The following is a 53,130-nucleotide window of genomic DNA, read 5'->3' as shown; positions in this document are numbered from 1 at the left end:
GTGGGGGCACCCCGAAGCTTGGTTGTGCTGACGGTCTGAGGGTGCTTGTCAAGGCGGGAAAGATGCCTTGACAAGCACCCCCAGACCGCAGGGAGGCTTCGTATCGGGGTGCGGGGGGTGGTGTGGGTGCCTCGAAAGTTGGGTGGGTCGGTGGTGGTTGGGCGGTGGGAAGAAGGCGATCTTCGCGGCTGAGTGCCGTCGACTTTGCCACCTGCTAGCGCAGGGAATTTCAAGGTGTCCTTTGAGTCCGGAGCGGTCAGGGGGTGGGTGTGGGGAGGTTCAGGGATTGGGTGCCTAGGCCGGTGGGGCGGGGCTGGAAGCGGCGGGGTTCCACGACTGCGGGGACGGGCGGGGTGCCGGTGCAGCCTGGGTGTTCCAGGGCTTTCGCGAAGGCGGGTTTCTCCACCGCGCCGGGGCTGGGGCGGGTGGATGCGCCTCGGATTCCGACTCGGTCCAGTTCCTCGGCGGTGTAACGGTCGCATTCGCGGTGCCAGTTGGCGATGCCGGTCATGAAGTTTCTCAGCAGGTCGGCGTAGCCGGTGAGAGCCTCGCGGGCCTGCGGGTCCAAGCCGTAGTCGGAGAACAGGCTGGGCAGTCCGACGTCGGCCGCGTGGCGGAATTCGGTCAGTCTCGCTTTTGCCAGGTCGGTGACGATGTCGAGGGCTCGATCTTGGTCCACGTCCAGGAACGACCGTGCTACCAGCACCGCGTTGTGCAGTTCGCCTTCGTATTCTATTTCCTTGCGGTAGGAGAACAAATCGTTGATCAGCCAGGCGTAGTCGGCGGCGGAGTCTTCGAGTGCTTCGATGACTCGGTTCCGGTGGATGTCCGCGGGCACGGTGCGGCTGCTGGCCATCCGGCAGAGGCTCATCACCATCTCGGCGCCGAAGGCTTGGCGGCGCATCTCGACGTAATCGATCGGGTCCGGGATGCGGTTCTGGGACTGATTGGCCAGTTCCCACACCCATGCGTCGAGCATGTTCTCGACGGTGCCGCGAAACGTCCGGCGTTCGGCGGGGGACATCGTGGCGGTGGTGCGCTGCCACAGATCGGTTAAGCCGGTTTCCATCGCGGTCTGGGGTGAAGGCGCGGGTTCGCCATCGGTGGGCATGAAGAGTTTGAGGCGTTCGGTGGTCAGCCGGGCGGCGGGAAGGTCGGGTCCGAAGACCTCCGGGTAGAAGTCGTCGGCGTAGGTGCCCCAGGTGAGCCAGTCGGTGGTGAGGGACAGTTGTTCCGGGGACGCGTCGGGGCAGATTCCCGCGGCGGCCAGCGGTAAGTAGGCCGCGCGCACCCGGTTGGCGTCCCAGACGCCTTCGGACAGCATGCCCATGCGCTGTGGCCAATCGGTGATTTTCTTGCGTTCCGCGGCTAAGTGTGGATTGAGCCGCAAGGGGAACGGCAAGGGCAGGGAGGGCGAGGCAACGGGGCCGACCTGTTCGTAAGGCTGGTGCGAGAAAGCCCGTGCGCGTTGGGGCGCGGTAGTGGCGACGGAGCGGAAGATCCGGGCGGCGGAGGTGCCCAGTCCGGACGGGCCGCCGAGCAATTCCGGGCCACCGCGGGCGTCTAGCGCGCCCTTGTTCATGTAGCGGCTTGAGCGCAGGTGCCATTCGTGTCCGCCGGATTGCCAGTCCTGCAAGCCTTTGACGTAGGCGAAGGTCTCAGCTCGTCCGGCTGGGTGCACGCCGTGTTCATCGAAGAGAGCGGGGACTTCCGTGACGGCGGTGTGTTCGAATTGGTGCAGGCGTGAGGTCAGCAGGTCGTTTACCGCGTTGGCGGCTTCTTGGGTGGTGCAGCCTAGGAACTTTTCGAAGACCAGGACACTGTTGGAGAGTTCGCCTTCGTCCTCGACTTCGCGCTGGTAGGAGAAGAGGTCGTTGCGGAGGTGCACGGCGTCGGCGAAGCAGTCGCGCAGGACTTCCATCGGACGGGTCGCCGCGATTTCGTCGGGGACCTCGGCGTTGACGGAATGTTCGATCAGATTCGCGGACCACGGGGCACCGCCGACCTTGCGGCGCATGGCGACGTATTCGATCGGGTTCGCGATCCGGCTTTCGTTGATGTTGGCGAGTTCCCAGAGGGATTCGTCGAGGAGGTTGCGCGTGCTTTCGCGGAAGCGTCGCCGCCAGCCTGCGGATCGGTGTGGAACGGTGCGGTTCCACAGGTCGGTCAGGCCGCGTTCGACGGGGTTTTCCGGGGTTTCGGTGATTTCGCCTTCGGCGGGCATGAAACGAGCGATCCGGTCGAGGTAAGCGCGGGCATGTTCGATGTCGCCGGTGCGTTTGAACAGTTCCAGGAAATGGTCGTCGAAGTAGAAGACCCAGACGTACCAATCCGTAATGAGGTCGAGTTCCCGCGGCGCGGCGTCGGGATGGGTGTAGGAACACAGCAGCGCGTAGTCGTGGGAGTCGAGGTCGTGCTCGTCCCAGATGACGGTGCCGTGCTGGGGCACGTCGATCATGTCCATCGAGTACGCCCACGCCTTGCTGTGCTTCCGCGCGCCGTCGAGGTGCGGGTTCAGCCGGGCCGGATACGACAGATAGAACTCGGGCAGGACGAACGGCTGCACGCGTGCTCCCCTCGCGGTCCGAAGATGCGACCCCATGAGGCAAACAGACCGCACCGGCGCGGCGGAAGCCCTGCCACTCCGCCGGTCCGGGGGATAGCCCGGGCGGCCCAGCGCGGCCCGTCGCGGGGTCGCCGCTGCGTGCTGCCGCGTCGCTCGTCGGTGGACGGCGAGCCGACATCCGGGTGCGCGCGAGAGCGGTCATTGTCCGCCGGACAGATTCTTGCAACGTGTGCAAACTGGGGTATTCTCGGGTTTTCACATGATGGCAAAGCGGCCAGATCCCCGGGACGGCCACCTCTTCGAGAAGCGCAGCGGCCGCGCGAGAGCCGTTGTGCCCAGGAAGGGGAGCCGCCAGGAGGCTGTGGTGCCGTCCCGTCCTAGGAGTGACGCTCATGTCGCCTGGTCCCCTGGCTTCCCGTCTCCGATCCGGTCCACGACGGCGCGGCGCGCTGATCGCCGCCGTCCTGCTCGGCGCGGCCGTCGCCGCCGCGCTTCCGTCCGGCACCGCCGTCGCGGCAACCACTTCCGGCGGAGTGCTTTACCGGCCCAGCACCGCCGCCGGTTCCACTGAGGACGCGAGCTATCCCCGCGTCATCCGCCTCGCGCACAACGGCAGCGCGAACGGCACGCTGCTGGCCACCTTCTCCCATTCCGGCACCGGCGTCGGGAAGGCGAACTTCCCGATCTACCGCTCGACCGACAACGGCGTCACCTGGACGTCCTCGCCGATCGGCACCGTGACCGACACCCAGCACGGCTGGGATCTCGACGGCCCGACGCTGTACGAACTGCCGAGCGCGCAAGGATCGCTTCCGGCAGGCACGTTGCTCGCCGCGGGCACCGCATGGAACCACGGCGACTACACGCAGCAGGCGGTCGAGGTCTTCGTGTCGACGGACCGGGGTGCGAGCTGGTCCTACCGAAGTTCGTGCGCGGCCGAGTCCGGCATGGCCAACACGATCGGCCACGGCATCTGGGAACCGGAGTTCGAGACCACCAGCCACGGGCTCATCTGCTATTTCTCCGACGAACGCCCGTCTTCGAATGGGTACGCCCAGGTGCTCGCGCATGCCGTCTCCACCGACGGCGGCCTGACCTGGGGCAGCGAGGTCTACGACGTCGCGTTGCGGAACGGCGTCGACCGGCCGGGGATGGCCACCGTCGTCGCGCTGCCCAACGGCTCCTACGCGATGACCTATGAGGACTGCAAAGCCGGTGCCGACCCGGATCAGGCCTGCGATGTCTATATCAAAACGTCCGCTGACGCCGAATCGTGGAACCCCGGCAGCCTCGGCACCCGGATCGAAACCGCCGACCACCGCTTCCTGCTGCACACGCCGTACCTGACGTGGTCGCCCGCCGGCGGCGCGAACGGCACCCTCGTCGCGTCCGGACAGCGAGTCGTCGCGGGCACCGACGGATCGCTGGCGATCCAGCCGGAGGACGGGCACGTGCTGTTCGTGAACCGGAACCTCGGATCCGGCCCCTGGCAGGAGATCACCACGCCCGTGACCACCGCCCCCACCGGCGGCTACGACGCGGGCGAGACGGCCTGCGCCGGGTACAGCTCCCCGCTGCTCGGCGCGCCGTCCGGCAACACCTTCCTGATGCTCGCGGGCACGCACCTGTCCACCGGCAAATGCGAAACCGACTTCGGCACGGCGACGCTGCCGAATGCGCAGGGCCAAATCACCGGTCCCGGCACCACCGGCAAATGCGCGGACGTGAACACCAACACGTCAGTCAACGGCAACGCGGTGCAGCTCTACACCTGCGGCATCGCGACGGGCCAGCAGTGGTCGCTGGAAACCGATGGCACGATCCGCGCCTTCGACAAGTGTCTCAACATCGTCGGCGGCAGTACTGCCAACTTCGCCAAGGTGGAGTTGCGTGATTGCCTCGGCACGCCCGCGCAGCAGTGGCAGGCCCGGGCGGACGGCTCGATCTACAACCCGCAATCGGGCCGCTGCCTGGACGATCCGCAGGCCCAGACGGCGGACGGGACGCAGCTGCAGATCTATGACTGCAACGGGCTGTTCACCCAGGTTTGGCACGTGCCAGCTTGATCGGGGAGGGCGGTCGGTTCTACTGGCCGCCCTTTCTGGGCGGTTTCGTTTGTGCGGAATGGGATCTGGCGCGGGGCGCATGAACTGGCGGCTGACTCGTTCGTGAGTCGGCCGCTGGTCGGTCAGTCCTGTCTGCTGCGCCGGTTGAGTCCTTCTGCGACCGCCGCGACCGCGCAGGTTTCGCGTTGCTGTTCGGTTCGCGGCCGTGGGTCGGCTCGTCTCGGGTTCCCATCGCTGATCAGGAGCGGTTTGGCTTGTGCGGCAACGAAACCTGGCGCGTGAGGTTATGCGAACCGGCGGCCGACTGACGAATGAGTCGGCCGCCGGTCGCTCAGTCCCGAGCCCCGCGCCGGTTCAATTCCTCCACCACCGCCGCGTCCACGAAGGTCCGCGCTGTCGTCCCGCCCTCAACCTCCAGCCACAGGTGCAACCGCGCCGGACCACCCGGTGCCGGAACAGTCAGTGGGAACGCGTCGCTGAGCTGGAACGGCTTCGCCTGCGCCGCAACGGAATCCATTGCCGCCGGAAGGTCACGTGACCCAGCGGCTCCCCACCCCGCGTGCAGGGTCCCGGCGAGCGGCTCCGTCCCGGTGTGCGACACGTGCACGTCCAGCGTCAACGGTTCCGCGGGGACCGGCAGGTCCGCGCCCGCGTGCGCCGGGACCAGGTCGACTACCAGCGTTGTCGGCGCGAACGCGTCGGCCGGATCGAGGCCGCCCCAGTCCTTGGGGCGCCGGTGCGCGTCCAGCAGGCCCGCCATTTCGTGTTCCACGTCGGTCAGTTCGGTGTAAATATAGCCGGAGAACCGGTCGTGCCTGCGGATTTCCTGAGTCTGCCACCGCACGTGCCACGCCCGTTCCAGGCTGGTGAACCCCGCGCCGTATTCGCTGTTCAGCACTGGCACGCCGGAGCGCGGGAACTCAGCCGAGCCGTAGAACGATTTGTCGACAAGGAAATCCGGCCGGAGTTTGACCTCGAAGGACTCCCGTTCGCCGGACGCGAGCGCGGCGAGGTTCTCCGCCCAGCGGCGCGGGTCTTCGTCGTAGTAATGCCAGTCGACGAGATCCGTTTTCACGTGCGCCCAGCCGGAGTTCTCCACAATCGGCCGGGTGTCGTCGAGCGCGCGCATGAGATCGTAGGCGTGCTTGGCCGCGGCGGCGCGTTCGGGGCTGCCCGGGATGTCCCAGTCCAGGCCCCATTCTTCGTTGTACAGCCCCCAGATCACGATTGAGGGGTGGTTGCCGTCGCGGCGCACGAGGTCGGGCAGTTGCGCCTCGAAAGCGGCGGCCGCGGCCGGGCTGAACCGGCTGGGGGCGGGCGGTTCCGCCCACACCAGCATGCCGATCCGGTCCGCGTGGTGCAGCCAGCGCGGTTCCTCGGGCTTGAGATGCTTGCGCACCAGCGAAAAACCGAGTTCCCTGGCCAGTTCGAGATCGCGGATCAGCGCTTCGTCGTCCGGTGCGGTGAGCCCGCTCTCCGGCCAGTAACCCTGGTCGAGCACGCCGCGCACGTACAGCCGTTCCCCATTGAGATACAACGCTTCGCCGCGGGTTTCGATCCGGCGCAGCCCGCCGGTCACGGTCAGCCGGTCGGCGTCGTCGCCCTCGCCCACGGTCAGCGCGATGGAGTACAGGTGCGGCGATTCCGGGCTCCACAGCTGCGGGTCGGAAACATCCAGACGTCCGGCGAATTGCCCATCACGCACCGGGAGGACGGTCTCGCGGCCTTCGAGCTGAGCGACCACGACAGCAGAGTCTGGAGCGTCGCCAGCGAGTTCACCGGCGATGTCGAAGCCGGTCAGCGAATCGCCGCGCACGGAGACTTCGGCGGCATACGTGCGCCCGCGAGCCTCCAGCCAAACGCTCTGCCAGATCCCGGAGGTTGGCGTGAACGAAACGCCGTCGTAGTCGTCCCGCGGGATCGAACGCTGTTTGCCATGCGGGATTTCGCGTTTGTCGGCCGGTGCGTCGACTTCCACGGTCAGCTCGGCGGGGCGGCCGGGTTCGAGCACTTCGGTGACGTCGAACTCGAAGGAGCTGTATCCGCCGACGTGCGAGCCGATGGGCACGCCGTCGATCGAGACGACCGCCTCGTGATGCACGGCGCCGAAGCACAGCACCACCCGGCGTCCCGCCCATTCCGGCGGAACCGTGACCGTGCGCGCGTAGACCGCGTGTGGCAGCCACGTCCGCTGCACACCAGAAGCCTCGGTCTCCCAGGCGAACGGGACGATGATCGAATCGGGTGCCCCGTCGGCCGCGGTGAACCGCCAGCGGCCGTTGAGGCTCAGCCACCGCGCGGACCGGTCCCGGTCGGGGCGCGGGTATCCGGGCCGGGGGACCGCCGTCTCTTGAGCGAGCGGGTCGGCGGCGTTCTCGGCAATCGTCATATGTGTCAGCCCTTTACGCTTCCGGCGAGGATGCCGTTGATGAAATGCTTCTGCAGCACGATGAACAGGATCAAAAGCGGAATGAGCGCGATCGACGCGGCGGCGAGCAGTTCGCCGGTGATGGTCGCGTAATCGGAGCCCACCCGGTTGCCCGAGATGTTCTGGGCGAGCGTCGAGAGAACGACCTGGAGGGTGGCCATCCGGCTGGAGCTGGCCGCGACGACCGGCCAGACGAAATCGTTGTAGATGTTCATGATCGTCAGCACGCCCAGTCCGGCGAGCCCCGGCCGGATCGCCGGGACGACCACCCGCCAGAAGATGCCGAACTCGCCGCAGCCGTCCACCCTGGCCGCGTCGAGAAGTTCGTCCGGCACCGCCGCGATCACCTGGCGCATCCAGAAAATCGCGAACGCGTCGACCGAACCGGGCAGGATCAGCGCCTGATAGGTGTTGACCCAGCCGAGTTCCTTCATCTCCAGCAGCAGCGGGATGACGAGCACGATCGTCGGCAGCATCAAAGTGAGCAGCACCGCGCCGAAGATCAGGTTCCGGCCCGCGAAGCGGTACTTCGCGAAGGCGTAGGCCGCCAGCGGCGCGCAGAACATCGTGATCGCGCCCTTCGCCACGAGCACGATTCCGGTGTTAAGAAAGCCGCTGCCGATCGGAACGTCCTGGAACATCCCACGGAAATTGTCGAGGGTGAACGTCGCCGGATCGAAGCCGAGCGGGTTCCGGATGATCTCGCCCGCCGGTTTGAACGAGGACAGGATCGCCCACACCACCGGCGCGAGCAGCGCGACGGTGAGCACGAGCAGGAACGCGTGCGAGCCGAGCAACGGGCGGGCGGCCCTCCGCCGCTCCCGGACGTCGAGGGTGGTCATGTCAGTCCTCCGCTCGCAGCAGCCGCACGAAAAGCAGCGACACCGCCATCACGACGATCACCAGGAGGAACGAGTTCGCCGCCCCGGTGCCGAGATCCGCGCGGGTGATGTGGTTGTAGAGGTAGAGCCCGGCCGTGGTGGTCGAGGTATACGGCCCGCCCTTCGTCACCACATACGGCTCGGCGAACATCTGGAACACCGCCAAGGTCTGCAGAACCAGGCTGAACATCAGCGACCGGCGCAGCAGCGGCACGGTGATCGTCCACAACTGCCGTATCCGGCCCGCACCGTCGAGAGAGGCCGCTTCGTACAGTCCGCGGTCGATCTGCTGGAGTCCGGAAAGGACGATCAGCACGACGAACCCGGTGGTCTTCCAGAGAAACAGCAACGCGAGCGTCGGCTTCGCCCACCCGCTCGTGACGAGCCAGCCGACCGGCGGCAGCCCGACCGCGCCGAGCATCGCGTTCACCGCGCCGTTGTCCTGGTCGAACAACACGATCCAGATCTGCGCGACCGCGACCAGCGGGGTCACGAACGGCACGACGAACGCCACGCGATAGAACCCGCGCAGCCGCTTGATCGCGTTGAGCAGCACCGCCACGAGCACGGCGAGCACCATCTGCACCGGCACGATCAGCAGCCACAGCACCCCGGAGTTGCCCAGCGACGACCAGAAGCCGCTGCTGGTCAGGAGGTAGCGGTAGTTGTCGAGGCCGATCCAGTGCGCGGCACCGGAACCGTGCCAGTCCGTGAAGCTCAGCCGCAGCGTGAAGAACAGCGGATAGACGCTGAAAGCCAGGAAGATCAGCACAAACGGCAGCACGAACAGGTACGGCGCGAGGCGGCGGCGCCACGAGGAGGCGCGCCGCCGCGGTTTTCCGGTGCGCGACTCGACGGACAGAGCCGGTTCCCGGAAAACCTTTGCCTCAGCGGTAACGGAGCGAGTGGTCATTTGCGGTCGATCAGGTTGGTCTGGATGTCTTTGCCCGCCTTGTCGATCACCTGTTGCGGGGTAAGGGTTCCGTCCAGCATCTTCTGCAGGTCGGTGCCGAGGTAGTCGACCGCGCCGGACCACCAGGCCGGGATCGGCGCGCCGCCGGGGATTTCCCGGCCCGCTCCGACGGTGGTCTTCCAGAGGTCCTGGCCGCCCATCGCGTCGATCGGCCGGAACAGCGGTTTCGCCGGATCCGCGGCGGGCAGATAGGCCGGGACCGAGGTGTTCAGCCCGCCCGGATAGACCGCGTTCGGCCCGTAGACCGCGGTGTAGCCCGCCTGGTCGAACATCAGGAAGCGGTAGAACAGCCAGGACAGCTGCGGGTTCTTGGCGTCCTTGGGAATGACGAACGACGAGCCGCCCATCGCACCGCTGCGCGCGCCGCCCGCGGTCCACGCGGGCAACGGCATCGCGCGCCAGTCGCCCTTCGTCGCGGTCAATTGCTGCTGCGGGGCGAAATCGAACCAGATCGCCCACGGGTAGAAGACCTCGTCGCCGGAGTCGAGCGCGCTGACGTCACTGGGCTTGAGGTACTCGGCGCGAGTGCCGAGCCCTTCCTTGCGCACGGTGTCGAGCCAGGTCAGGATTTGGTGGTACGGCGCGGAATTCAGCCGCAGCGCGCCGTCCGGGCCGGCCAGGCCGGTGCCAAACTGGCTGGCGAACATCTCGAGCTGGAGCTGGCTGTTGAAGGCGTCCTGCTCCAGGTGGATCGGCTTCGCGCTGGGCTTGAACTGCTGGTACTTCTTCGCCGCGGCGAGCAGATCGTCGTAGGTCTTGATGCCGTTCGGGTCAATCCCGGCCGCGCTCAGCGCCTTCGCGTTGTAGAACAGCAGCCCGGGGTCGAGGTCGAAGGGCACGCCGTAGATGCCACCGTTGACAGTGTTGACGTCGACCTTCTGCTTGGCGATGTCCTTGGTGTAGGGCGCGAGCACGTCCTTGAGATTCCACAGGTGGCTGACGTAGCCGCCGACCTTGGCGTCGTCGAGGAACACGCCGTCGGGCACGTCGGTGCCGGTGATCAGCGTGTTCTGGAGCTTGTTCGCGATGTCGACGGCCTCGTGCTTGACCGTGACGCCGGGGTATTTCGCGGTGAACTTCTTGATCGCGGCGTCGAAGACCTTGTACAGGTCGCCCGAACGGTCCCAGATCGTGATTTCGCCTTTCGGCGCGTCTTCGGCGGGAGCCTGCAGCACGGCGTTGTCCGCCGCCGAGCCGCCGGAGCTGATGTCCGGGCCGCAGGCGGTCAGCCCGGTGACGAGCAGGGCCGCGGCAGCAACGGCGCCGCCGCTGCGGGCGAGGAGGCGGGCTGTCCGTCCGCTCCGTCGGAGAGTGGGGTTCATGGCACTCCTTTGTGCGGGACGGTGGCAGCGCGGCGAGGCGTGCCGCGGATTTGCCAACGTAGGCAAACTGTACGACATGCTTGCACACGTTGCAAAAGGTAGGATGACTGTCTGGGCGGAAGGAGTTTCATGGCGGCGACGTTGCGGGACGTAGCGGACCGGGCACAGGTATCCGTGCGCACGGTGTCGAACGTCGTCAGCGGGTATGAGCACGTCAGCGAGAAGATGCGTCAGCGCGTGCTGCGGGCCATCGACGAACTCGGCTACATCCCGAACCCGGTCGCCCGCACGCTGCGCACCGGCAAGACCGGGCTGCTCTCGCTGGTGGTGCCTGAGATCGACGTGCCGTATTTCAGCCAGCTCGCCCGCGAGGTCATCGACGCCGCCGCGAGCCTCGGCTTCCAGGTGATGATCGACCAGACCGGGCACGACCACGAGCGGGAACGCCAGCTGTTGCGTGGCGGCGGACGGCGCAACCTGTTCGACGGCATGCTGTTCGCGCCGCTCGCGACGAGCGAGGAACTGTGCGATGTGGACCCGGCTCGCTCTTCGCCGCTGATCCTTCTCGGCGAGCATGTCTTCGACAACCGCTTCGACCACGTGGCGATCGACAACGTCGTCGCGGCGCACGACGCGACGACGCACCTGCTCGACTGCGGCCGTACGCGCATCGCGGCGATCGGCGCTCAGCCGAAGGAGACGTACTCAACGCCGTTGCAGCGCACGGAAGGATTCCGCAAAGCACTCGATGAACGCGGCCTTGAGCCCGTGAACGCATTGCAGGCCACGGCGGCCCACTACGGCCGGGCGGACGGGTATGCGGCGACGGCTTCGCTGCTTCGGGAATCTCCGCGCCCGGACGCTATTTTCTGCTACTCCGACCTGCTCGCGATGGGCGCGATCCGGGCCGTTTTCGACGCGGGCCTGCGCGTCCCTGAGGACGTGGCGATCATCGGCATCGACGACATCGAGGAAGGCCGCTATTCCCGTCCGTCCTTGAGCACGGTCTCGCTGGACACCCCGTTCATCGCCCGCACCGCGGTGTCCCGGCTCGCCGCCCGGATCGAGAACCCGGAGCTGCCCGCCGAGGAGTTCGTGGCACCGCACACGGTGCTCGCCAGGGAGAGCACGGAATCGGGCTCGGTCAGCGACAGTGTGTGAAGATGCGGGAATGAGCGAAGAACCCCGCGTTTCCCGCAACGACAAAGAAAACCGCTACGAAGTGTATGCGGACGGCAAGCTCGCCGGCTTCGCGGAATTCACCCCGAAGGACACCGAAACCGTCTTCACCCACACCGAAATCGGCGACGAGTTCGGCGGTCGCGGCCTCGGCAAGGTGCTGGCGAAGGCTGCGCTGGACGACGTCGTGGCACGCGGCGGCGTGATCGTCCCGGTGTGCCCGTTCATCGCCGGGTACCTGCGCAAGAACGAGGGCTACGCCGAGCACGTCCGGTGGCCTGGACAGCATTGATCCAGGTCGTGACGCAGGCCAGCAGCGCCGTTCGGGGTATTCCAGGTGGCCCGAACGGCGCAGTGATGTCTGATTGGTCCGCATTTTTTGGTTATTAACCAACCTTCGTCGGTTTCGCGTTGGTTGCCGGGCAACAAAAGTGTGGGGCGTCCCACCGGTCGGTTCAGCCCACCTGGAGGAAGATCGATGACTTCCCGAAAGACGCTCGTCGCGGGATTCACCGCACTGTCGGCCGCGGCGTTGACCGCGGGCATGTGCGTGAACGCCGCCTCGGCAAGCCCGATGGCGTTCGCCCAGATGCAGGCGCAGGCGATCACCCAGGCGACCCACGTCGCCGACACGCTCGGCGCCGGAAACGGCGGCATCTACCTCGAACGCGGCAAGGCGGTCCTGAACGTGACCGACGCCGCGGCGCAGGAGAAGGCCGAGGCCGCCGGCTTCGCCACCAAGCTCGTGAAGCACAGTTTCACCGCTCTCACCGGCGCGAAGAACCAGATGGACACGGTGAAGAACGTGCCGCAGACGTCGTGGGGCATCGACACCAAGACCAACCAGGTCGTGGTGAAGATCTACGACTCGGCGTCCCAGGCCACGAAGGACAAGGTCACCGCGGCCGCGGCGAAGCTGGGCGACGCGGCGCGCGTCGAGCACCGCTCGGGCAAGCTGTCCACCTACATCGCGGACGGCGACTCGATCAACAACGGCCAGTTCACCTGCTCGCTCGGCTTCAACGTGACCAAGGGCGGCCAGCCGTACATGCTGACCGCCGGCCACTGCACCAATGAGGGCGGCACCTGGTCCGGCGGCGACGTTTCGGGCGCGCAGGTCGTGGAAAGCGACTGTCCCGGAGCCGACTCCGGCCTGCTGACCCGCCCGAACGGCACCGGCGAGGGCGCGATCAACACCGGCCAGCAGATCACCAGCGCCGGCTCCCCGACCGTGGGCGAGCAGATCCAGAAGATGGGCCAGACGACCGGCGGCGGCAGCGGCGAGGTCACCTCGGTGGACGAGTCGGTCAACTTCGACGTCGGCGTCCTGAACCACGAGTTCGGCACCACCGCCCACACCGACCACGGCGACTCGGGCGGCCCGGCCTACGACGGCGACAAGGGCCTCGGCACCCTCTCCGGCGGCGACACCCAGACCAGCTACTTCTACCCGCTGACTCTGGAACTGCAGTCCTACGGCCTCGAGCTTGCCTGAGGTTTCCGCTCTCAAGCCCGCCGTCCCTCTTTCGGGGCGGCGGGCTTTTTCGCGCGGCGGTTTTTGTCGTACCCGGGGCCTAGAGTCGCTTGCATGAAGCCGAACCCGGCCCGAAACCTCTGGACAGCCATCGAACCCTTGCACGCAGTCGTCTACTTCGCCCCGGAACCCGCCGCGGCGGCGAAAGACGTGGGTCTGCGCGGCTGGTGGATGGGCTACTTCGCGGGCCGGGCGGCGCCACTCGGCCCGATCGGCCCGGAACCGGTCACGTCGATGTTCTTCGGGTTCGCGCCGCGGATGGTCGTGCGAGCGCTGCCCGACGCGTGGACGTTCGCGTCTCCGGACGACGTGCTGCGCACCCGGGTGGAAGCGGTCGAGGCGGCGTTGGCGCGGCTGCTCGGGCCGGACACTGTGGACGAGCTGGCCGAGTTGCTGGAACAGGCAGCCGCCGCTTGTCAGTTCGACGCGCGCCCGCTCGCCGCGGCCTGGTCCGCTGTACCGAGGCCGGACCGGCCGTTAGCCCGGTTGTGGCTGGCGACCGCGGTCCTGCGGGAACATCGCGGCGACGGCCACGTGCTGGCCGCGGCCACTTCCGGGTTGAGCGGGCTGGAAACCACCCTGACCCACATCGCCACGGGTGCCACCAACCGCGAGCAAGTCCAGCGTGCCCGAGGCTGGACCGACGAGGAATGGGCCGCGGCAACGGAAAGTCTCGTCGACCGCGGCCTGCTCGGCGCCGAAGGACTGACCCCGGCGGGCGTGGAAGTCCGGCGGAGCATTGAAGAAACCACCGACCGGCTCGCCGCTGCTCCGCTTGAGGCGCTCGGTCCGGCGGGGGTTGACCGGGTGTTGGATCTGGCGATTCCGTTGAGCCGACGGATTATTGACGAGGGAGGTGTGCCTGTCCCGAACCCCATGGGTGCGAAGCGTCCCTGAGTGTCTGCGGTGGGCGAGTCGGGTTCTTCGCGCTGGAAGGGATGCGTCGGCAACTCGCTGCCGCACTGCGACGCTGGGCGGACATTGGTGCAGTAGCGGCATGTGCGGGCTAGTGCACCGGGCGCGGTGACCGCACCGTCGCGGAGACGATCGCGGCGATCGCGGTGAGGAACGCGAAGATCACGGCCAGTCCGATCGGCACTGCGTTGCTCTTGTGGAAACCGAGCACGAAGTCGAGGTGAGCACCGAAGCTCGTGCCCGGCGGCATCGGCACCAGGACGGTCGCCACCGCGTACAGCAAGCACAGCCCGGCCAGCGTCCACGCCGCCCAGAGGTGCCGCGCGAGCAGGAAACCGGCGGGAACGACCACGGCGAACGCGGCGATGAGACCCGCGACGACGTTCAGCCACACCTGGCTCGTCCAGTGTTCGAGCGGACCGCCGAGCAAGACGTTCGCGAAGACGAACCACACCAGCGCGATCGCGGTGCAGCCCGCGAGGGCCGCCGCGACCGCACCGGCCGGGAAGTTCGCCCGGCGCCGCCGCACCGGCGCGGGGAACGGCGGAGGGAATCCATGCGGCGCGGACATCCGGTGCTCCTGACGATCTCGGGTGATGCCGAGCTTCTCAGCTTTCGACGCCGGATCTACCTGCTTGGCCGGTTCTGTCCACGGAAGGCGCCGTGCTGCCGGGGCGGAGGTGCCGCCGGTAAGTCCCATCCGTCCATGGAAGGCGCCGTGCTGCCGGGGCGGAGGTGCCGCCGGTAAGTCCCATCCGTCCACGGAAGGCGCCGTGCTGCCGGGGCGGAAGTGCTGCCGGTAAGTCCAATCCGTTCATGGAAGGCACCGTGCTGCCGGAGCGGAGCTGCCGCCGACAAGTCCGACCGCGGCGACGGGGAAGAACCTCGGCGCAGGAGGCAGGCACCGTGGATCCGGCCGCCGCGGCGGCCCGGGTGCTGCGAACCGAAGTGAGCGCCGCCGTCGTGGGTCAGCCCTTGGCCCGGGCGGAAATCTGCTGCACCGACCAGGCGTTGCCGTCGGGGTCGGAGAAGTGGATGAACCCGATGTTGTCCAGGTCTTCGAGCGCGCCGGTGCCCGGATCCGGGCCGTATAGCTGGAGTTCGCTGACGTCGACGCCGCGCGCCACCAGCTCCTCCCGCGCCTTGCGGACATCCGCGACGACCAGCTGCAACCCCTTGAGCGACCCCGGCGGCATGTCCGGAACCATGCCCTTGCCCAGGACGATCGAACAGCCCGAGCCGGGCGGGGTCAGCTGCACCAGGCGCTGTCCCGGCCCGGGGCTGATGTCGTGGTCGAGGCGGAAGCCGACCTGGTCGGCGTAGAACGCTTTCGCCCGGTCCACGTCGGTCACCGGGACGACGACGACCTCGAGAGTCCAGTCCATGCGACGAGTTCTAGCGGTGGCTTTCGGCGGCGGTCAAGCGCTCGCCAGCTCCACCCGGTTGCGGCCCGCCTGCTTGGCCCGGTACAGCGCGGCGTCGGCGGCCACCAGCACGTCGTCGACGCTGGTCAGGTGTTTCGCCGGATACATCGCACAGCCGATCGAGACAGTCAGGTCGCTGATCACCGAATCCTGGTCCGGCAGCGCGACGACCACCTGCGGGATGCGCCGCCGGATGCGGTCGGCGATGTGGCCGAGGTGCTCGGCGCTCGGGATGTCCGGCAGCGCGATCGCGAACTCCTCGCCGCCCCAGCGGCCGCACACGTCCTGCTCGCGCACCTCGTCGCGCAGCGACAGCGCGATCTCGCGCAGCACCAGGTCGCCGGTGGGATGGCCGTAGGTGTCGTTGATCGCCTTGAAATGGTCGAGGTCGAGCAGCAGCACGCCGACGCTGTCCTGGTTCGCCCGCGCGCGTTCGAGGTAGCGCTCGGCGACCGTGCGCCACCAGCGTTTGGTGGCCAGGCCGGTGGTGACGTCGGTGCGCGCGTCGCGCTGGAACTGGGTGAGCAACAGGCCGCGGTGCAGTGCCACGAGCGCGATCACGACGCCCGCCAGGATCAGCGGGTTGGCCAGCAGCAGAAGCGCCGCGGTGACCAGCCCGAGCCCGATCGCGCCCGCTTCGAGAAGCTGGTCGCCGAAGCCGGAGAACAGATCGGCGAACGACCGCGGCGGGCTCGACAGCGCGATCGCGACCATGACGAGCGCGGTGTTGATCGCCCAGCGCAGTCCGGCGGCCAGCACGAAGACGACCAGGTCGAGCAGGCCCGGACCGAAACCGTCGGCGAGGCCGCCCGGGTACTCGTGCATGCCGAGCGCGAGCACCGCGACGGCGGCTTGCGTTCCGCACAGGACGGACGCGCAGGAGAAAATCCAGCGGTGCGGCAGAACCGGCCGTTCGCGCGGCCAGATCCGCCACCACGCGACGGCGTAGGTGAGCACGACCATCGCCGACGCGAGGATCGCCGGCAGCGCGACCACCGCGGCGATGCTCCACACAGCTTTGGTGTCGACGTACGCGACGGTGGGGGCGCGGCTGTACTCGCGTTGCCGTTCGATGTGCCGGGTCGCCTCGATCGCGAGCGCCGCGCACACGGCGAGAACCCCGAAGCGGACCAGGTCGATCTGACGCACCGGTGCGAGCCACGCGGTGGCCAGCGTCGAGCCCACGGCCACGAGGTTCACCAGCAGCACGTACACGCGGACGTGCGAGGGCAACCGCCATAGGCGCCAGCCTGTGAACCACCCGGCAACTCGTCCGCGCACTCTTCACCTCACCCGATTGGCTTCTACGGTAAACGACGAGGCGCGTTGTGTGCTGCCTGTCGTCCGGACTCTGGGAAGCGCCGGGGCGATTTCGCCCGGACAGCCCAGCGCCCGACGGCCGGCGAGGGGAGGTGGCCACTGTGAGTAGTGGCCAGCCGCTCCAAATCCGGGCCGGACCAGGGAATCCACGAGGGTCCCCTGTGGACCCCCATCGCCACTTTCGGTGACCGGCATCCCGGCGATGACGTGCGAAAACCGCCGAAGGCGCGACTCTGAAACGGAGGTGACGACGGTGCGCGACAACAACTGGACGGCTCGTCGGTGAGCCAGGTCTCCGTCGTGGTCTCGACCCGAGGTCGAGAGTTCGGTCTCCGCAAGCGAGAGGAGGTGCCCACAGTGCGGGACAACAACTGGTGAACGGGGCTGGCCCGGGAATCCGGGACGCGGAATGGGAGCGGAAAGGCAACGGAAGGAGACGGGATGCGCGACAACAACTGGATGTGGTGAACCGTCGTTAACCACTGACTTCGGTTCGGGAAGGAGCTGCCGCCGTGCGCGACAACAACTGGGCTCGCTGAGCCTTCGACGGCCACTTGACCTCGACTCGCGAAAGGAGCCGCTGCCGTGCGTGACAACAACTGGACCCGTTGAGGGGCGTCGAGAACTGCCCGTCGAGCTGCGAAGGGAGATGCCGCGATGCGGGACAACAACTGGACTTGCTGATCTTCGTAACCACCTGCCGTCATTCCGTGAAGGGAGTCGCGATGCGCGACAACAACTGGAGCCGTTGAGCCCCGCCGACCATCGCCCGTCGAGCCGTGAAAGGAGCTGCCGCGATGCGCGACAACAACTGGACTCGCTGACCACCGCCCGCCAGCTCGTGGAAAGGAGCCGTCGCCCGTGCGTGACAGCAACTGGAGCCGTTGAGCCACACCGACCATCGCCCGTCGAGCCGTGAAGGGAGCTGCCGCGATGCGTGACAACAACTGGACTCGCTGACCCTCGTCAACCACCGCCCGCCGAGGCACGAAGGGAGCCCTCGCAATGCGTGCCAACAACTGGTCCCGCTGAACTCCGCCGATCACCGTTCGTCGAGCTGCGAAGGGAGTCGCTGCGATGCGCGACAACAACTGGACCCGTTGAAGCCTGTCAACCACCGCCCGTCGAGTTGCGAAGGGAGGCCTCGCGGTGTGCGACAACAACTGGTCCCGCTGAGCCCCGTCAACCACCCGCCGTCGAGGCACGAAGGGAGTCGCTGCGATGCGTGACAACAACTGGTCCCGCTGACCCCCGTCAACCACCCACCACCGAGGCACGAAAGGAGCCCTCGCGATGCGCGACAACAACTGGACCCGCTAACACCCCCCCAGCCCGCCCCACGAGGAGGTGAGAGGGCATGCGTGACAACAACTGGACGTGACCCGAACCAATCCCGCGGCGCAGCCGTCCCGCGGATCACGGCGCGGGAGGTGGCGTGGCCCCGTCGAGGGGGGTTCGGCGGGGCCGCACCGCGTGGTCCGTTCGCACCGCTCGCGTCCACGCGATCCCGGCCACCGCGGCGCATCCGGCCCCGGCGACGGCGGCGATCGCGACCACCGTCGTCGGTGCGAAGGCCAGGGCCAGCGCGCCCGCGGCGGCGATCGTCAGGCCCTGCGCCGCCCGCAGCGCCGCGATCGCGACTCCGATCACCTGGCCGCGCTGTTCCGGCGGCGCGGCGAGGCTGTACTGCACCTGCGTGATCAAATCGTGCGCGGAGAACATCCCGGACACCGTCCAGATGGCCACGACCACCGGCAACGCGGGCGTCCAGCCGGTCGGCAGCAGCACGAGACTGCTCGCCACCGCGAGCGGGCCCAGCCACCGCACCTGCCGTGCCCGCGGCAACCGGCTGATCAGCAACGCGCCGAGCAGTGTCCCGACCGGGTTCGCCACCAGCAGCCAGCCGAGCACGCCGGTGCCGCCGAGTTGTGCGGCCACCGGCACCGCCAAGCCTTCCGGCACCACGTAAAAGCCGCAACAACAGGCGATCGCCAGCAGCGAGCGCAGTTTCCGGTCCCGCGCGACAAGGCGGCAACCGGCCTTCAACGTCGCCCAGTGTGGCGCGTGTTCGGTCACCTTCGAGACCGGATACAGCCGTAATCCCCAGCGCAAGGCGGCTGCCGAGACCGCGAACGTCACCGCGTCCGCCCATAGCGCACCCGAAACTCCGAGCCAGGCGACTACCGCGGCGCCCGCGCCGAAGCCGATCACCAGCGCGGCCTGGTAGGTCGAGGAGAGAATCGCTTGGCCGGTCGCCAGTTTCTCTTCGCCCAGAAGGTCCGGCAGGACCGCTTGCCGCGCCGCCTGAAACGGTCCGGCCGCGAGTTGCACGACGATGAGCAATCCCGCGGCGATCGGCCAAGGCATGCCAGGGATCGCCATCAGCGCGACCAGCAATGCGCGCACGACATCTGCGACCACGAGCACGGTCCGGCGCGGGAAGCGGTCGGCGAGTCCGCCGAGTGCGCCGCCGAGGAGATCCGGCAAATAGGTGAGCGCGTACGTCCCAGCGGCCCAGCCCGCGGACGCCGTTCGGTTGAATACCAACACAGTCAGCGCGACTCGCGCTAATTGGTCACCTGCCACCGACAGCACGTGCGCGAGCCAAAGCGCACGAAATTCGCCCATCCGGAACACGCTCCGGAAGGACGGCGCTGGCGTGGACATGTGCTCACCCTGTCGTGACTCGGCCACCCGGAGCAACCCCGGCCGGACGCGGGTGGGTCGCGGATCAGGCTCCGGCCGTCCGTGGAAAACTGGGTGATCGCCGTCCGTGGATGATGTCGCACCGAAGGGTTTTCCGTTGACCGAGGAGAGCCGGCAGGTCGCCGGTCGCTACGAGCTCGTCGAACTGATCGGCAGCGGCGCGATGGGGATGGTCTGGCGCGGGGAGGACAAGATCCTCGGCCGCGTCGTCGCGGTCAAGGAACTCCTCATGCCCGTGAACCAGGGCGAGGACAAGGTCGAGGAAGCCCGCAACCGCGCCATGCGCGAGGCCCGCATCGCCGCCCGGCTGCAGCATCCGAACGCCATCTCGGTGTTCAACGTGGTCGAGCACGAGGATCGGCCGTGGCTGATCATGGAGTACCTGCCCTCGCGCAGCCTCGCGGTGAAACTGCGCGAGGACGGCCCGCTGACCGTCGACGAGGCGATCCCGTTCGCGGTGCAGCTGGCGGGTGTGCTCGCCGCCGCGCACCGGGCGGGCATCGTGCACCGCGACGTCAAACCGGGCAACGTCCTGCTCGGCGACGACGGCAGCACGGTCAAGGTGACCGACTTCGGCATTTCCCGCGCGGTCGGCGACGTCACGCTCACCGCGACCGGCGAAATCTCCGGCACGCCCGCGTTCCTCGCGCCCGAGGTCGCCCGCGGCGAGGAAGCGACGTTCGCCTCCGACGTCTTCGCCCTCGGCGCGACGCTGTACATGGCGGTGGAGGGCGATCCGCCGTTCGGCACCGCGGACAACGCGATCGCCCTGCTGTACCGGGTTTCCAGCGGTTCGATCAACCCGCCGAAACAGGCCGGGAAGCTGGAGCCGTTGCTGCTGAAACTGCTGGAACTCAAACCAGAGGACCGGCCGTCGATGGCCGAGGTCGTCGAGGAACTGCGCAAGCTCGACGGAGGCGTCACCCCGGTCGCGGCCGTTCCGGAACCGCTGACGCTGCCGGAAGCCAAGCCGCCGGTCGTGCCCACCACGGTCGCGGTTCCGGCCTCGGGTGCGGCCGCCGCGCCGCCCGCGGGGTCGGACCGAAGACGCCGCGGAATGATTTTCGCCGGGGCGGGCGCGCTGCTCGTCGTGATCGCCGTGATCGTCACTGTCGTCCTCACCCGCAACCACGGGGAGGAAAGCCCGGCCGCGAACCCGCCGCCGGCCCCCGCGAGTTCCGCGTCTTCCAGCGCGCCGGCGCCGTCGTCCGCTTCGCAGCCGTCATCGTCGACGCAGTCGTCGCCTCCGCCTTCGTCGAGCACCGCTCCGCCGTCCAGTTCCGCGGCGAACTCGCCGGACGCGATGGCGGCCGCGCTGCGCACCTACTTCTCGTACCTGCCGAACAATCTGGAGAGCGGCTGGGCGATGCTCAGCGACGGGTTCCGGGCTACGAAAAAGCAGACTTTCGACCGGTACAAGTCGTGGTGGAGCCAGTTCAGTTCGGTGACCGCGAACGACGTCCAGGTCACCGGCGACAACACGCTCAGCGCGAAAATCACCTACCACCGCGCCAGTGGCGGCACGACGACTGAGTCGCACCGCTACACGATGTCGCAGCGCAACGGCACCTGGCAGATCGACACGGAGAGCTAGCTCTCGAGCAGCAACGCGATCGCGGCGGCGGTGTCGCGGTCACGGCCGACCCGCACGGTGCGCAATCCGGCGGACCGTGCGGGTTCGACGTTCGCGCCGACCAGCCAGGCGTCGTCCAGCGTGGTCTCGCAGCGTTCGGCGGCGAGCGCGAACCGCTTCGGGTCTGATGTGGACAGTCCGTCCGGGCCGGCGAGCGCCCAGCCGTCCACGAGCCCGGCGATTCCGGTGCACAGCAGGGTGGACAGCTGCGGTTCGCCCTCGCCCAGTACGCCGATCCGCCAGCCCGCCGCGCGCAGCCGGGGCAATCCGGTCAGCACGCCGGGCATCGCCGGGACGAGCGCTGGATGCCGTTCGCGGTAGGCGTCTTCGAGGTCGGTTTCGGGCAGGCCGAAGCGCTCGCGAAGGTTCTTGAAGAACGTCGCCCGGTCGGCGCGGCCTCGGTCGTCGGCGGCGATCAGCCATTCGGCGTCCGCTTCGGCGAGCCGGTGTTCCGCGCAGAACTCCCACACCCAGCGGCGGAATCCCTCCGCGCGATCGACGAGCGTGGTGTCGAGGTCGAACAGGACGAGCCGCACGGGGGAGAGATTAGCGTGTCCGGTCGAGGCTCCGGGAGATTTTTCTACTCCGTTCGAGTGAACGGAGCCCGGTTTTTGTCGGGGTTCGATGCGAACATATGTTCGTGACGAGCGAAGGACCGATCCTCCACGCCGACCTCGACGCGTTCTACGCCTCGGTCGAGCAGCGCGACGATCCCCGGCTGCGCGGCAGGCCGGTGATCGTGGGCGGTGGCGTGGTGCTGGCCGCGAGCTACGAGGCCAAGGCGTTGGGCGTGCGCACCGCGATGGGCGGGGCGCAGGCCAGGCGGTTGTGCCCGCATGCCGTGGTGGTGCCGCCGCGGATGTCGGTCTACAGCGCGGCGAGCAAGGCGGTGTTCGAGGTGTTCCGGCAGACGACGCCGGCGGTGGAAGGAGTGTCGATCGACGAAGCTTTCCTGGATGTCGGCGGTCTGCGGCGGATCGCCGGGCGTCCGTCGGAGATCGCGGTGCGCTTGCGCGCGGAGGTGCTGGCGCAGGTCGGCTTGCCGATCACGGTAGGGGTGGCGCGCACGAAGTTTCTCGCGAAGGTGGCGAGCGGCGTCGCGAAACCGGACGGCCTGCTGGTGGTGCCGCCGGAGCGCGAGCTGGAATTCCTGCATCCGCTGCCGGTGGAGCGATTGTGGGGAGTGGGGAAGGTGACGTCGGCGAAGCTGCGGGAGCGCGGCGTCCGTACTGTGCGCGAGGTCGCCGAACTGCCCGAGGCCGCGTTGATCTCCATGCTGGGCCCAGGCACCGGACGGCACCTGCACGCCTTGGCGCACGGCCGCGACCCGCGCGCGGTGCAGCCAGGCAAACGCCGCCGCTCGATCGGCTCGCAACGCGCACTGGGCCGTCGCGCACGGTCTCCGGCCGAGCTGGACGAGATCGTGGTGTCCATTGTGGACCGATTGGCGCGTCGGCTGCGCGGCGCGTCGCGGGTCTGCCGGACGGTGGTGCTGCGCATGCGCTTCGCGGACTTCACCCGCGCGACGAGGTCGCACACGCTCGCCGACAGCACCGATCACACGGAGACCCTGCTGTGCGCGGCCCGCGGTCTGCTGGCCGCGGCGCAACCGCTGGTGTACGACCGGGGTTTGACGTTGCTGGGGCTGTCGTTCTCGAATCTCGACAGCCGTGGTGCGGTGCAGTTGGCGTTGCCGTTGGATCAACCGTCGAGTCCGGCGATGTCCGCGGAGGCTACTGCGTTGGACTCGGCGGTGGATGCGTTGCGCGATCGCTTCGGAGCGGCGGCGTTGACTCGGGCGGCGTTGCTGAGTCATGAGGCGGGGATGGAGATGCCTATGCTGCCGGATTGATTAAGCCAGGTGGGGCTGCAGTGTGCTTGGCTGATCCTTGCGGGTGCGCGGGTGCGCGGGTGCGCGGGTGCGCGGGTGCGCGGGTGCGCGGGTGCGCGGGTGCGCGGGTGCGCGGGTGCGCGGGTGCGCGGGTGCGCGGGGAGCCGGAGAGCCGGGTCCGGGGCGCCCTCTATCCGCTACCGCGGTTGTGCGGCGCTGTACAACTCTCGGGCCATCTTCCGCAGCGGGCCGCGGCAGGATTCGAGGTTGCTGTCGGGTTTCGCCGGTGTGTAGTGGGTCTGAAACATCGCGTTGCGGTCCGCACTTCGCCGAGTCATCGCCGGGAAGCCAATGCGCCTTTCTCCGAAGGAGAGGCCGACAGCGCCAACGTCCTTGCTCAACGCGAGGTGCCGACGAAAGTGCTGTGGGCGTGTTGATTCCCCGGTACTTCCGGGCCCGGGCCGCGAACCCGGCGCAGCTGGCGAAGTTGGCGTCACCGTACCTGCCTGGCGTCGCTTCCGGAGTATTGCGAGGCGGGCCCGCGAGGAACGAGCCGAGGTCGATCAGCCAGATGTGCAAGAGCGCGGTCGCCGCGACGGCTACGCAGATCCCGGCCCTAGCGCGATCCGGGCGCCCTCGCCGCATTTTTCCCTGGGACGAGGGCGGAATTGCGCGGCAGGGGGCGAGGCGGGGGATCACATTGCGTGACGCTCGCCGGGGCGATGGCCGGGCAGAAACCAGCTACCCAGCCGATCGGTCGACCAGGGCGGCGATGCCCTCGATCAGCCGGTCCAACCCGAACGCGTATTCGTGGTCGAGGCTGTACGGAGCCTGATGGGTTTGCCCGGCAGCGGTGCCGACCCGATCCGCTACCGGGAAACGCCGTGGTTCGTAGACCTTCGCCAGTGCGGGGGCGGTCGCGGCCCACCATTGCTGGTCAGTCATCCCGGTTTGCCGCACGACTCGCGCGGCCTCGACCTTGCGTCGCGCCAGGCCCTCGACGTGGGTGGTCACCAGGGTGATCGTCGAGTCCATTTCCACGTCCGTCAGGCCGATGCCGTCGATGACAGCCAGTTCCAGGTCGTACTTCGCGAGCGCGTGCGGGCCAAGGGTCGGGCGGCCGGCGAAGACCTGCAGCAGCCACGGATGCCGCAGGTACATCGCCCAGTTCACCGCGGCGACACGGCGGAGACCGTCGCGCCAGTCGTCGGCGTCGATCTCGGACAGTTCGGCTACTGCTTCGCCGTAGACCGCGTCGACCATCGCTTCGACCAGTTCCGCGCGCGACGAAACGTAGGTGTAGAGCGACATCGTCCCGACGCCCAGCGACTCCGCTACCCGGCGCATCGACAGCGTCGCCAGGTCTTGTTCGGCATCGGCGACCTCGACCGCAGCGTCGATGATCCGGGCCGGGGTCAGTCCGTGCTTCGGGCCGCGTCGCGGCAGCTGGCGGGTGCCCCACAGCAGCGCGATCGTCGCGGCGGGGTCTCCGTTGTTGCCGTCAGTCGTCACGTGACCAGCATAGGAACTTTACTCCGTATGCAATACGGAGTTGTGTGCTAATCTTCTTCGTATGGCATACGGAGTAGGTGGGCGAGAGGGCATCTGGGCGAGCGGGGTCCGGAAGACTTACGGCGATCAGACGGCGTTGGAAGGGTTTGACCTGCAGGTGGAGCCGGGGACGGTGTGCGGTCTCCTTGGTCCTAACGGCGCGGGCAAGACGACCGCGGTCCGGATTCTGACCACTTTGCTGCGTCCGGACGCCGGCGAGGTGCGGGTCGCCGGTTGCGACGCGGTCGCCGACCCGGGCGAGGTGCGGCGGCGGATCGGGCTGGTCGGGCAGAACGCCTCGGTGGACGAGATCCTGACCGGCAGGCAGAACCTGGAACTGTTCGGCAGGCTCGGCGGATTGCGGTCGCGGGCGGCCCGCACGCGAGCGACGGAACTGCTGGAGCGGTTCGGTCTCGCCGAAGCGGCGGGCCGGTCCGTCGCCGGTTACTCCGGCGGCATGCGGCGCAAACTGGATCTGGCCGCCGGGCTCCTGCTGAACCCGGCGGTGCTCTTTCTCGACGAGCCCACGACCGGGCTCGACCCGGCCGCTCGCATCGACGTCTGGGCGGACGTCCGGGCGCTGGCGGGAACTGGCACCACGGTTCTCCTGACCACGCAGTACCTGGAGGAGGCCGACCAGCTCGCCGATCGGATCGCGGTCCTCGACGGGGGCCGGATCGTCGCCGCGGGCACGCCGGACGAGCTGAAGGCGAAGGTCGGGCCGGACTGGGTCGAGACGGTCGTCCGCAAGCCGACGCTCGACGAGGTCTTCCTGCACCTGACCGGCCACGCCCGCACGCCTGACGCGACGGGGGCGGCGCGATGAAGGAGTTCGTGGGAGGAACGGCAAATCGTCAGCGGAGACAGCGCTGGACGGCTCGGCTCAACTCGGCCGTCGCACCGAAAATCCCGTCCATCTCCGAGGAGGTTCGATGACCACTGTCAGCACAGCCGGGCACGTGTCCTGGCTGACGCACACCGCCGTCCTGACCCGGCGCATCCTGGTGCACTGGAAGCAACGTCCGGTCTCGATCGCGGTCACGTTGCTGTTCCCGGTTCTGATCGTGGTGATGTTCGGACAGCTTTTCGGCGGTGCGATGGCCATCCGGGACGGGTCGTACATCGACTTCCTCATCCCCGGCATGCTCGCGATGACCATGCTGTTCGGGCTGGAATCCACCGTCCTCGCGGTGACCTCCGACGCGGCGAAGGGCGTCACCGAACGGATCCGCGCGATGCCGGTCAGCGGGCTCGCGGTGCTGACCGGCCGCTGTCTCGCCGATCTGATCAGCGCGGTCGCCGGGCTCGCCGTGATGATGGGGGCCGGATTGCTCCTGGGGTGGCGTCCGCAGCAGGCGTCTGTACTGGGCGCGGTCGGGCTGCTGTTGTGGTTGCGGTTCGCGTTCGTCTGGGTCGGGATTTACCTCGGACTGGTACTGAAAACCCCGGAGTCGGCGGTCTCGGTGCAGGTGCTGGTGTGGCCGGTCGGATTCCTGTCCGGAGTCTTCGTTTCCCCGGACACCATGCCCGGTTGGCTGAGCGCCATCGCGACCTGGAACCCGCTCACCGCGACCGCCGGGGCGGTTCGCGAGCTGGCGGGTAATCCCGCGTGGGCCGCGAATGGCTGGGCGGCGGAGCACGCGGTACTGCTCGCGGCGGGCTGGCCCGCGGTGCTGACCGCGGTGTTCCTGCCGCTCGCCGTCCGGCAGTACCGCCTGCTGGGCCGGTAAAAAACAGCCGGGCGGCAAGGGAAACCCCTTGCCGCCCGGCCGTACCCCAAGAGGGAAATTCAGGCGCGTGCCTTCGAATGCGTCCGCCCGCGCAGGTCGAGTTCGATTTCCTCCAGTGTCCGGCCCTTGGTTTCCGGGACGAGCCACTTCGTGAGGAAGAACAGGACTACGTTGATGCCCGCGAACAGGAACATCGAGCCGCCGAGGCCGAGGGCTCCTGGGTCGGAGATGATGGGGAACACGGCGCTGATGATGCCGGTCGCGGCCCACAGCACGACGCTGCTCACGCCCATGCCCGCGGCGCGGACCTTGAGCGGGAAGACCTCGGCCATCATGACCCACACGACCGCGCCCCAGCCCAGTTCGTAGCCGACCAGGTACAGCACCATCGCGACCAGCATCAGGATGCCCTTGGTCGCCGTGTCGTGGACCTCCAGCACGATGAAACCGGCCGCGACCAAGGTGATCACCATCAGCACGTTGCCGATCAGCAGCAGCGGTTTGCGGCCCCACCGGTCGACCACGAACACGACCCACGCGGTGAACAGGAACTTGGTCACGCCCAGCAGCACGCCGGACAGCAGCGCCGCCTGGGTCGCGAAACCGAGGCCGATCAGCATGGTCGGGAAGTACGCGTTCACCGCGTTCACGCCGCTGAACTGCTGGCCGATCGCGAGCAGCAGGGCCACCACGAGCATCGGCCGCACGGTCGGGGTCAGCAGGTCGCGGAAGCGGGTCTTCGCCGATTCCGAGTCGAGCCGGATCACCTCGCGGATCGTGCCGATCTCGTCGTCGACGTTCACGCCGCCGCCGTGCGAGCTGAGCAGGACCGCGCGCGCCTGGTCCTCGTGGCCGTTCGCGACGAGCCAGCGCGGGGTTTCGGGCAGGAACACCAAGCCCGCCAGCAGGATCACCGCGGGCACGATCGCGCCGGCGAACATCAGCCGCCAGTTGCCCGACGTGCCGAGGCCGTAGCTGACCAGGAACGCGATCAGGATGCCGAGCACGATGAAGATCTGGTTCAGCGCGCCCATCGCCCCGCGCAGCCGGGCCGGGGCGAGTTCCGACAGATACGTCGGGACCGTCGAGGACGAAAGGCCGATTCCCACGCCGATGATGAGCCGGGAAATGATCAGCAGCGCGAAGGTCGGCGAAAACGTGGCCGCGAGCGTGCCGACGATGACGACCACGGCGGCCGTCATGATCGTCCGGCGGCGGCCGAGCCTTTCGTTGAGCCGCGAGGAGAAACTCGCGCCGACGATCGCGCCGACCGAAATGCTCGCGGTGATGACGCCCTTGTCCCATCCGGACAGGCCCCAGAGTTTCCCGATGAACGGCAACACCCCGGAAATGACGCCGAGGTCGTAACCGAACAGGATGCCGCCGAGGGCACCGAAGAAATACAGCGTCGTTCTGCCGATGGGCCGCCGCGCCGCGGCTGTCTGTGTCATTGCCGAGCCGTCTCTTTCCGGGATGGCCGGCCGGTCCTGGTCCGCTGCCCGAGGTCAGCGCCGTCCTGGCCGGACGAAATGGGGGTCGAGGGGACAAGGACTGCCGGACTGGTCCAGCACTGCGGGACAGCTGAATCCGCCGCCGCGCAACGCCTTTCCTCGCCGCGCGCCGGTCCAGCTGTCTCCGGTTCGAACTTCGCCGTACACAGTCACACGCTGGTCACCGGCGGGCAAGACGCGGGCTGATAACTATTCAGTCACGTGACTAGCGTTCACATATGTGGACACGGTAGGCGAGGGTTTTCGCAGGTCAGGACGTTGGCGGGGGAATCGCGGCCGGAACTTTCGCGAAGGCTGAACTGTCGGGAACCGGTTGCCGCGGACGTCCGTCGTACGGGGCGTCCGATCGCCGCGGTGGGGGAGATGCGCATGGGAACGGGTTTCGAGGTCGCTCCGGCGGAGGTCGCGACCGCGGCCGGACGGGCGCGGCAGGCGGCGAGCGGGGTCAAGGCGGCCGACCTTCCCGGGGCGCTGACCGGGGTCGGGCTGTCCGGCGGCACGAGTGTGGCCGCGGCGGACCGGCTGTCCGACACCTGGGGCCGCGCCGTTCCGAAGTGGACAGCTGACACCGAGGCCTACGCGGAGAACCTTGACCAAGCCGCAGCTGGCTACCGCGGTGCCGACCAGAACGCGACCGGCGAGATCGCGGCGGCGGGCCGATGATCACCTGGGGAGACGTCCGGCGCTGGAACCCCTCTAACCTGGCCTCGGCTGTCGACGCGCTCGGCACCCGCGCTGCCCGGCTCACCGCGGCGAACGACGATGCCGACGCCATGACGAAGTTCGGCACCTGGCAAGGCGACGCGGCGGACGCGGCGACCGCCAAAGGCACCGCGCTGGCAACGGAATTGCGGCAGCTAACCACGGACGTGTCGGCGGTCCGGCGTGGAGTGCACGACGCACAGCTGGCGGTCGAGCGGATCAGCTCGGAGGTGCGCGAGGTCGATGATTTCGCTTCGCGCAACGGAATGCGGATCGACGACCGCGGCGGGGTCAGCGGAGAGCCCGAGCGGCAGGACGAGGTCGCGGACCGCGTCGGCCGGATTCTCCAGGACGCCACCGAAGTCGACGCTGATCTCACCGTGGTGCTCGGCCGCGCTGCGAGGGGCGAAAGCGGCGGGTCCGGGTTCGTCGCGCTGGCGATGGCGACCGGCAGCCAGCCGAAGCCGAACGGCACCCCGGCGGAGAATCGGGCGTGGTGGGACAGCCTGTCCGACTCCGCACAGTCTTCGATTCTGCGCGACAATCCAGACCTGATCCGCAACCTCGACGGAATCCCGGTGGTCGATCGCGACGCGGCGAACCGCGTTGTGCTGCAACAGGAAATCGACAAACGCAAAGGCGACGACGCACAGCTGCGCGGGCTCACCGCGATCCGCGACCGGCTCGCGGCCACCGGCGACGGCAAACCGCCCGCCTTCCTGATCTCGCTCGACGTCAGCGGTGACGGCACCGCAGTGGTCGCGGCCGGAAACCCGGACACCGCGGCGAACGTCGCGACGTACGTGCCCGGCACCGGCAGCGAGCTGGCCAAGATCGGCGGCGACCTCGGCCGGTCGGACAAGATGTGGCAGTCGGCGACCATGGCGGGTTCGCCGTCGACGTCGGTGATTACCTGGGTCGGCTACGACGCGCCGGATGAACTCGTGAACGCCGCCAGCGAGAAATACGCCGACGGCGGCAAGGAAGCGTTGTCGAAATTCGAGGACGGCCTGCGCGCTTCCCACGAAGGCACGCCGTCGCACAACACCGTGCTGGGCCACAGTTATGGCACGACGGTGATCGGACACGCCGCTCGCGACGGCGGGCTCAACGCCGATGACCTGATCTTCGTTGGCAGCCCCGGGGTCGGTGTCGACCACGCGAACCAGCTGCATCTCGACGGCGTGCCGCAGGACCAGGTCGCCCAGCACGTGCACTCGACGGTCGCGGAACACGACCTCATCAAGATCACCAACATCGGCGTCGGCGGCCACGATCCGCTCGGCCCGAGCCCGGCCGGCGACGGCTTCGGCGGCCAGGTCTTCGAATCGGCTCCGGGCGACAAAGGCCCGTGGTACGAGGGTGGTCTGTCCGGGGCCGCGCACAGCCAATACTGGGAGGACAACAACCCGTCGCTGCGCAGCTTCGGCCGGATCATCGCCGGACTCCCGGCGTGACGGCGCGCCGCACCGCGCTGGCCTGCCTCGCCGCCCTTCCTCTCGTAGCCTGCTCCCCAGGAGGTGCAGCCATGACCCCCACGATCACCGAAACCGAAGCCCGCGACCGGGTCGAGGACTACGTGCGCGGCGCGTTCTCCGCGCTGCCCGCGCCGGCCGGACGGGAACTGTTCTCCCGCAACCGATCCGAATGCACCGACCCGACCGACCACGGTCCGGCGGGGCGGTTCGAAATCTCCGCCACCTACGAGGTGACCGGCCTCGAACCAGATACCTTCCAGGCGCAGTTCGACGCCGTCGTGAAGTGGTGGCAGGGGCACGGCTTCACCGTGCTGACCGACCGGCGGCCCGCCGACCAGTACGTCTTCGCGCGCAACGAGCGTGACGGCTTCGACATGTCTTTGCAGGCCAACGAACTCGGCAAGCTCTACCTGGGCGCGACGTCGCCGTGCGTCTGGCCGAAGGGCGCCCCCGAAGCCGAGGCCGTCGCGGAGCCCGAGGTCACGGAAGTCCAAGAAGTCCAAGAAGCCCAGGAAGCTCCGGAGCCGGAACGCCCTCGGCCGCGTCGCGCGCCGGTGGACGACGAGGACTTCGGCCAGACGTCTTGGTCCGACGGAGGCACCGCGTTCTGATCTCGCGCGTAGAGTGGACTCGCAGGTCCAATCGAGAGGCAGGCGGATGACGCTCACGCGCAAGGGCGAGGCCACACGACAGCGGATCGTGGAGGGCACGGCCGAGGTGATCCGCGAGCGCGGCGTGCTCGCGACGACGCTGGACGACATCCGCGCGCACACCGGGACCAGCAAGAGCCAGCTGTTCCACTACTTCCCGGACGGCAAGGAAGAACTGCTGCTGGCCGTCGCGCGGTGGGAAGCGGACCGGGTGCTGGAGGTGCAGCAGCCGTCGCTCGGCACGCTGCGCACCTGGGACGATTTCCGGACCTGGCAGAAGGTGGTGCTCGGGCACTACACCGAGCAGGGGCGGCACTGTCCGCTGAACGTGGTGATGTCGCAGATCGGCCGGAACACGCCTGGTGCGCAGGCGGTGGTGACGCAGTTGATGCAGCGGTGGCTGTGCGAGCTGACCGCCGGGATCGAAAACCTGCGGGCGGCCGGGGAAATCCGGCCTGGCCTGGACCCGAAGCAGGCCGCGTCGGCGCTGCTGGCCGGGGTGCAGGGCGGGGTGCTGATGCTGCTGACGACCGGTGAGCCGCACCATCTCGAAGCCGCGCTCGAGGTGGGTATCGCCGGGTTGCGCGCCGGATAAGAAATAGGGGTCGCCGCCGGAAATTTGCCGGACCTGCGGCGAGTTGGGCCTGGCATGAGTCAAGGACCCGCGCCCCGGAAGCTGTCCGACGAAGCCCTTTCAGCCCTGCTCGGCCAGCAGCAGTTCGGCACGCTCGCGACGATCAAGCGCAGCGGCCAGCCGCATCTGACGACCATGCTGTACAGCTGGGATCCCGACGCCCGGATAGTGCGGTTTTCCACGACTGCCGACCGAAGCAAGGTCACGCACCTGCGCCGCAATCCGCGGGCGACGCTGCACGTCCAGGGCGGCGACGTCTGGTCGTTCGCCGTGGCTGAGGGGCAGGCGGAGGTTTCCGAGGCCACCGAGATTCCCGGCGACGCGATCGGACAGGAACTGCTCGCGATGATCCCGGAGGCGGCGCGGCCCGAAGACTCGGAGGCGTTCTTGAAGCAGCAGGTGGAGGAGCGGCGAGTCGTGATCCGGCTCCCGGTCGAGCGCCTCTACGGCACCGCGCTCGACGTCTGACGCCTGCCGGTGAAGGGTTTCCCGAACCCTTCACCGGCTGTTCGTTCAGGCGTTCTTGATCGCGGAGATCTCGAACTCGAGGGTGATCTTGTCCGAGACCAGCACGCCGCCGGTCTCGAGCGCGGCGTTGAAGGTGACGCCGTAGTCGCTGCGGTTGATCGAGGTCTTGCCCTCGAAGCCGACGCGGTCGTTGCCGAACGGGTCCTTCGCGGAGCCGCCGAACTCGAACGGGATGGTGACCGACTTGGTGATGCCCTTGACGGTCAGGTCGCCGGTCACGTCGAAGGTGTCCTCGCCGGTCTGCGCGATCCCGGTGGAGGTGAAGGTGATGGCCGGGAACTCGTCGACGGACAGGAAGTCGTTGTTGCGCAGGTGGCCGTCGCGGTCGGCGTTGCGGGTGTCGACGCTCTTGGTCTGGATGGTGACGTTCGCGCTCGAGTTGGCCGGGTTCTCGCCGTCCAGGGTGAACGAGCCCTCGAACTCGTTGAAGGAGCCGCGGACCTTGGTGACCATGGCGTGGCGGGCGACGAAGCCGATCCGGCTGTGCGCGGCGTCGATCGTGTAGGTGCCGGTCAGGTGGGCGTAGGTGGTCGCGCTGGTCATGTGTTCCGTTCCTTCGGGTCCTTGGTTGAGTGTTCAACTAGCACTGTAGCCCACAATAACTGATTGCGCGAGCAAGTGTCGGATATACTCCCCCTTCGTGGCCACCAGAACCCCGTTGACCAGCGAAGAAGAGGCAGTGTGGCGTCCGCTGATGCGCCTCGTCACAGTCCTGCCGAGGGCTCTCGAGGACCAGTTCGCGCACGACAACGGTGTTTCGCTGACGGATTACACCGTGCTCGTTTCGCTGGCGGAAGCACCCGAAGGCAGGCTGCGGCTGACCGATCTGGCGCAGGCCACGGCGCTGTCGCTGAGCCGGATCAGCCGGGTGGTCGAGGCGATGGTGCGCCGCGGGCTGGTGCGCAAGGTGAAGTGCCCGCAGGACCGCCGGGCCGCGCACGCGACGCTCACCGAACTGGGGCACGCGAAGCTGGCCGCCGCGTATCCGGGGCACCTTGAGCGGGTGCGCTCGTTCTTGTTCGACCACCTCTCGGCCGAGGAGGTCCGCGCCGCGGGCCCGATCCTCGCCCGGCTGGCCGCCGCGCTGGAGCCACCGGACTGTGCGGCCTGCCCGGACGACTAGACCTGACTCCCGACGAAAGGCTTCCGATGCCCGACCAGGGTGAGTTCAAACGCGACACGAACTACATCTCCGACCGCATCACCGCCGACGGCCGCGACGGCTGGCCGGTGGAGCCGGGCCGCTACCGGCTGGTGATCGCGCGCGCGTGCCCGTGGGCGAACCGCGCGTCGATCGTGCGCAGGCTGCTCGGTCTCGAAGAGGTGCTGTCGATGGGCCTGTGCGGCCCGACGCACGACGAGCGAAGCTGGACCTTCGACCTCGACCCCGGCGGCCGCGACCCGGTGCTCGGCATCGAACGCCTGCAGGAAGCGTTTTTCGCGCGGTACCCGGACTATCCGCGCGGGATCACCGTTCCGGCCATTGTGGACGTTCCAAGTGGACAGGTGGTGACCAACGACTTCAAGCAGATCACCATTGACCTCTCGCTGGAGTGGGGTGCCTACCATCGCGACGGCGCGCCCGAGCTGTATCCGGAACGGCTGCGCGACGAGATCGAGGACGTCGCGGAGAAGGTGTTCCGGGATGTGAACAACGGGGTCTACAAAGCGGGTTTCGCCACTTCGCAGGGGGCTTACGAAGAGGCGTACGGCGCGTTGTTCTCCCGGCTGGATTGGCTGTCCGAGCGGTTGGCGGGCCAGCGGTACCTGGTGGGTGACACGATCACCGAGGCGGACGTGCGGCTGTTCACGACGCTGGCCCGGTTCGACGCGGTGTACCACGGGCATTTCAAGTGCAACCGGCAGAAGCTCACGGAAATGCCGGTGCTGTGGGCGTACGCGCGGGATCTGTTCCAGACGCCCGGTTTCGGCGACACCATCGATTTCGGGCAGATCAAGGAGCATTACTACGTGGTGCACCGCAACGTGAACCCGACCGGGATCGTGCCGTCGGGCCCGGTGCTGAGCGGATGGCTGACGCCGCACGGGCGGGAGGAACTGGGCGGACGTCCGTTCGGGGACGGGACGCCGCCCGGTCCGCCGCCGGCGGGGGAGCGAGTTCCTTCGCTGGACTAAGCCGCTCCGGCGTCGAGAAGGATCCGCAGCAGTTCGTCCGGGGCGTCGCGCATCAGGTCGTGCTTGCTTTCCAGTCCGTGGACAGTCCACTGTGGATCGTCGAGCAGCCGCCGGTAAGTCGGCTCGAACGGCGAGCCGCCGTCCCAGATCTGGGCGTACACGTAGTCCCGGCGGCGGAACCGGCTCAAGTCGGACTCCAGCCGGATCGACTGCAGCAGCGACGCCAGCGGGTGCGCTGAGGCGCGCGGGTCGAAGAACGGCAGCGGCGGCACGGCGTATCCGGTCTCGCCGACGCTGAGGTACCACTCGCGCTGCCGGTCGTCGGTGAGCGTCCAGCAGGAGTCGCCGTTTTCCGGGACGAAAGCGTCGAGGTACACCAGCGAGTCGACCAGTTCCGGCACCCGGTCGGCGGCACCGGTGATGACCATCCCGCCGTAGCTGTGGCCGACCAGCACGGCGGGTTCGACCTGCTCGGCCTGCATCGCGCGCACGAGGTCCTCGATATGGGTGTCGAGGTTGACCCCGGAGTGCAGAAGGTGCTGCCGTTCGCTGAGGCCGGTGAGCGTCAGCGGGAGCACGCGGTGGCCGCGGTCGCGCAGCTGGCTGGTGAGCCGGTCGAAGCACCAGCCGCCGTGGCAGGCTCCGGGGACGAGGACGTAGGTGGTCATGGACGCAACGCTAGAAGGAGTGCGGCTAGAAGTCCAAGAGCTGGTTGTTCCGTGCGTCAGAAGTGATGGTTATGACGAGGTTGTCCCGCCTGCCGCAGACAGGCGGGACAACCTCCGGGATTGCGGTCAGGAGGGACACTTAGTCCCCACGCCGCCGGTCACTCCGCCCTTCAGGTAGTAGGCGGCCACGTAGCCCTGTTTGTAGCTGTCGCCCAGTTGGCGGACCCAGATGTCGTTGCCCTCGATGTTCTCGCCGTGGGTCCAGCAGTAGGCGTCGTAGCCGTTGTTGGCGGTCCCGTAGTCGACCTGCGAGCTGTGAGTGGTCGGCAACTGGCGGACCCGCGCGTTGTGCCATGGCGTGACGCGATAGGGGGCCAGCACGTGCGTGGCGGGCGCGGCGGCGAGCGCTGGGCCGACCGTCGCTCCGACGGCCGCGAACGTCAGCGCGGCTACGGTCAGCGTCTTCGAGATTCTCATGGTGTTCCTCCCTGGTGATGGCTTTCCCCGGTCGCCACGGGTGGTGGCTGATCGAGAACAGCACCGGGGCCGGGAGCGTGGCCAGATCGGCGGGTGTCCGGCCGTGTCCTGATCTGCGCGGGACACGCTGAGCTGGGCTTTGCTCGTTGGAGCGGCGGTCAGCTGTGCTTGTAGGAGCGGACGGAAGTCGAGCGTTCCGTACCGCCGAGGTGGTTGAGCACGGTGTGCCAGCCCGTGCAGTCCGGGGAGGGAAAGCCGAGCTGTCGTTCTTTGCTGCTGTTCATTTCCGAGCGCGCCTCGAACGGCAGCGGGGTGCAGTGGTTCTCGCTGGCCCAGACCGGGTCGAGCGTGACCTTTTGCCCGGCGAAGTCCGGTTCGCTCCAGAAGCACACGAAACCGGGCGCGCATTCGCCGATGGTCACGGACGGACGATTGAGCACCCAGAACGTCACCGTCGCGGCGGCCAGCAGCACTGCGGCGGCGAGGGCTCCGACCGCGGCGAACTGCCATTGGCGTCGTCGCCCGGCCGGTTCCGGGGACACCGGAACGGACTCGCACAGCTGCTTGCGAACCGCATCGAGTTCGTCGAACAGGTCGTCCCGGCCGCATCCGTGCAGGTAGCAGCGCAGTTGAGCGGCGGTCGGGACCTGGCCGTTCTCGAGATAGGACACGCGTTGCCTGGTCAGTGCGTCCGAGCCGATCGCCGATCGGCGGGAGAGCGCGTGCTGGGTCAGCGGACCGCGCAGTTCCCGCAGGCGTTCGCCGAAGTTTTTCGCGTCCGCGCCGCGCTCCGTCATGCTCGCCCCTCGCCAAGCCGTCCGGACTGCGGATGAGCGTAGCGATCTGGCCGCGGGGATCGTCGCGGCGAACTCGGTGATCAGCCGATCCGGGGACTCCGGATCGGGATGCCCGTAGCGGCGCGGAAGTCGTGCAACACGGCCCAGGCCAGGTGCGGATCCAGGGCGAGCCGCCGCCGGGCGATGGCCAGTTCGTGCAGATCCGGGGTGAGCTGGGCCTGGGTGAGCGCGTCGGTGAACACGTCCAGCACGGTGGCGCAGAAGAGGACGTACGCGCAGCTGTGCAGGCGCAGCCGGTTGACCGGGTCGGCGAGGTCGGGGGTCGAGCCTTCGTGCAGTTCGGCGGCGAGTTCGGCGAGTTCCCCCGCTTCTCGGGCGTCGGCGATGCGGAGCAGTTTCGGCCACAGTTCGATCAGCTCCGGCGTCTGCGGGAGCCTGCGGGCGTGGGCGGTGAAGCCGCTCGCTTTGGCGGTCAGGTCGGCGCGGACCAGGATGCCGGTGACGGTCGACAGCGACGGCTCGTAGTGTTCGATCGTCACGTCCACCATGTCGATCGTGGTGCGGCGCAAATCGCGCGGCAGTCCGCCGGAGAGGCAGTGGCCCAGGTAGCAGAACTGCTCCGAGACGCCGGGCAGCCGTTGCGCGATCCACAGCCTGCTTTCGTCCAGCGTGAACGATTCCAGGCGGACCATCTCGGAAAACGCGCTGTCGAAGGCGTCCCGCATGGCCAGGCCGCGTTGTTCGAAGGTGAGCACCGCGTCGTCGGATACCGCCACGAAGTACAGGCAGCCGGGCACGTCGAAGATGCCCTTGATGTCGTTCACCATCTGCTGGGCCTTGTCCTGCTCGCCGATCTTGTCGAGTTCGTCGATGGCGACGACGATCCGGTCGGTGATTCCTTCCGCGCGAAACGATTCGGCGCTCAACTGGGCGAACGCGCGGAATTCGTCGACCACCTCCGGGTGGGTCAGCTGCTGCTTGGCCCGTTGCGTGGTGCGGGTACGGCCCAGTTCTCCGCCTGCCGGGACGGCGAGTTTGCCCGACCAGCCGGTGGTGTAGGTCAGCAGGTACTTGGTCTGGAACAACTGCTCGGATGCTTCGCGCTCCAGCGCGCGCAGTCCGGCGGACGATTTCCGCCGCAGGAAGATCAGCAGCGCCTTGACTGCCGACACGAGGAGTTTCCCTGCCCAGCGGAGGGCGAGTACCGCGGCTACGGCCAGTGCGATCCGGTTGCGCACCGGCTGCTCTGTCCACAATGGACCGAGTAGGTGCGGGAACCGCACCTCGGTGACGGTGTGCCAGAGTTCGACGGGGAAGCGCAGGAATTCCCCATCCCACAGGGTGCCACCGATCGCCCAGCCGAGAGCGGCCGAGAGGATGAGGTCGGCCGCTCCGTGCCACAACCGGCGGACCCACCCGTGCCAGCCGATCTTCGGTCCCAGCGTCTGCTCGATCCGGTCGAGGACGGCTTGGCACAGGAGTTTGTACAAGTGCAGCACGAAATCCCGGGCGTCATAGGTGGCTGGTGCGGAGGCGACCACGACCAGCGGCGCGGGGTTTTCGGCGCCGTGCAGCAGTCCCAGCTGCATGGAGCGGATCGCGATGGTCTTGCCGGACCCGCGTTGCCCGCCGAGCGCGACCGAGCCGAAACCCGCGCGTTCGAGGACGCGCCGGATCCGTTTCGCCGCGGCGGTGGGCACGATTCTCGCAGCGTCCTCTTCGCCGAGGTGGCCTGGCTGCTCGAAAACCAGGGTGGTGCCGAAATACAGCCGCCGGTGCGCGGAAATGACATCGCGGACTTCGGGCAGCACGATCTCGCGCGCGGCGAACGAGCGGCGCGGTCCGAGGCCGAATTGCTCCTCGTGGAACTGCATCGCCTCCGGGTTGGCCCACTCGCGCAACGCGGCGACTTTGCGCACCGCGAGCACACCGGTGGCGAACAGGACGCACGGCATCATCATTCCGGCGAAGATCCGGAAGAACAGCGGGAGCTGGCTCCACGCCGCGCTCATCAGGTTGAGGTAGCCGAACCCGAGCAGCACCGCGACGAGCAGCCAGGCCACCTCGCCCGGCGACACCGGCCGGTTTCGCGGACGGAATCCGCGGTCGCCTTCGGCCATGACCTGGTCTTGCAGCGTGCGGATTTTCGCGAGCAGGGTCTCGTTCGCGAACAATTCCGCACGCACGACTTCGGCACGCAGCGATTCCTTGGCGAGCAGCCGGATGACTTCGGGCGAACCGAGCGTTTCGTCGATCAGGGAGGCCAGCGCGGCTTGGGCGGTCCACGAGTCGAAATCCTCGAGGTCTTCCTCGTCGATCGAATGCGGGTCGCTCCGTTCGCCGGTCACCGGCGGATGATGCCATATGAATGGTGCGGGCAGGGCGGTTCCGGGGACCGTTAGCGCGAAGGGACGCCAAGCAGCCGCAGCGCGTCACGGGAAGCGGAATCGCGTGGGGTGTAGGCCTCGAGCCGATGGTCGGGACTGTCGGGCTGGAGCCAGACCTGGTAGTCGACCTCGACGTGGCCCAGCGTGGGGTGGCGCAGGCGCATCGGCCCGCTCGTGCAGTCCGCGACCTCGCCGGCAGCCCAGAGCGCGGCGAATTCCGGGCTGCCCATGGCGAGTTCGCCGATCAGTTCGGCGAGGCGGGCGTCGGCCGGATGCCGCCCGGAGGTCAGGCGCAGGTACCCGATGTGGATGCGGGCGAGGTCGGACCAGTTGCGGTAGAGGTCGCGGTGCAGCGGGTCGAGGAAAAACATCCGCGGGATCGACGGCCGGGTTTCGGGGGAGTCCGGGGCGGTGTAGTCGAGGTGTTCGGCGAGCAGGAGGTGGCCGCTGCGGTTCCACCCGAGCACGTCGCCGCGGCGGCCGAGGACGATCGCGGGGACGCTGTCGCTCAGCGCGTGCAGCAGTGTCGCGACGCGCGGGTCCAGCGTTTCCGGCGCGGGGCGCACCAGCCGGGAGGCGGCGGGGCGCTTGGCGAGATTGTGCAGGTGGCTGGTCTCGGCGTCGTCGAGGCCGAGCACCCGCGCGAGCGCGTCGAGCACCTGCGGTGACGCGGTGCCGGACTGATCTTGTTCCAGCCGCGTGTAGTAGCCGGCGCTGACGCCCGCGAGCTGGGCGAGTTCCTCCCGTCGCAGTCCGGGAACCCGGCGGAGCGTGCCGTACGTCCGCAGTCCGGCAGTCTCCGGCGGCACGCGGTCGCGGCGCGTTTTGAGGAATACGCCGAGGGTTTCGGTCTGCACGAGTCCGATGATAAGCAGTTCCGCGCGAGGGGTGCCTGCACCTGCCAGGGGTACTCATCGCTGGTGCTGGCCGAGGCGGGCCGGGAGTCCTGAGGATCGGGGCATGACGGAAACTCGCCGCGCCTGGCTGGGGCTGCTCGTGGTGCTCGGACCGGTTCTGCTGGTCTCGATGGACGGTTCGATCCTGTTCCTGACCATGCCGACCATCACCCGCGCGCTGTCCCCGACGCCGGATCAAGCCCTGTGGATTCTGGACAGCTACGGCTTCGCGGTCGGCTCGCTGCTCATCGCGTTCGGCAGCCTCGGTGACCGGTACGGACGGCGCAAACTGCTGATGCTCGGTGCCGCGGTTTTCGGGGCGGGCTCGGCCGGGGCCGCGTTCGCGACCGGACCAGAATGGCTGATCGGCTGTCGAGTGCTGATGGGGCTTGGCGGTGCGACACTGCTGCCGTCCGGGCTCGCGGTGCTCAGCGAATTGTTTCCGGAGCCGAGACGACGGGCCAAGGCGATCGGGATCTTCGCGGCGACCTTCGCCGCTGGTTTCGCGATCGGGCCGATCCTTGGCGGGTTGTTGCTGAGCCGGTTCGGCTGGGGCTCGGTGTTTCTGGTCAACCTGCCGGTGGTGGCGGTTTTCCTTGCTGCCGCGCCGTTTGTGCTCCGGGAGGTCACGACGACCCGGCCGGGCAAGGTCGATTCGCTCAGCATTGTCTTGTCCGCGGGCGGTTTGCTGCTGGCGGTTTACGCGGTCAAGAATCTCGCCGCTTACGGTCCGTCGTGGCCGGTGGCGAGCGCCGGGCTGGTCGGCGCAGCGGTCCTTGCGTGGTTTGTGGTGCGGCAGCGAGGGTTGGAGTATCCGCTTCTCGACGTGACTTTGTTCCGCGAGAAGGTCTTCACCGTCGCGGTGATCACCGGTGTGCTGTCGCTGTTCGCATGGTCGGCGGCGGCGTATCTGACCGGGGTCTACCTGCAATCGGTGCTGGGAATGTCCGTGCTCGCGGCCGCGCTGCTCGCACTTCCGGGCGCTGCCGCGCTCACGGCGGTCTGCGTCCTCACCCCAGCGTTCTCGCTCAAGATCGGGAGCCGGGCGGCGTTGGTGACGTGCCATTTCGCGATGGCGCTCGGGTTGGCGTTGCTGCTGGCGACCACTGCCACCGGCGGGGTCGGCTGGTTCATCGCCTCGACGGTGGTGGCCGGGGTCGGTTACGGGATCTCGTTCTCGCTCGTCGCGGACACCGCGGTCGGCGCGGTCCCGGCTGATCGGGCGGGCTCGGCGGGAGCGATCGCGGAGACGTCCAACGAGATCGGCAACGCGCTGGGGATAGCGCTGCTCGGTTCGGTCGCGGCGTTCGTTGTCCGGTCGCAGGGATCGGCGAAGGAGGCGCACGTGACCGGGCTGCATGTCGCGATGGGCCTCGCGGCAGTGCTCTGTGCCGGGCTGGGAATGCTCGCGCTGCGGTGGCTTCCGCGGGATTCGTCAGCTCAGGACGTCGTAAGCGAGGGCGACCGGATCGTCGACTGTGCCTGACGGCTGGGTCTGCACGGCGGCTGCGGCGGCGGTCGCGTCGGGCAGGGCCAGGTGCGGGCCGCCGCGGAGGCGATCCGCGGCGGCCAAGAGGTCGGCGGCGGCGATCGGACGGCCGACGCGCAGGGCGTGGTCGGCGATGCCCACGAGAACGATCGACAGATACAGCACCTCGCCGGATTCCGTGGCCAAGGCGAGTGCTTCGCGGCGGCGGTCCCGGGCTGAGGGCAGGTCGCCGGTCTGGGCGTCGAGGTAGGCGTGCGAATGCTGGATCATCGCGCGGAACAACGGATGCGGATCGGCCGCGCTCAGCAACGTTTCGGCATGGTTCAGTTCTCGGCGGGCTTCCGCCAGCTCACCGCGCCAGCGGGCCAGATCCGCTTTCGTCTGGGCCAGAAAAGCGAGCGAATCGGAGAACGGCACACTCCGCGCGTCGCGTTCAGCGGAGGCCACCGCGGCCGCGGCGGCTGCCTTGTCGCCGAGTTGCCAGAACAGGTGCGCCTGCCGGCCCCGGGCGAAGAGAACGTCTTCGGCCGCGCCGAGTTCCGACACCACCTCGATCGATTCCTCGTAGCACGAAACAGCTTCCTCCAGTTCGCCGCGCCGGCTGACGACTTCGGCGAGGCTGTTCAGCGCCAGGGACAGTCCCCACCGTTCGCCGCTCAGCCGGAACAGCCGGACGGCCTCGCGGATGTCGGCCTCCTGCGCGGCCGGGTCGTGCCAGAAGTTCAGCTGCCACCGGGCCCGGTGCAGCCGGGCGTGCGCGCGCAGCCAAGGATCCTCATCGGACAGCAATTCGTCCAAAGTGGATTCCAGTGCGTCGCGGTCTCCGGTTTGCGTGAACACCGGGAGGATGGACCGCAACAAGGAATTCTTGCTGTCGCGGCTGAGTTCGAGGGCCTTGCGACCTAGACTGTCGGCGGAGGTTTCGGAGGTCATCCCGATAGTCAGCAGCAACGCGGCCATCGCGTACCCCATCGCGCGCAGTTCGGCGTCCACCTCGCCGGGCAGCGCCAACGCCGCTTCGAGCAGTTCTTGCGCTTCGATTTTGTGCCCGGTCAGCATCCAGAACCACGCGCACGAGGTCACCAGCCGCAACGAGGTCGTGGCTTCGCCCGCGGCGATGGCACCGCGTACCGCGGAGATCAGGTTGCCGTGCTCGGCGGCGAATCGTGCCAGCCATTCGATCTGCTCGGCGCGGCGCAGGTATTTGTCGCCGGTTTCGGCGAAGCGAGCGAACCATTCGGCGTGCGCTCGACGCAGTTCCTCGCGTTCGCCGGCCGCAGCGAGCTGTTCCTGCCCGTACGCCTTGATCGTTTCGAGCATTCGGTAGCGCGGCTCGGCGTCTCCCGAAACCGTCAGCAGCGATTTGTCGACTAGCGCGCTGAGCTGCTCGGCTGTACCGCCGCAGACCGCCTCCGCGGCTTCCGCGGTCGCGCCGCCGGAGAACACCGACAACCGGCGCAGCAGGCGCCGTTCGTCCGGTTCCAGCAGGTCCCAGCTCCAGTCGACTACCGCGCGCAGCGTGCGATGGCGCGGCAGCGCGGTCCGGCTGCCCGCGGTGAGCAGGCGGAACCGGTCGTCGAGCCGTGCGGCCAGCTGTGCCACGGTCAGCGACCGCAGCCGAGCCGCGGCGAGCTCGACCGCGAGCGGCATTCCGTCGAGCGCCCGGCAGATGCGCACCACGTCGTCCACAGTGGACTCATCGACGGTGAATCCCGGCCGCACCGCGGCGGCGCGGTCGGCCAGCAGCCGTACCGACGCACACGACATCGCTTCGACAGACGTCGCGCCTTCTGCGGGCAGCGTCAGCGGTTCGACCGGCCAGAGTGCCTCGCCGGTCACTGCCAGCGGTTCCCGGCTGGTCGCGAGCACGCGCAGCCGCGGGCATTGGCCGAGCAAGTATTCGGCCAGTTCCGCCGCGGCTTCGATGACGTGCTCGCAGTTGTCGAGCACCAGCACCACGTCGCGGTCGCGCAGCGCTCTCGCCGTCCGTTCACGCGGAGTGCCGCTGGTGAGCGATCCGCGGTACCTCTGTTCGCGTAGGCCCAACGCGTCGTGCACGGCCTGCGGGACGTCCGCGCCGTCGTTGACCGGCGCCAGCTCGGCGAACCACACGCTGCTGCGTTCAGTCAGCAGATGCCGTCCGGTTTCCGTTGCCAGCCGGGTTTTCCCGGCTCCGCCGGGTCCGGTGAGCGTGGTGAGCCGGTACTCGCCAACCAGTTCGGCCACGCGCGCGACCTCGTCGGTCCGGCCGACGAAGCTGGTCAGCTCGGCTCGCAGGTTCGTGCGCGCGGCACCCTGGTCGGCCACCGCCTGGGTGCCGGACCCTGCCTCCCGAAGGATTTTGGTGTGCGCGGCGGACAATTCAGGGGCCGGATCCGCGCCGAGCTCGTCCGCCAGCGCCCTCCGGACCCGCGCGAACACCTGCAGAGCCTCGGCCGGTCTTCCAGCGGCTTGCAGCGAGAGCATCAACGCCGCGGCGAGTCGTTCCCGCAGCGGATGTTCGGCCAGCACTTTCGACAGCTCTTGCGCGAGATCCGCGCCGTGGCCGAGGCGGAGCGCGGCTTCGGCGTACTCCTCGATGGCGGACAGGCGCAGCTCGTTCAACCGCGCGATGTGGCCCTGGAAGAACTGGGCGTCGGCGACCTCGTCGAGCGCCGGGCCGCGCCACAGATTGAGCGCCTCGCGCAGCAGCACGACACGGTTCTCGTCGGGTGCCGTCCGGGCCGCGGCGACCAGTTCCTCGAACCGGGCCGCGTCCACGGTCGCCTCGGGCAGCCGGTAGCCCGACGGGGTCGAGTCGAGCCGCGTGCCGACCCGGCGAAGCCGCGAGACGAGCGCCTGCAACGCATTGGCCGTGGCCGGCGGACGCGTTCCCCAGACAGCGTCAACCAGCTGCCCGGAAGGGACGACGCGGCCAGGCTCCAGCGCGAGGGCGCTCAGCAGCGTCCGCAATCGGGCACCGGCGATCTCGACCGCGGCGCCGTCGTCGTTCCGGACCTCCAGCGGGCCCAGCAAGCCGATCCGCACCGGTCGATCATGCCGCGTTTCCGGCCGTGCCGTCTTCGGGGATCTCCCGGATATCCAGGAGGTTCGGAGAAAAATGGAGTCGACACCAAGTTTGGAGTCTGCTTCACTCTCCGGTGTGGGACTTCGAGAGCGGAAGAAGCAGGAGACGGTGCGGCGCATCGCGGAAACCGCGCTGCGGATGTTCGTCGAGCGTGGATTCGAGGCGGTGACGATCGCCGAGGTGGCCGAGGCCGCTGACGTCGCGGTCAATACCGTCTACAACCACTTCCGCGTCAAGGAAGACCTGGTGCTGCCGCCGTCGGAAGCCTCGGCGCGACGGCTGGCGGAGATCGTGCAGGCGCGGAGCTCGGGAGTCTCGGCGGCACGCGCGGTGCTGGATCATCTCCGCGGTGAAATCCGGCAGCGCTCGCGGACGATCGGGCTCAGCCCGGGGTTTGGCCGGGTGCTGCCGATGATGCTGGCCGCGCCCACCCTCGCCGCGCGGCTGCGGGATCTCGGCGAGCAGATGGTCGCCGAACTCGCCGACCTGCTGACCGCGGAAACCGGTGCCGCACCGGGGGATCTAGTGCCCGGGCTGGTGGCCGCGCAGATCGGGTGGGTGCACAGCCTGCTGTACGGCGAGATCGGCAAACGCACCGTCGCCGGCGAGCGGCCGGACGACATCGCGGAGGCGGCGCTGACGCTCCTCGACGCGGTGGAAGGCCTGCTCAGCGAGCAAGTACTGACTTATGCGACCCGGAAGGACACCTGACATGGAAGCGTTCCGCGTACTCATCCGCGGCAAGTTCGACCCGCTTGACGAAGGCGCCCGCGCCGCCCTGGAGGCCAAGACCGATGTCGCCTTCACCGAGGAAGGCACCTTCACGCATGACGTCAACGCGACGGCCTTCACCTTCCGCTGTCAGGTCCCAGCCGGCCCGGACGACGACGAACGCACGGCCAAGGACGGCGCGACTGCTGCCCTGGCCGCGCACGGCTTGCCGTACCGGGACCTGAACTTCGCGGTCACCGACTTGCGTGCGATCAAGATCCGGCGGAAGAACCGCTGAAGACCTCCGCCAGCGCGGTCGCCGCCCGCCAGCAATCGTGGAAGGTGGAGTACATCGGCACTGGCGCGAGGCGGATGACGTCGGGACGGCGGGCGTCCGCGATGACACCGTGCCGGGTCCGCAGTGCGCTGCTGACGGCGTCGGCGTCCAAACCGTGCAGCCGGACGGAAAGCTGCGCGCCTCGGCGGTCCGGCTCGCGCGGCGTGAGCACCTCCATCGGGTGCCCGGGACAGACCTTGTCGAGCAGCGTTTCGAGGTAGCCGGTCAGCCGGATGCTCTTGGCGCGCAAGGCATCCATGCCCACCGCGTCGAACATCTCCAGTGCGGCTCGCACCGGGGCCATGGCGAGGATCGGCGGGTTCGACAGCTGCCACGAGTCGGCGGTGTCGACCGGGGTCACGGTCGGCTGCATGCGGAACCGCACGTCCGGGTCGGTGCTCCACCAGCCGGCGAGCTTCGGCAGCGAACGGTCCGCGAGATGCCGCTCGTGCACGAACGCGCCAGCGATCGCACCTGGTCCGCTGTTGAGGTACTTGTAGGTGCACCACGCGGCCCAGTCGACACCCCACTCGTGCAGTCGCAGCGGCACATTGCCCGCCGCGTGCGCGAGATCCCAGCCCACGATCGCCCCGGCGGCGTGACCGGCGCGAGTGATCGCTGGGAGGTCGAGCAGTTCCCCGCTGTAGTAGTTGACGCCGCCGAGCAGGACGAGCGCGACCCGGTGCCCGTGCTCGGCGAGCCAGCTGGTGACGTCCTCGCTGCGCAACGTCGATTCGCCGGGACGCGGCGAAAGCCGGATGACGGCCTCGTCCGGGTCGTAGCCGTGGAAAGCGACTTGGCTGCGGACCGCGTAGCTGTCGGACGGGAAGGCGGAATCTTCGATGACGATCGCATGCCGCTCCGCAGTCGGCCGATAGAAGCTGACCATCATCAGGTGCAGGTTGACCGTCAGCGAGTTCATCATCACGACTTCGGCCGGGCGCGCGCCGACGAGCCGGGCGGCCGGATCGCGTAGCTGCTCGTGGTAGGAGATCCACGGGCGCGCCGCTTCGACGTGACCCTCGACGCCCAACCGTGCCCAGTCGGCGAGCTCCGCGTCCAGTGCGGCGCGGGTCGAGATCGGCTGCAGGCCGAGGGAGTTCCCGGCGAAGTAAGCCGTTTCGGCGTAGCCGCCGCCGGTCGCGGGCGGGATGTGGAACTGCGCTCGCAACGTAGGCAACGGGTCCTGTGCGTCGAGCTCGTGGGCAGCCGCCTCGTCGAGGGCCACAGTCGGCATGGGAGCTCCCCAAAGTCGGAAACGCGGGCTTCTCATCGTTCTTGCCGGACGGCATGCCCGTCCAATGCCTGATTCGCTCGCTGCCATGCCTGCTCGGCTATCCCGGAGTTCAGCAGAGAGGGTGTGACTCTGACCGGCCCGCTGCGAGAAGAAGTCGCGTCGCTCCCTTGCTTCGGCGGACTTCGTACCTACAGTGGCCAGGTGACTACGCCCGCAGAGGACCAGCGCGACCACGTGATGGCGCGCGCGTCCGCGCTCCGTCGCGAGCTTCGCGCGGGTCTGGCGCAGCTGCCGGACCAGGCGGACGACGATCGCACCCAGCTGCTCGACGTCTTGGTAGAGCGGGCGGAGGCGCTGCTGCACACCGAGAAAGAGGTCGACGCCGCGGTCGAGCAGGTGCGGCTCGCCCGGCTGGAAGCGAAGCGCGGGAAGGTGCAGCGGACGACGCTGTACCTGGCGGTCGCGCCGGTCGCGGTCGGGATGGTGGGCGGCGCGATGATGCTGTTCGGCGCGCTCAACGCGGTCTGGCTGCTGCTCGCGTTGCCGCTGCTGGGCGCCGGACTGCGGATTGCGTTCGGGCCGCTCGGGCCGACCCCGCTGATGGTCAGCCGACGCCAGCGCGCTGCTTACAGCGGAGCGCTGGCCGCGATCCTCACCACGGTCGCGCTCGTCGGCGCCGGGCCGACGGCGCAAACGATCGTGGTCATCCTGGCCGCGCTCACCACGGTGGCGACCGTGGCGTTTCTGGTGCAGGAGGCGCGGTGACCTACTCCGAGTACTACCGCGACACCGAGTACTACCCGGCCGAGGAAGGCCCGGAGGTCGAACGCGACCCGGAACTTCTCGCCCTCACCGACACCGTCGGCGGCATGCAAGAGACCGTCGAGGATCTGGAAAACCGCACCGTCCGCGAACTTTCCGAACTGCGCGAGACGGTCGAGTCGTTCACCGAAACGCACTCCCGGCACGAAACCCGGCTGGACCACACCGCCCGGCAGCTCGAACGGCTCCGGCAGCGGTTGCTGGTGCTCGAACGCGCGGTGCGGGTGTCGGAGAAGGTCCCGGTGGTCGACCTGGACGACGTCGGCCCGCGGCTGCGGCTGCTCGCCGCGGAGGCGGAACGGCGGCACAGCCTCGCCGCGCAGCTGCTCACGCCGAGCCAGCGCCGTCCGTACGAAGAGGACCTCGCGCGGTTGCCGCAGGCGCGGGAAGCGTTGGCGCAAAGCGAAGAAGCGTTGATCGCGGTTTTGGAGGTGCTGGCGAAAGCCGAACGAGGCACGCCGGAACGCGACGACGCGGAGTCACGACTGTCCGAAGTGGTCGCTCGGCGCCGCGGCGTGCTGGATCGTCAGCTTCCTGCCGCGCAGCAGGATGCCGAAGCGGCGCAACAGGTTCTGGCCGCGGACGAGGTGACGCGCACCCGGGTACTCCCGCAGATCGAGAAGTGCGAGCGGGACTGGGAAGAGCTGCATTCCCGGCTGCGCGAGCGAATCACCGAGGCGATCGGGTCGAGCGCGTTGCTGCCGGTGTGGTTCACGCACGCGTTCGGGGTCGCGCCGCCGTCCGGTGCGGCGGGGGACAAGTGGATCCGCGCGGCGACCTCGGCGCTGGCTTACCGGGTGACACACGGCGTGGTCGATCCGGCGCTGCCGCTAGGGGAGCCGCCGCCGTCGGACACCGACTGGACGGAACCGAAGTGGTCCTGGCGGGCCCGGCTGGAGCACGACATCGAGGAACTCGACCTCGGCGTGGATTAACGCGGTTCTTCCGGCTCGGCGTCCGAGGCGGGGACGAGTTCGCGCTGCATCCACGTGACGTCGCGCCAGGCACCGTGCTTCCAGCCGATCCGCCGCCAGGTCCCGATCAGTTCGAACCCCATTGCCTTATGCAATCCGACGCTGGGTTCGTTCGGCTGGGTCATCCCGGCGACCGCCATCCGGAAGCCGCGTTCGGCGAGGCGGGCGAAAAGGGCTTCGTATAAGGCTTTTCCGCCGCCAGCGCGTCGCCGGTCCTGCGCCAGGTACACGCTCACCTCGCACGACCAGCGATAAGCCGCGCGCTCCTTATACGGGCTGCCGTAGGCGTATCCGACGACCTCGCCGTCGATTTCCAGCACCAGCCACGCGTGCGACTTCGTCGCCTTCGCGATCCGGGCGGCCATTTCCGTCGGCGTCGGTGGTTCGGTTTCGAAGCTGATCGTGGTGTCCTGGACGTACGGCGCGTAGATCGTCGCGCACGCCTCGGCGTCCCGTTCTTCGGCAGCTCGGATCAACATGTTCACGATAGTAGACACGATCCGCTGCTATAGTCGACCACTGTGACCGATCCCCTCTCCGCTTCGCTCGCCGCCGCGGTGCGCGAAGCCCGGCAGGACCGTGCGTTGTCCGCCGGTGTGCTCGCCGAACGCTCTGGAGTTTCCCGTGCCATGATCGGGAAAATCGAGCGCGGCGAGGCGCAGCCGACGGCCGTGCTGCTGAGCAGGCTCGCCACCGCGCTCGGGCTCACGCTGTCTGAACTCATCGCCCGCGCGGAGGGCGACGATCGCCGCCTCGCCCGGCGCGAGGATCAGCCGAGCTGGCAGGACCCGGTCACCGGCTACGTGCGCCGCGCCGTCTCGCCGCCCGGGCACGGGGCCACTGAACTGGTCGAAATCGATCTTCCGCCCGGTGCGAAAGCCGGTTTCCCGGCCAGTTCCTACGCCTTCGCCGATCACCAGGTCTGGGTGCTGTCCGGCCAATTGCGGTTCCACGAAGGCGACGTGGTGCACGAACTCGCCGAGGGCGACTGCCTTCAGCTGGGCCGTCCGGCCGACTGTGCGTACGAGAACCCCGGCACGCAGCCGTGCCGCTATCTCGTGGTGCTCACCAAACGCTGAATGTGACTCAGTTCACGCCCGGTTTGTCTGATTACCGGGGTCTCCCGCCTGGACATGATGCGACCGCACAACCGCATCCGGGAGGAGAAGCGAGTGAGTTCGTGGCGCGAATTGGGAGCGCATTTCAGTACGGCGGCCGTGCTGGCCGGCGGCGTGCTGGTCGGCGCGGTCAACATCTATGTAGCAGCAAGCCTTTTGCCGACCGCCGTCGCCGACATCGGCGGGGAACGGCTCTACGCGTGGAACATGACGGCGTTCCTGGTGGCACAGGTGGTCGCGACAATGTTCGTCAGCCGAGCGTTGGCCCGGCTCGGCAACGCGGCGGCGTACTACCTCGGATTCGGCGTTTTCGCGGCGGGCTCGGTGGTGTGTGCGGTGAGCCCGGCGATGCCGGTGCTGCTCGTCGGACGCGGGGTGCAGGGGTTGGGCGCCGGGTTGCTGACCGGGCTCGGGTTCGCGGTGATTCATTCGGCGCTGCCGCAACACCTGTGGGCGCGGGGGAGCGCGCTGATCTCGGCGATGTTCGGGGTCGGCAACCTCGTCGGCCCGGCACTGGGCGGGTTGTTCGCGCAATTCGGTTCGTGGCGGGTGGCTTTCGTCGTGCTGGCGGCCGCGGCGGTCGTGATCGCGGCGCTGGTGCCGCGGGCGCTTCCGCGCAGCGAGCGAAGTGGTGAGACGTCGCCGGTGCCGACCTTCGCGCTTGTGGCCGTCGTGGGCGCGGTCGGAGCGGTGAGCGTCGCTGGCATCTTGACTAGTGTCGGCGCGATGGCCGCGTTCATCATGCTCGGATTTGCTTGCGTCGCAGCATTTCTGCTGGTCGAAAAGCGCGCTGCGGTACGGGTTCTGCCTGCTGAGACTTATGCGCCGCGTTCGTCGCTGCGGTGGATCTACCTGACCATCATGTGCCTTGCGGCCGGGGTTTCGGTCGAGTCGTTCCTGCCCTTGTTCGGCCAGCATCTCGGTGGATTACCGCCTGCCGCGGCGGGTTTCTTCTCCGCCGCGCTGTCTTTCGGCTGGTCCGCCGGGCAGATCGTCGGCTCGTCGGCTCGCCGGGTCCGCCTGCTCTGTCTCGCCGGACCGACCCTGCTGGCCGTCTCGTTTCTCGTGCTTGCCTTGCTGCAGCGGGAAAACGCCTCGATGCTGGCGTGGCTGGTCGTGCTTCTCGCCGGTGGCACCGGGATCGGCATCGCCATGCCGCACCTGTCGGTCGCCGCGATGGCCAGCGGTCAGCAAGCCGCGGCCGCGATCGCAACCGTGCTGACGATGTCGACCGCGTTCGGCGCCTCGATCGCCGGCCTGCTGGTGAACTTGGGCGCGCCGTCGATGGCGACGTCCGCGCGCTACCTGCTGAGCGGCTTCGCCATCGTGGCCGCGGCCGGGATTTTCACGACAGCCGCGGCAGGCGTTGGTGCACGTCGAGCAGCTGAGCGAACGGATCTCCCGCCTTCGCCACGCGATCGAGCACCGTCCGGATCGTCCACCGATCCGGAGTGAGGCCGGGGTCGTCGAGTTCGTCCCACTCCAGCGGGACGGACACCGGCGCCCCCGGCTTCGGCCGCACGCTGTAGGGCGCGACGAGGGTTTTGTTCAGCACGTTCTGCGTGTAGTCGAGCCGCGCCAGCCCGCCGCGGCGATCCTTGTGCCACGCCCAGCTCACCAGGTCCGGCACGATCTTGCCGATCGACTTCGACACGGTTTCCGCCCATGCCCGGGTCTCGGCGTAGGTGTAGCGCGGCTCGATCGGCACCCAGATCTGAATGCCGCGCTGCCCGGTCGTTTTCGGCCGCCCGACGAGCCCGAAGTGGTCGAGTGCGGTGCGATGCAGCCGGGCGAGCGCGACCACGTCGTCGAAGGATGTCTCGGATCCGGGGTCGATGTCGAACAGCAGCCAGGTCGGATGCTCGACATCGGACGTGCGCGACGTCCAGGCGTGCAGTTCCAGCGCGGCGAAATTGGCCAGCCAGGCCAGGTCCGCGACTCCCGACGGCACGAGATACCGCTGCACGTCGCCGGGGTCGGCTGCCTCGTAATGCCAGCGGTGCAGCCACTCCGGCGCGTGGTCGGGGACTTCCTTGTGCCAGAAACCGGGTTTGCCGACGCCGCCGGGGAACCGGTGGGTGTTGAGCGCGCGTCCGGCGAGGTAGGGGAGCATCGTCGGTGCGATCCGGGCGTAGTACTCGATCAGTTCCCGTTTGGTGATCGGCGCTTCGCCGTCACGGCCGGGAATCAGGGTCTTGTCGAGATTGGTGACCTTCAACTGCCGCCCGGCGACCGTCCACATGCCTTGCTTGCCAAGCTCGTGCAGCGCTGTGAACTCGTCTTCCGACGCAGACTCGAACACCGCGTGCAACGGAACTTCCGCCTCGTTCGCGGGCAGGTCGCCGCGCCACAACGCCGGGGGAGCGGCCGCGATCTCGTCGTTGGTGAGCCCGCTTTTCACCGACTTCGGATGATCCTCGGCGTCCCAGCCCGGGCTGGCGTAGTCGTCCTGCTTGTGCAGCAGAAACCACTGCTTCCCGTCGTCGTCCTTCTTCGGATGGATCAGCACGAAGCGCCCGGCGAGCTTCTCGCCGTACAGATCGAAATGCAGGTTCCCGTCCGCGAGCGCCTGCTCCGGATCGTCGGTGTCGACCGGCTCCCAGCGCCCGCGATCCCACACGATCACATCGCCGCCGCCGTACTCGCCGCGCGGGATGACCCCCTCGAAATCGGCGTACTCCAGCGGATGATCCTCGACGTGCACGGCCATCCGCCGCGCCTTCGGATCGAGCGTCGGCCCCTTCGGCACCGCCCAGCTGACCAGCACGCCACCCAGCTCAAGCCGGAAGTCGTAGTGCTTCCGCCGCGCCCGATGCCGCTGCACGACAAAGCGGTAGCCAGGCTCTTTCGGAGCGTCCGCACCAGACGGTTCGGCGGTCTTCGCGAAGTTCCGCATCGCGCGGTACTTGGCCAGCCGCTCGGCGGCGCCGTCCATTCGCTGCCCCTCCCGTCAGCAGGTCGGAGGCTCCTCCGTGCAGGAGCTGCTGTCGACCGTTCCGGAAGCCGCCTGCAACAGCAAGTTGTAGAGCTGCTCGCGCTGGTCCGGATCAAGCGCCGCGAAGACCTCGTCCTCGACGGCCGCGAGCGCCGCCTCCGCCCGAGCCAACTCCTTCGCCCCCCGCTCAGTCAGCTCGACGACATGCCGCCTGCGGTCCTCCGGTGAGCGGCGCCGCTCGATCAGCTGGTCGGCCTCGAGGTCGTTGAGCAGCCCGACGACGTTGGTGCTGTCCATCTCGAGGATCTGTGCGAGCGACTGCTGAGTGCTGGACCCGCGGGTCTGCAGGACGGTCAGCGCGATCAAATGCCGAGGCCGCAGCCCAAATGGCGCGAGCACACTCTCCGCACGCAGCCGGATGCGGCGCGCGAAGTGCTCGAGCAACGCACCAGACCTGCGCGGAGCCTGGGCGACGAGCGGCAGCGGAGCCATGTGTCCAGTCTACGAGACAGCCAGGGTAGCTGCCGTGCTATAAATGATTTGTCCTACACAAACTATCTACGGAAGGTCATCGACATGGCACACCTGCTGCACCTCGACTCCAGCATCAACGGCGACCGCTCGGTGAGCCGCAAACTCAGCGCGAAGGCCGCCCAGGCCTGGCTAACCACCCACCCCAACGGGACGGTGACCTACCGAGACCTGGGCGCGAACCCCATACCGCACCTGGATCCCCTGGCCTGGGAAGCCCGAATCACCCCCGCCGAACAGCACACCGAGGCCCACCGGGAAGCCACCCGAATCGGCGAAGAACTGGTCGCCGAGGTCCTGGCTGCGGACACCGTCCTGCTGGGCCTGCCTCTTTACAACTACGGCGCACCCAGCTCGGTGAAAGCCTGGGTAGACCGCCTGATCGCCTCCGCCGGCGACGACCCCTCGGTACTGGGAGGCCGAGAACTCCTGGTCCTGGCCAGCCGCGGCGGAGGCTACGGAGAAGGCACCCCCCGGCACGGCTGGGACCACGCAGAAGGCTGGCTCCCGCACGGCCTCTCCCTGACCGGCCTGGAACCCCGCTTCATCACCGCGGAATTCACCATGGCGGAGCTCAACCCAGCCCTCTCCGAATTCCGCCCGCACGCCAAAGAAAGCCTCGCCGCAGCAGAACGAGAAATCGAGACCCTGTGGACCCCCGCAAGCGCCATCCGCTGACGCTCCCCGAACGCCGTGAACGCTCCTTGAGGGAATCCGTGTCCCTCAAGGAGCCTTCGCTGCCTTCGGACAGATGGGTTTTCCGTGAGGGCCACCTTCACAGACGCAGATTCCCTCAGGGTTCCCCTAAGAACCCGCCCCCCGCGCTAGCCCCATCCCTAAAACCGCCGCCACCCCGCCCAAGCCCACCCAGGCAGCCACTCCCCGCCCTGCACCCCGATACGAAGCCTTCCCTGCGGTTCGGGGGTGGGTGGTGAGGACGGTTTCTCACCCTTTCACCCCCCCCCGGAACACGCGGCACCCTCGGG

General features: G+C 68.4%; 47 protein-coding genes. 24 read left to right on the top strand and 23 right to left on the bottom strand.

Annotated elements, in window-relative coordinates; genetic code table 11:
- Positions 1-256 precede the first annotated feature (256 nt).
- Complete coding sequence (locus ACZ63D_RS35105) at positions 257-2,566, bottom strand: terpene synthase family protein (protein WP_465358634.1); 2,310 nt, start codon at positions 2,564-2,566, stop codon at positions 257-259.
- 392 nt (positions 2,567-2,958) lie between these two features.
- On the opposite strand from ACZ63D_RS35105, the gene ACZ63D_RS35100 reads away from it, so the two are divergent.
- Positions 2,959-4,632: a ricin-type beta-trefoil lectin domain protein gene (locus tag ACZ63D_RS35100; protein ID WP_465358633.1), complete on the top strand. Its 1,674-nt coding sequence runs from the start codon at positions 2,959-2,961 to the stop codon at positions 4,630-4,632.
- A gap of 331 nt (positions 4,633-4,963) precedes the next feature.
- Here ACZ63D_RS35100 and ACZ63D_RS35095 read toward each other — a convergent pair whose 3' ends face one another.
- Genes ACZ63D_RS35095 through ACZ63D_RS35080 form a run of 4 tightly spaced genes read right to left on the bottom strand, consistent with a single transcriptional unit; the run spans position 4,964 to position 10,236 of the window.
- Complete coding sequence (locus tag ACZ63D_RS35095; RefSeq protein ID WP_465358632.1) at positions 4,964-7,021, bottom strand: glycoside hydrolase family 2 protein; 2,058 nt, start codon at positions 7,019-7,021, stop codon at positions 4,964-4,966.
- Positions 7,022-7,026: 5 nt separating this feature from the next.
- On the bottom strand, positions 7,027-7,902 hold the full coding sequence (locus tag ACZ63D_RS35090; RefSeq protein ID WP_465358631.1) for a carbohydrate ABC transporter permease: 876 nt from the start codon (positions 7,900-7,902) through the stop codon (positions 7,027-7,029).
- A 1-nt stretch (position 7,903) separates the two neighbouring features.
- On the bottom strand, positions 7,904-8,854 hold the full coding sequence (locus ACZ63D_RS35085) for a carbohydrate ABC transporter permease (protein ID WP_465358630.1): 951 nt from the start codon (positions 8,852-8,854) through the stop codon (positions 7,904-7,906).
- Positions 8,851-10,236: an ABC transporter substrate-binding protein gene (locus ACZ63D_RS35080; RefSeq protein ID WP_465358629.1), complete on the bottom strand. Its 1,386-nt coding sequence runs from the start codon at positions 10,234-10,236 to the stop codon at positions 8,851-8,853. Before ACZ63D_RS35080 ends, ACZ63D_RS35085 begins: the two co-directional genes overlap by 4 nt.
- A gap of 129 nt (positions 10,237-10,365) precedes the next feature.
- Between ACZ63D_RS35080 and ACZ63D_RS35075 the strand changes: the two genes are divergently transcribed.
- The 4 genes from ACZ63D_RS35075 to ACZ63D_RS35060 all read left to right on the top strand — a co-directional run bounded on the left by ACZ63D_RS35075 (position 10,366) and on the right by ACZ63D_RS35060 (position 13,846).
- Positions 10,366-11,397, top strand: coding sequence for a LacI family DNA-binding transcriptional regulator (locus tag ACZ63D_RS35075; RefSeq protein ID WP_465358628.1), 1,032 nt, complete (start codon positions 10,366-10,368; stop codon positions 11,395-11,397).
- A 10-nt stretch (positions 11,398-11,407) separates the two neighbouring features.
- The gene (locus tag ACZ63D_RS35070) at positions 11,408-11,707 is read left to right on the top strand and encodes a GNAT family N-acetyltransferase (RefSeq protein ID WP_465358627.1); all 300 of its coding nucleotides are present in this window, start codon (positions 11,408-11,410) and stop codon (positions 11,705-11,707) included.
- A gap of 186 nt (positions 11,708-11,893) precedes the next feature.
- Positions 11,894-12,910 carry a S1 family peptidase gene (locus ACZ63D_RS35065; RefSeq protein WP_465358626.1) on the top strand — a complete coding sequence of 339 codons (1,017 nt, stop codon included), beginning with the start codon at positions 11,894-11,896 and terminating at the stop codon, positions 12,908-12,910.
- 93 nt (positions 12,911-13,003) lie between these two features.
- Positions 13,004-13,846, top strand: coding sequence for an SCO6745 family protein (locus ACZ63D_RS35060; protein ID WP_465358625.1), 843 nt, complete (start codon positions 13,004-13,006; stop codon positions 13,844-13,846).
- Positions 13,847-13,955: 109 nt separating this feature from the next.
- Here the strand turns inward: ACZ63D_RS35060 and ACZ63D_RS35055 are convergent, their stop codons facing one another.
- The 4 genes from ACZ63D_RS35055 to ACZ63D_RS35040 all read right to left on the bottom strand — a co-directional run bounded on the left by ACZ63D_RS35055 (position 13,956) and on the right by ACZ63D_RS35040 (position 19,275).
- A complete protein-coding gene (locus tag ACZ63D_RS35055; RefSeq protein WP_465358624.1) occupies positions 13,956-14,435 on the bottom strand; it encodes a hypothetical protein in 480 nt (159 codons plus the stop codon).
- A gap of 397 nt (positions 14,436-14,832) precedes the next feature.
- Positions 14,833-15,249: a VOC family protein gene (locus ACZ63D_RS35050; RefSeq protein WP_465358623.1), complete on the bottom strand. Its 417-nt coding sequence runs from the start codon at positions 15,247-15,249 to the stop codon at positions 14,833-14,835.
- A 33-nt stretch (positions 15,250-15,282) separates the two neighbouring features.
- A complete protein-coding gene (locus tag ACZ63D_RS35045) occupies positions 15,283-16,569 on the bottom strand; it encodes a GGDEF domain-containing protein (RefSeq protein ID WP_465358622.1) in 1,287 nt (428 codons plus the stop codon).
- A 1,455-nt stretch (positions 16,570-18,024) separates the two neighbouring features.
- Positions 18,025-19,275 (bottom strand): MFS transporter, encoded by a 1,251-nt coding sequence (locus ACZ63D_RS35040; RefSeq protein ID WP_465358621.1) that lies wholly within the window; start codon positions 19,273-19,275, stop codon positions 18,025-18,027.
- Positions 19,276-19,411: 136 nt separating this feature from the next.
- Between ACZ63D_RS35040 and ACZ63D_RS35035 the strand changes: the two genes are divergently transcribed.
- A complete protein-coding gene (locus ACZ63D_RS35035; RefSeq protein WP_465358620.1) occupies positions 19,412-20,908 on the top strand; it encodes a serine/threonine-protein kinase in 1,497 nt (498 codons plus the stop codon).
- Here ACZ63D_RS35035 and ACZ63D_RS35030 read toward each other — a convergent pair.
- Positions 20,905-21,483, bottom strand: coding sequence for an HAD family hydrolase (locus ACZ63D_RS35030; RefSeq protein ID WP_465358619.1), 579 nt, complete (start codon positions 21,481-21,483; stop codon positions 20,905-20,907). The two genes, ACZ63D_RS35035 and ACZ63D_RS35030, sit on opposite strands and share 4 nt — an antisense overlap.
- A 98-nt stretch (positions 21,484-21,581) precedes the next feature.
- On the opposite strand from ACZ63D_RS35030, the gene dinB reads away from it, so the two are divergent.
- Complete coding sequence (gene dinB / locus ACZ63D_RS35025) at positions 21,582-22,799, top strand: DNA polymerase IV (protein WP_465358618.1); 1,218 nt, start codon at positions 21,582-21,584, stop codon at positions 22,797-22,799.
- A 720-nt stretch (positions 22,800-23,519) separates the two neighbouring features.
- On the opposite strand, the gene ACZ63D_RS35020 is transcribed toward dinB, so the two are convergent.
- Complete coding sequence (locus ACZ63D_RS35020; protein WP_465358617.1) at positions 23,520-24,290, bottom strand: TetR/AcrR family transcriptional regulator; 771 nt, start codon at positions 24,288-24,290, stop codon at positions 23,520-23,522.
- Positions 24,291-24,351: 61 nt separating this feature from the next.
- Between ACZ63D_RS35020 and ACZ63D_RS35015 the strand changes: the two genes are divergently transcribed.
- Together ACZ63D_RS35015 and ACZ63D_RS35010 are read left to right on the top strand one after the other, a co-directional pair.
- Positions 24,352-25,155 (top strand): ABC transporter ATP-binding protein, encoded by an 804-nt coding sequence (locus ACZ63D_RS35015; protein ID WP_465358616.1) that lies wholly within the window; start codon positions 24,352-24,354, stop codon positions 25,153-25,155.
- Between the two features lie 106 nt (positions 25,156-25,261).
- Positions 25,262-26,059: an ABC transporter permease gene (locus ACZ63D_RS35010; RefSeq protein ID WP_465358615.1), complete on the top strand. Its 798-nt coding sequence runs from the start codon at positions 25,262-25,264 to the stop codon at positions 26,057-26,059.
- Positions 26,060-26,118: 59 nt separating this feature from the next.
- Here the strand turns inward: ACZ63D_RS35010 and ACZ63D_RS35005 are convergent, their stop codons facing one another.
- Positions 26,119-27,510, bottom strand: a complete 1,392-nt coding sequence (locus ACZ63D_RS35005; protein ID WP_465358614.1) for a sugar porter family MFS transporter — start codon at positions 27,508-27,510, stop codon at positions 26,119-26,121.
- 429 nt (positions 27,511-27,939) lie between these two features.
- Between ACZ63D_RS35005 and ACZ63D_RS35000 the strand changes: the two genes are divergently transcribed.
- From ACZ63D_RS35000 to ACZ63D_RS34980, 5 genes are all read left to right on the top strand, one after another.
- Positions 27,940-28,233 (top strand): hypothetical protein, encoded by a 294-nt coding sequence (locus tag ACZ63D_RS35000; RefSeq protein WP_465358613.1) that lies wholly within the window; start codon positions 27,940-27,942, stop codon positions 28,231-28,233.
- Positions 28,230-29,729 (top strand): alpha/beta hydrolase, encoded by a 1,500-nt coding sequence (locus ACZ63D_RS34995; protein WP_465358612.1) that lies wholly within the window; start codon positions 28,230-28,232, stop codon positions 29,727-29,729. The genes ACZ63D_RS35000 and ACZ63D_RS34995 overlap by 4 nt, the downstream gene beginning before the upstream one ends.
- Positions 29,730-29,800: 71 nt before the next feature.
- Entirely contained in the window at positions 29,801-30,361 is a 561-nt protein-coding gene (locus tag ACZ63D_RS34990; protein ID WP_465358611.1) for a hypothetical protein, read from the top strand.
- Positions 30,362-30,407: 46 nt separating this feature from the next.
- A complete protein-coding gene (locus tag ACZ63D_RS34985; RefSeq protein ID WP_465358610.1) occupies positions 30,408-30,995 on the top strand; it encodes a TetR/AcrR family transcriptional regulator in 588 nt (195 codons plus the stop codon).
- Positions 30,996-31,049: 54 nt separating this feature from the next.
- Positions 31,050-31,502, top strand: coding sequence for a PPOX class F420-dependent oxidoreductase (locus ACZ63D_RS34980; protein WP_465358609.1), 453 nt, complete (start codon positions 31,050-31,052; stop codon positions 31,500-31,502).
- Between the two features lie 45 nt (positions 31,503-31,547).
- Here the strand turns inward: ACZ63D_RS34980 and ACZ63D_RS34975 are convergent, their stop codons facing one another.
- Positions 31,548-32,105, bottom strand: a complete 558-nt coding sequence (locus ACZ63D_RS34975; RefSeq protein ID WP_465358608.1) for a YceI family protein — start codon at positions 32,103-32,105, stop codon at positions 31,548-31,550.
- A 97-nt stretch (positions 32,106-32,202) separates the two neighbouring features.
- Here ACZ63D_RS34975 and ACZ63D_RS34970 point away from each other — a divergent pair, with 97 nt between their 5' ends.
- Positions 32,203-32,685, top strand: a complete 483-nt coding sequence (locus ACZ63D_RS34970; RefSeq protein ID WP_465358607.1) for a MarR family winged helix-turn-helix transcriptional regulator — start codon at positions 32,203-32,205, stop codon at positions 32,683-32,685.
- Positions 32,686-32,711: 26 nt separating this feature from the next.
- The gene (locus ACZ63D_RS34965; RefSeq protein ID WP_465358606.1) at positions 32,712-33,698 is read left to right on the top strand and encodes a glutathione S-transferase family protein; all 987 of its coding nucleotides are present in this window, start codon (positions 32,712-32,714) and stop codon (positions 33,696-33,698) included.
- On the opposite strand, the gene ACZ63D_RS34960 is transcribed toward ACZ63D_RS34965, so the two are convergent.
- The 5 genes from ACZ63D_RS34960 to ACZ63D_RS34940 all read right to left on the bottom strand — a co-directional run bounded on the left by ACZ63D_RS34960 (position 33,695) and on the right by ACZ63D_RS34940 (position 38,884).
- Complete coding sequence (locus ACZ63D_RS34960; protein WP_465358605.1) at positions 33,695-34,366, bottom strand: alpha/beta fold hydrolase; 672 nt, start codon at positions 34,364-34,366, stop codon at positions 33,695-33,697. The two genes, ACZ63D_RS34965 and ACZ63D_RS34960, sit on opposite strands and share 4 nt — an antisense overlap.
- Before the next feature lie 126 nt (positions 34,367-34,492).
- A complete protein-coding gene (locus ACZ63D_RS34955; protein ID WP_465358604.1) occupies positions 34,493-34,843 on the bottom strand; it encodes a hypothetical protein in 351 nt (116 codons plus the stop codon).
- Between the two features lie 158 nt (positions 34,844-35,001).
- Entirely contained in the window at positions 35,002-35,640 is a 639-nt protein-coding gene (locus ACZ63D_RS34950) for a helix-turn-helix domain-containing protein (protein WP_465358603.1), read from the bottom strand.
- Between the two features lie 80 nt (positions 35,641-35,720).
- Positions 35,721-37,988, bottom strand: coding sequence for a hypothetical protein (locus ACZ63D_RS34945; RefSeq protein ID WP_465358602.1), 2,268 nt, complete (start codon positions 37,986-37,988; stop codon positions 35,721-35,723).
- Positions 37,989-38,038: 50 nt separating this feature from the next.
- Positions 38,039-38,884, bottom strand: coding sequence for a helix-turn-helix transcriptional regulator (locus tag ACZ63D_RS34940; RefSeq protein WP_465358601.1), 846 nt, complete (start codon positions 38,882-38,884; stop codon positions 38,039-38,041).
- A gap of 103 nt (positions 38,885-38,987) precedes the next feature.
- Here ACZ63D_RS34940 and ACZ63D_RS34935 point away from each other — a divergent pair, with 103 nt between their 5' ends.
- A complete protein-coding gene (locus tag ACZ63D_RS34935) occupies positions 38,988-40,409 on the top strand; it encodes an MFS transporter (protein ID WP_465358600.1) in 1,422 nt (473 codons plus the stop codon).
- Here ACZ63D_RS34935 and ACZ63D_RS34930 read toward each other — a convergent pair.
- Positions 40,359-43,439 (bottom strand): AfsR/SARP family transcriptional regulator, encoded by a 3,081-nt coding sequence (locus ACZ63D_RS34930; protein ID WP_465358599.1) that lies wholly within the window; start codon positions 43,437-43,439, stop codon positions 40,359-40,361. The two genes, ACZ63D_RS34935 and ACZ63D_RS34930, sit on opposite strands and share 51 nt — an antisense overlap.
- 115 nt (positions 43,440-43,554) lie before the next feature.
- Here ACZ63D_RS34930 and ACZ63D_RS34925 point away from each other — a divergent pair, with 115 nt between their 5' ends.
- Both ACZ63D_RS34925 and ACZ63D_RS34920 read left to right on the top strand, forming a co-directional pair.
- Entirely contained in the window at positions 43,555-44,190 is a 636-nt protein-coding gene (locus tag ACZ63D_RS34925) for a TetR/AcrR family transcriptional regulator (RefSeq protein ID WP_465358598.1), read from the top strand.
- 1 nt (position 44,191) lies between these two features.
- Entirely contained in the window at positions 44,192-44,488 is a 297-nt protein-coding gene (locus ACZ63D_RS34920; RefSeq protein ID WP_465358597.1) for a DUF6204 family protein, read from the top strand.
- On the opposite strand, the gene kynU is transcribed toward ACZ63D_RS34920, so the two are convergent.
- Positions 44,463-45,764, bottom strand: a complete 1,302-nt coding sequence (gene kynU / locus ACZ63D_RS34915) for a kynureninase (protein WP_465358596.1) — start codon at positions 45,762-45,764, stop codon at positions 44,463-44,465. The two genes, ACZ63D_RS34920 and kynU, sit on opposite strands and share 26 nt — an antisense overlap.
- A gap of 201 nt (positions 45,765-45,965) precedes the next feature.
- On the opposite strand from kynU, the gene ACZ63D_RS34910 reads away from it, so the two are divergent.
- Both ACZ63D_RS34910 and ACZ63D_RS34905 read left to right on the top strand, forming a co-directional pair.
- On the top strand, positions 45,966-46,529 hold the full coding sequence (locus ACZ63D_RS34910; protein WP_465358595.1) for a hypothetical protein: 564 nt from the start codon (positions 45,966-45,968) through the stop codon (positions 46,527-46,529).
- Complete coding sequence (locus ACZ63D_RS34905; RefSeq protein ID WP_465358594.1) at positions 46,526-47,521, top strand: hypothetical protein; 996 nt, start codon at positions 46,526-46,528, stop codon at positions 47,519-47,521. Before ACZ63D_RS34910 ends, ACZ63D_RS34905 begins: the two co-directional genes overlap by 4 nt.
- Here ACZ63D_RS34905 and ACZ63D_RS34900 read toward each other — a convergent pair.
- Complete coding sequence (locus ACZ63D_RS34900) at positions 47,518-48,039, bottom strand: GNAT family N-acetyltransferase (protein WP_465358593.1); 522 nt, start codon at positions 48,037-48,039, stop codon at positions 47,518-47,520. The genes ACZ63D_RS34905 and ACZ63D_RS34900 overlap by 4 nt on opposite strands.
- Positions 48,040-48,081: 42 nt before the next feature.
- Here ACZ63D_RS34900 and ACZ63D_RS34895 point away from each other — a divergent pair, with 42 nt between their 5' ends.
- Both ACZ63D_RS34895 and ACZ63D_RS34890 read left to right on the top strand, forming a co-directional pair.
- Positions 48,082-48,639: a helix-turn-helix domain-containing protein gene (locus ACZ63D_RS34895; protein ID WP_465358592.1), complete on the top strand. Its 558-nt coding sequence runs from the start codon at positions 48,082-48,084 to the stop codon at positions 48,637-48,639.
- A 93-nt stretch (positions 48,640-48,732) separates the two neighbouring features.
- Entirely contained in the window at positions 48,733-50,133 is a 1,401-nt protein-coding gene (locus ACZ63D_RS34890; RefSeq protein WP_465358591.1) for an MFS transporter, read from the top strand.
- Here the strand turns inward: ACZ63D_RS34890 and ligD are convergent.
- Together ligD and ACZ63D_RS34880 are read right to left on the bottom strand one after the other, a co-directional pair.
- Positions 50,024-51,613, bottom strand: coding sequence for a non-homologous end-joining DNA ligase (gene ligD / locus ACZ63D_RS34885; protein ID WP_465358590.1), 1,590 nt, complete (start codon positions 51,611-51,613; stop codon positions 50,024-50,026). The genes ACZ63D_RS34890 and ligD overlap by 110 nt on opposite strands.
- Before the next feature lie 15 nt (positions 51,614-51,628).
- Positions 51,629-52,105, bottom strand: a complete 477-nt coding sequence (locus ACZ63D_RS34880; RefSeq protein WP_465358589.1) for a MarR family winged helix-turn-helix transcriptional regulator — start codon at positions 52,103-52,105, stop codon at positions 51,629-51,631.
- Positions 52,106-52,189: 84 nt separating this feature from the next.
- Between ACZ63D_RS34880 and ACZ63D_RS34875 the strand changes: the two genes are divergently transcribed.
- Positions 52,190-52,822: an FMN-dependent NADH-azoreductase gene (locus tag ACZ63D_RS34875; protein ID WP_465358588.1), complete on the top strand. Its 633-nt coding sequence runs from the start codon at positions 52,190-52,192 to the stop codon at positions 52,820-52,822.
- Positions 52,823-53,130: the final 308 nt, after the last annotated feature.

This window comes from Amycolatopsis sp. NPDC104775 (genome assembly GCF_055583325.1).
The sequence above is the reverse complement of the archived record's forward strand: the minus strand, read 5'-3'. Positions and strand labels throughout refer to the sequence as shown.

What these genes read in the sequence shown, in the direction of transcription:
- ACZ63D_RS35100 (WP_465358633.1), top strand. Translation starts at nt 2,959, where the DNA reads ATGTCGCCTGGTCCCCTGGCTTCCCGTCTCCGATCCGGTCCACGACGG.
- ACZ63D_RS35095 (WP_465358632.1), bottom strand. Translation starts at nt 7,021, where the DNA reads ATGACGATTGCCGAGAACGCCGCCGACCCGCTCGCTCAAGAGACGGCG.
- ACZ63D_RS35090 (WP_465358631.1), bottom strand. Translation starts at nt 7,902, where the DNA reads ATGACCACCCTCGACGTCCGGGAGCGGCGGAGGGCCGCCCGCCCGTTG.
- ACZ63D_RS35085 (WP_465358630.1), bottom strand. Translation starts at nt 8,854, where the DNA reads ATGACCACTCGCTCCGTTACCGCTGAGGCAAAGGTTTTCCGGGAACCG.
- ACZ63D_RS35080 (WP_465358629.1), bottom strand. Translation starts at nt 10,236, where the DNA reads ATGAACCCCACTCTCCGACGGAGCGGACGGACAGCCCGCCTCCTCGCC.
- ACZ63D_RS35075 (WP_465358628.1), top strand. Translation starts at nt 10,366, where the DNA reads ATGGCGGCGACGTTGCGGGACGTAGCGGACCGGGCACAGGTATCCGTG.
- ACZ63D_RS35070 (WP_465358627.1), top strand. Translation starts at nt 11,408, where the DNA reads ATGAGCGAAGAACCCCGCGTTTCCCGCAACGACAAAGAAAACCGCTAC.
- ACZ63D_RS35065 (WP_465358626.1), top strand. Translation starts at nt 11,894, where the DNA reads ATGACTTCCCGAAAGACGCTCGTCGCGGGATTCACCGCACTGTCGGCC.
- ACZ63D_RS35060 (WP_465358625.1), top strand. Translation starts at nt 13,004, where the DNA reads ATGAAGCCGAACCCGGCCCGAAACCTCTGGACAGCCATCGAACCCTTG.
- ACZ63D_RS35055 (WP_465358624.1), bottom strand. Translation starts at nt 14,435, where the DNA reads ATGTCCGCGCCGCATGGATTCCCTCCGCCGTTCCCCGCGCCGGTGCGG.
- ACZ63D_RS35050 (WP_465358623.1), bottom strand. Translation starts at nt 15,249, where the DNA reads ATGGACTGGACTCTCGAGGTCGTCGTCGTCCCGGTGACCGACGTGGAC.
- ACZ63D_RS35040 (WP_465358621.1), bottom strand. Translation starts at nt 19,275, where the DNA reads ATGTCCACGCCAGCGCCGTCCTTCCGGAGCGTGTTCCGGATGGGCGAA.
- dinB (WP_465358618.1), top strand. Translation starts at nt 21,582, where the DNA reads ATGTTCGTGACGAGCGAAGGACCGATCCTCCACGCCGACCTCGACGCG.
- ACZ63D_RS35015 (WP_465358616.1), top strand. Translation starts at nt 24,352, where the DNA reads ATGGCATACGGAGTAGGTGGGCGAGAGGGCATCTGGGCGAGCGGGGTC.
- ACZ63D_RS35010 (WP_465358615.1), top strand. Translation starts at nt 25,262, where the DNA reads ATGACCACTGTCAGCACAGCCGGGCACGTGTCCTGGCTGACGCACACC.
- ACZ63D_RS35005 (WP_465358614.1), bottom strand. Translation starts at nt 27,510, where the DNA reads ATGACACAGACAGCCGCGGCGCGGCGGCCCATCGGCAGAACGACGCTG.
- ACZ63D_RS35000 (WP_465358613.1), top strand. Translation starts at nt 27,940, where the DNA reads ATGGGAACGGGTTTCGAGGTCGCTCCGGCGGAGGTCGCGACCGCGGCC.
- ACZ63D_RS34995 (WP_465358612.1), top strand. Translation starts at nt 28,230, where the DNA reads ATGATCACCTGGGGAGACGTCCGGCGCTGGAACCCCTCTAACCTGGCC.
- ACZ63D_RS34990 (WP_465358611.1), top strand. Translation starts at nt 29,801, where the DNA reads ATGACCCCCACGATCACCGAAACCGAAGCCCGCGACCGGGTCGAGGAC.
- ACZ63D_RS34985 (WP_465358610.1), top strand. Translation starts at nt 30,408, where the DNA reads ATGACGCTCACGCGCAAGGGCGAGGCCACACGACAGCGGATCGTGGAG.
- ACZ63D_RS34980 (WP_465358609.1), top strand. Translation starts at nt 31,050, where the DNA reads ATGAGTCAAGGACCCGCGCCCCGGAAGCTGTCCGACGAAGCCCTTTCA.
- ACZ63D_RS34975 (WP_465358608.1), bottom strand. Translation starts at nt 32,105, where the DNA reads ATGACCAGCGCGACCACCTACGCCCACCTGACCGGCACCTACACGATC.
- ACZ63D_RS34965 (WP_465358606.1), top strand. Translation starts at nt 32,712, where the DNA reads ATGCCCGACCAGGGTGAGTTCAAACGCGACACGAACTACATCTCCGAC.
- ACZ63D_RS34960 (WP_465358605.1), bottom strand. Translation starts at nt 34,366, where the DNA reads ATGACCACCTACGTCCTCGTCCCCGGAGCCTGCCACGGCGGCTGGTGC.
- ACZ63D_RS34955 (WP_465358604.1), bottom strand. Translation starts at nt 34,843, where the DNA reads ATGAGAATCTCGAAGACGCTGACCGTAGCCGCGCTGACGTTCGCGGCC.
- ACZ63D_RS34950 (WP_465358603.1), bottom strand. Translation starts at nt 35,640, where the DNA reads ATGACGGAGCGCGGCGCGGACGCGAAAAACTTCGGCGAACGCCTGCGG.
- ACZ63D_RS34935 (WP_465358600.1), top strand. Translation starts at nt 38,988, where the DNA reads ATGACGGAAACTCGCCGCGCCTGGCTGGGGCTGCTCGTGGTGCTCGGA.
- ACZ63D_RS34920 (WP_465358597.1), top strand. Translation starts at nt 44,192, where the DNA reads ATGGAAGCGTTCCGCGTACTCATCCGCGGCAAGTTCGACCCGCTTGAC.
- kynU (WP_465358596.1), bottom strand. Translation starts at nt 45,764, where the DNA reads ATGCCGACTGTGGCCCTCGACGAGGCGGCTGCCCACGAGCTCGACGCA.
- ACZ63D_RS34900 (WP_465358593.1), bottom strand. Translation starts at nt 48,039, where the DNA reads ATGTTGATCCGAGCTGCCGAAGAACGGGACGCCGAGGCGTGCGCGACG.
- ligD (WP_465358590.1), bottom strand. Translation starts at nt 51,613, where the DNA reads ATGGACGGCGCCGCCGAGCGGCTGGCCAAGTACCGCGCGATGCGGAAC.
- ACZ63D_RS34880 (WP_465358589.1), bottom strand. Translation starts at nt 52,105, where the DNA reads ATGGCTCCGCTGCCGCTCGTCGCCCAGGCTCCGCGCAGGTCTGGTGCG.
- ACZ63D_RS34875 (WP_465358588.1), top strand. Translation starts at nt 52,190, where the DNA reads ATGGCACACCTGCTGCACCTCGACTCCAGCATCAACGGCGACCGCTCG.